This window comes from Paraburkholderia sp. 31.1 (genome assembly GCF_014397645.1).
GTDB lineage: Bacteria > Pseudomonadota > Gammaproteobacteria > Burkholderiales > Burkholderiaceae > Paraburkholderia > Paraburkholderia tuberum.
On the sequence record NZ_VZQN01000022.1, the window covers coordinates 1 to 57,671 of the forward strand.

The 57,671-nt window shown below is 61.3% G+C and carries 39 protein-coding genes and 1 pseudogene (1 of these 40 running past the window's edge); 27 read left to right on the plus strand and 13 right to left on the minus strand.

Annotated elements, in window-relative coordinates; translation table 11 throughout:
• Positions 1-127: 127 nt before the first annotated feature.
• The 5 genes and pseudogenes from F6X37_RS18195 to F6X37_RS18210 form a co-directional block, all read right to left on the minus strand.
• Positions 128-547, minus strand: a pseudogene (locus F6X37_RS18195) (amino acid permease); the annotation flags it as partial.
• Positions 548-1,078: 531 nt separating this feature from the next.
• Positions 1,079-2,422: an ATP-binding protein gene (locus tag F6X37_RS18200; RefSeq protein WP_090810663.1), complete on the minus strand. Its 1,344-nt coding sequence runs from the start codon at positions 2,420-2,422 to the stop codon at positions 1,079-1,081.
• Entirely contained in the window at positions 2,419-3,159 is a 741-nt protein-coding gene (locus tag F6X37_RS18205; protein ID WP_187612279.1) for a response regulator, read from the minus strand. The genes F6X37_RS18200 and F6X37_RS18205 overlap by 4 nt, the downstream gene beginning before the upstream one ends.
• A 7-nt stretch (positions 3,160-3,166) precedes the next feature.
• The gene (locus F6X37_RS36945) at positions 3,167-3,289 is read right to left on the minus strand and encodes a hypothetical protein (protein WP_262419957.1); all 123 of its coding nucleotides are present in this window, start codon (positions 3,287-3,289) and stop codon (positions 3,167-3,169) included.
• The gene (locus tag F6X37_RS18210; protein WP_090810665.1) at positions 3,286-3,657 is read right to left on the minus strand and encodes a GFA family protein; all 372 of its coding nucleotides are present in this window, start codon (positions 3,655-3,657) and stop codon (positions 3,286-3,288) included. Before F6X37_RS18210 ends, F6X37_RS36945 begins: the two co-directional genes overlap by 4 nt.
• 564 nt (positions 3,658-4,221) lie before the next feature.
• Here F6X37_RS18210 and F6X37_RS18215 point away from each other — a divergent pair.
• Together F6X37_RS18215 and F6X37_RS18220 are read left to right on the plus strand one after the other, a co-directional pair.
• Complete coding sequence (locus tag F6X37_RS18215) at positions 4,222-5,265, plus strand: patatin-like phospholipase family protein (RefSeq protein ID WP_187612280.1); 1,044 nt, start codon at positions 4,222-4,224, stop codon at positions 5,263-5,265.
• A gap of 2 nt (positions 5,266-5,267) precedes the next feature.
• Positions 5,268-6,764: a GntP family permease gene (locus F6X37_RS18220; RefSeq protein WP_187612281.1), complete on the plus strand. Its 1,497-nt coding sequence runs from the start codon at positions 5,268-5,270 to the stop codon at positions 6,762-6,764.
• A gap of 124 nt (positions 6,765-6,888) precedes the next feature.
• Here the strand turns inward: F6X37_RS18220 and F6X37_RS18225 are convergent, their stop codons facing one another.
• Entirely contained in the window at positions 6,889-8,292 is a 1,404-nt protein-coding gene (locus F6X37_RS18225) for a replication initiation protein (RefSeq protein ID WP_167368809.1), read from the minus strand.
• Positions 8,293-9,338: 1,046 nt separating this feature from the next.
• Between F6X37_RS18225 and F6X37_RS18230 the strand changes: the two genes are divergently transcribed.
• A complete protein-coding gene (locus F6X37_RS18230; RefSeq protein WP_184061762.1) occupies positions 9,339-10,550 on the plus strand; it encodes a ParA family protein in 1,212 nt (403 codons plus the stop codon).
• Positions 10,547-11,521, plus strand: coding sequence for a ParB/RepB/Spo0J family partition protein (locus F6X37_RS18235; protein WP_184061763.1), 975 nt, complete (start codon positions 10,547-10,549; stop codon positions 11,519-11,521). The genes F6X37_RS18230 and F6X37_RS18235 overlap by 4 nt, the downstream gene beginning before the upstream one ends.
• Before the next feature lie 2,345 nt (positions 11,522-13,866).
• On the opposite strand, the gene F6X37_RS18240 is transcribed toward F6X37_RS18235, so the two are convergent.
• Both F6X37_RS18240 and F6X37_RS18245 read right to left on the minus strand, forming a co-directional pair.
• Positions 13,867-14,709, minus strand: coding sequence for an esterase/lipase family protein (locus F6X37_RS18240; RefSeq protein ID WP_187612282.1), 843 nt, complete (start codon positions 14,707-14,709; stop codon positions 13,867-13,869).
• Positions 14,706-15,608 (minus strand): hypothetical protein, encoded by a 903-nt coding sequence (locus F6X37_RS18245; protein ID WP_187612283.1) that lies wholly within the window; start codon positions 15,606-15,608, stop codon positions 14,706-14,708. The genes F6X37_RS18240 and F6X37_RS18245 overlap by 4 nt, the downstream gene beginning before the upstream one ends.
• Before the next feature lie 1,106 nt (positions 15,609-16,714).
• On the opposite strand from F6X37_RS18245, the gene F6X37_RS18250 reads away from it, so the two are divergent.
• The 23 genes from F6X37_RS18250 to F6X37_RS18360 all read left to right on the plus strand — a co-directional run bounded on the left by F6X37_RS18250 (position 16,715) and on the right by F6X37_RS18360 (position 51,386).
• The gene (locus tag F6X37_RS18250) at positions 16,715-17,689 is read left to right on the plus strand and encodes an efflux RND transporter periplasmic adaptor subunit (RefSeq protein WP_184061764.1); all 975 of its coding nucleotides are present in this window, start codon (positions 16,715-16,717) and stop codon (positions 17,687-17,689) included.
• Positions 17,686-20,745 (plus strand): efflux RND transporter permease subunit, encoded by a 3,060-nt coding sequence (locus tag F6X37_RS18255; protein WP_187612284.1) that lies wholly within the window; start codon positions 17,686-17,688, stop codon positions 20,743-20,745. Before F6X37_RS18250 ends, F6X37_RS18255 begins: the two co-directional genes overlap by 4 nt.
• The gene (locus F6X37_RS18260) at positions 20,742-22,244 is read left to right on the plus strand and encodes an efflux transporter outer membrane subunit (RefSeq protein ID WP_187612285.1); all 1,503 of its coding nucleotides are present in this window, start codon (positions 20,742-20,744) and stop codon (positions 22,242-22,244) included. The genes F6X37_RS18255 and F6X37_RS18260 overlap by 4 nt, the downstream gene beginning before the upstream one ends.
• 141 nt (positions 22,245-22,385) lie before the next feature.
• Positions 22,386-23,822, plus strand: coding sequence for a basic amino acid/polyamine antiporter (locus F6X37_RS18265; protein WP_187612286.1), 1,437 nt, complete (start codon positions 22,386-22,388; stop codon positions 23,820-23,822).
• Positions 23,823-23,891: 69 nt separating this feature from the next.
• Entirely contained in the window at positions 23,892-25,319 is a 1,428-nt protein-coding gene (locus F6X37_RS18270; RefSeq protein ID WP_187612287.1) for a basic amino acid/polyamine antiporter, read from the plus strand.
• A 284-nt stretch (positions 25,320-25,603) separates the two neighbouring features.
• On the plus strand, positions 25,604-25,762 hold the full coding sequence (locus F6X37_RS37985; RefSeq protein ID WP_187612288.1) for a BON domain-containing protein: 159 nt from the start codon (positions 25,604-25,606) through the stop codon (positions 25,760-25,762).
• 658 nt (positions 25,763-26,420) lie between these two features.
• The gene (locus F6X37_RS18280) at positions 26,421-27,071 is read left to right on the plus strand and encodes a response regulator (protein ID WP_187612289.1); all 651 of its coding nucleotides are present in this window, start codon (positions 26,421-26,423) and stop codon (positions 27,069-27,071) included.
• A 255-nt stretch (positions 27,072-27,326) separates the two neighbouring features.
• On the plus strand, positions 27,327-27,875 hold the full coding sequence (locus tag F6X37_RS18285) for a fimbrial protein (RefSeq protein WP_090811826.1): 549 nt from the start codon (positions 27,327-27,329) through the stop codon (positions 27,873-27,875).
• A gap of 99 nt (positions 27,876-27,974) precedes the next feature.
• On the plus strand, positions 27,975-28,739 hold the full coding sequence (locus F6X37_RS18290) for a fimbria/pilus periplasmic chaperone (RefSeq protein WP_222944875.1): 765 nt from the start codon (positions 27,975-27,977) through the stop codon (positions 28,737-28,739).
• A gap of 12 nt (positions 28,740-28,751) precedes the next feature.
• On the plus strand, positions 28,752-31,589 hold the full coding sequence (locus tag F6X37_RS18295) for a fimbria/pilus outer membrane usher protein (protein WP_187612354.1): 2,838 nt from the start codon (positions 28,752-28,754) through the stop codon (positions 31,587-31,589).
• Positions 31,590-31,662: 73 nt separating this feature from the next.
• The gene (locus F6X37_RS18300; RefSeq protein WP_187612291.1) at positions 31,663-32,223 is read left to right on the plus strand and encodes a fimbrial protein; all 561 of its coding nucleotides are present in this window, start codon (positions 31,663-31,665) and stop codon (positions 32,221-32,223) included.
• A 52-nt stretch (positions 32,224-32,275) separates the two neighbouring features.
• Entirely contained in the window at positions 32,276-32,959 is a 684-nt protein-coding gene (locus tag F6X37_RS18305) for a DotU family type IV/VI secretion system protein (RefSeq protein ID WP_262419965.1), read from the plus strand.
• The gene (locus tag F6X37_RS18310; protein WP_187612292.1) at positions 32,956-34,635 is read left to right on the plus strand and encodes an OmpA family protein; all 1,680 of its coding nucleotides are present in this window, start codon (positions 32,956-32,958) and stop codon (positions 34,633-34,635) included. The genes F6X37_RS18305 and F6X37_RS18310 overlap by 4 nt, the downstream gene beginning before the upstream one ends.
• Positions 34,636-34,840: 205 nt before the next feature.
• Entirely contained in the window at positions 34,841-35,374 is a 534-nt protein-coding gene (gene tssB / locus F6X37_RS18315; protein ID WP_184045111.1) for a type VI secretion system contractile sheath small subunit, read from the plus strand.
• A gap of 46 nt (positions 35,375-35,420) precedes the next feature.
• On the plus strand, positions 35,421-36,923 hold the full coding sequence (gene tssC, locus F6X37_RS18320; RefSeq protein ID WP_187612293.1) for a type VI secretion system contractile sheath large subunit: 1,503 nt from the start codon (positions 35,421-35,423) through the stop codon (positions 36,921-36,923).
• A gap of 109 nt (positions 36,924-37,032) precedes the next feature.
• Positions 37,033-37,515, plus strand: a complete 483-nt coding sequence (locus F6X37_RS18325; RefSeq protein WP_090810696.1) for an Hcp family type VI secretion system effector — start codon at positions 37,033-37,035, stop codon at positions 37,513-37,515.
• Positions 37,516-37,655: 140 nt separating this feature from the next.
• On the plus strand, positions 37,656-38,201 hold the full coding sequence (gene tssJ / locus F6X37_RS18330; RefSeq protein WP_187612294.1) for a type VI secretion system lipoprotein TssJ: 546 nt from the start codon (positions 37,656-37,658) through the stop codon (positions 38,199-38,201).
• Positions 38,202-38,206: 5 nt separating this feature from the next.
• Positions 38,207-39,556: a type VI secretion system baseplate subunit TssK gene (gene tssK / locus F6X37_RS18335; RefSeq protein ID WP_187612295.1), complete on the plus strand. Its 1,350-nt coding sequence runs from the start codon at positions 38,207-38,209 to the stop codon at positions 39,554-39,556.
• Positions 39,553-40,887, plus strand: a complete 1,335-nt coding sequence (gene tssL, locus F6X37_RS18340; protein ID WP_187612296.1) for a type VI secretion system protein TssL, long form — start codon at positions 39,553-39,555, stop codon at positions 40,885-40,887. The genes tssK and tssL overlap by 4 nt, the downstream gene beginning before the upstream one ends.
• Before the next feature lie 13 nt (positions 40,888-40,900).
• Positions 40,901-44,863, plus strand: a complete 3,963-nt coding sequence (gene tssM, locus F6X37_RS18345) for a type VI secretion system membrane subunit TssM (protein WP_187612297.1) — start codon at positions 40,901-40,903, stop codon at positions 44,861-44,863.
• 40 nt (positions 44,864-44,903) lie between these two features.
• Entirely contained in the window at positions 44,904-47,582 is a 2,679-nt protein-coding gene (locus F6X37_RS18350) for a type VI secretion system Vgr family protein (protein ID WP_187612298.1), read from the plus strand.
• Positions 47,583-47,671: 89 nt separating this feature from the next.
• The gene (locus F6X37_RS18355; RefSeq protein WP_090810707.1) at positions 47,672-47,938 is read left to right on the plus strand and encodes a PAAR domain-containing protein; all 267 of its coding nucleotides are present in this window, start codon (positions 47,672-47,674) and stop codon (positions 47,936-47,938) included.
• A 16-nt stretch (positions 47,939-47,954) separates the two neighbouring features.
• On the plus strand, positions 47,955-51,386 hold the full coding sequence (locus F6X37_RS18360) for an RHS repeat-associated core domain-containing protein (protein ID WP_187612299.1): 3,432 nt from the start codon (positions 47,955-47,957) through the stop codon (positions 51,384-51,386).
• Here F6X37_RS18360 and F6X37_RS18365 read toward each other — a convergent pair.
• From F6X37_RS18365 to tssF, 5 genes are all read right to left on the minus strand, one after another.
• On the minus strand, positions 51,291-52,694 hold the full coding sequence (locus F6X37_RS18365; protein ID WP_187612300.1) for a GlcNAc-transferase family protein: 1,404 nt from the start codon (positions 52,692-52,694) through the stop codon (positions 51,291-51,293). The two genes, F6X37_RS18360 and F6X37_RS18365, sit on opposite strands and share 96 nt — an antisense overlap.
• A 41-nt stretch (positions 52,695-52,735) precedes the next feature.
• Positions 52,736-53,752 carry a fimbrial protein gene (locus F6X37_RS18370; protein ID WP_187612301.1) on the minus strand — a complete coding sequence of 339 codons (1,017 nt, stop codon included), beginning with the start codon at positions 53,750-53,752 and terminating at the stop codon, positions 52,736-52,738.
• Between the two features lie 72 nt (positions 53,753-53,824).
• On the minus strand, positions 53,825-54,898 hold the full coding sequence (locus F6X37_RS18375) for an ImpA family type VI secretion system protein (protein ID WP_187612302.1): 1,074 nt from the start codon (positions 54,896-54,898) through the stop codon (positions 53,825-53,827).
• Positions 54,895-55,962, minus strand: coding sequence for a type VI secretion system baseplate subunit TssG (gene tssG, locus F6X37_RS18380; protein ID WP_187612356.1), 1,068 nt, complete (start codon positions 55,960-55,962; stop codon positions 54,895-54,897). Before tssG ends, F6X37_RS18375 begins: the two co-directional genes overlap by 4 nt.
• 2 nt (positions 55,963-55,964) lie before the next feature.
• Positions 55,965-57,671, minus strand: the 3' portion of a protein-coding gene (tssF, locus tag F6X37_RS18385) for a type VI secretion system baseplate subunit TssF (RefSeq protein WP_090810718.1). Its footprint extends 174 nt past the window's final position; 1,707 of the gene's 1,881 nt are visible here — the last part of the coding sequence; its start codon lies off the right edge, out of view — the gene reads right to left on this strand; its stop codon occupies positions 55,965-55,967.

Consider the following 57,671-nt stretch of genomic DNA (forward strand, 5'->3'; position numbering starts at 1 on the left):
CAATTTCCGCTTCCGCGAAGCCGATCTGCCTCTTCATCCTCGTGAGTCCGTTCTGTGAGCTGCCTTCTATAACGTCTTCGGCTACGTGAGCGATGACCGCCGAGTTCCATTAATCAGCGTTTCCCTAGAGGTTGGCCTGGAACAGGTCCAACCGGAAGCCGAAGATCAGGATCACGATGAACACCAGAATCGGAATGACCTTGGCGACCGTGACGATACTGTTGATGAAGGCCGCCTGCTGCACGCCCTTCAGGATCATGAAATGAAATAGCCAGATGCCGATCGATGCAACGACGATCGCGACGACCGTATTGCCGTCGCCGAACACGGGAAAAAACGCGCCGAGTGTCGACTTGATCAGCACCCAATAAGAAACGTTGCCGATACAGCTACCGATCCAATAGCCAAATGCGGAGAGAAAACCCGGATAGTCGCCAAAGCCCGCTTTCGCATACGCAAACACGCCGGCGTCCAGTTCGGGCTTGCGTTCGGCCAGCGCCTGAAACACGCGGGCCAGCATATACATGCCCGTGCCCGCAATCAGCCAGCCATTCGGATTCCTTTTAGTTACCTTTTTAACAAGGATCTGTAATCAGATTCGAACGAAACGTGTCTCTCGGCCAATCTTGCTGTTGATCAGCCGCGCTACTCTGCAACCACCACACGAAAAGAATGGTCTGTCCATTGGCGTTTGTCAATTTATCGAAGACAAGTAACGGACTGTGGCTCGCTATGCGATCGAATCCATCGATGCTGCGTTGCCGAATCTGGTTGAATTTGCGAATTAACAATTCACCACGCATCTGAATCGCTCGCATCGATAAGCCGCTTTGAATATCGATGATTTAACAATGATGCGACCTGCCGCATCACCGCCGCGGTTTTCTCAAATGATGGGGAATCGCTGAAGCGAGCTGAACCGGTGGTCGTTCAGAACTACTGAGAAGCACCAGAGCCACAGCTCGAAATGGCGCGCGGGGGTCATTAATAGTCCAAACCCGATGACGATTTGATAATGGCGGGCTTTGTGAATTTTTCTGACGGAATCGCCCGCGTCTCCGCGCCGCAAGAGGTCCAACTATGACTCGCGCAACTTCCTCAACGTCAGCCGCGCTTCGAGACCGCCGCCGACGCGGTTGTGCAGCGTGAGCGTCGCATCCATCGCGAGCGCGAGTTGCCGCGCGATCGCGAGCCCCAGCCCCGTGCCGCCCGTTTGACGATTGCGCGATCCTTCGAGCCGCACGAACGGCTCGAACACCGTCTCCAGCGACTCGACCGGAATGCCGGGACCGCGATCGAGCACCGACACGGTAGCCTCGCCATCGTGCAACGCCCCTATATCGATTTGCGCGGCGCCGCCGTACCTCAGCGCGTTATCGACCAGATTGCCGACGATGCGCTTCAACGCCTGCGGACGCATCGTCAGCGACTGGCCGAAGTGGCCCTGCAGTGACACTTGCTGACCCGCGTCGACGTAATCGCAGACCAGGCTGTCGAACAGCGCATCGGGATCGATGCGGCGCGGCACCTCGGTCGTGCCATGCATCGTGCGCGCATAGGTGACCCCTTCCTTGACCAGCGCCTCCATTTCCTGCAGATCCTGGCGCAGCTTTGCGGCCTCGCTGTCGTTGTCCATCGTGTCGACACGCAGACGCATGCGCGTGATCGGCGTCTGCAAATCGTGCGAAATCGCCGCGAGAATCTGCATGCGCTCGGTCATGTACGTGGCGATCCGGTCCTGCATCGCGTTGAACGCGCGCGCGGCGCGCGCCACTTCGGACGGACCGGCTTCGCGCAGACGCGCGGCCTTCAGGTCGGGGCCGAGCGTGTCGGCCGCGACTGCGAGCTGATTGAGCGGGCGCGTCGCGAGCCGTACCGCCAGCCAGCAGCAGGCCGCGAGCACGAGCAGCTGCAGCGTCAGCACGAGCGGCAGCCAGCGCGACAACGGAGCGCCGGGCATCGGCCGCAGGTCGATGGTGAGCGGCGTGCCGTCGCTCAGTTTCAGGTGCACCTGCAGACGCTCGCGATCGCCCGGCACTGCGTTGACGGTCAACGGATAACGCGTGCCGATGCCATCGCCGATCGACTGCGCGACGCGCGCCGACAGGCTCGCGTCGACCGGGGTGCCTGGCACGCCCGGGCCGAGCACGAACTCATAGCTGCGCCGCGCGAGCCGCGGCAGCCACTGGGCGCGCTCGTCGGGCGGCAGATGATCGAGCAGCGCGACCGAGCTCGCCACCTCGCGCTCGATGTAGCCCATCATGATGTTGGTCATCGTCTGGTCGCGCTCGGTCATCGTGAGCCAGAACGACAGCGCCTGCGCGAGCGCGAGCCCGACGAACAAAATCACCGCGAGCCGCGCGAACAGCGTGCGCGGCCAATGCGGCCAGCGCAGCAACGACGGTGATGGAGATGCGCTCATTGCGGATCTCCGATCGCGGTCACGGCCGCTGAAAACACATAGCCCTCGCTGCGCAGCGTCTTGATGTAGCGCGACTCGCGCGCGCCGTCCCGCAGGCGTTGACGCAGGCGGCTCACCATCAGATCGATCGAGCGGTCGAACGGATCGGCCTGGCGTCCCTGGGTGAGGTTCAGCAACTGATCGCGCGTGAGCACGCGCTGCGGATGATCGAGAAACACACGCAACAGACGGTACTCCGCGCCGCTCAACGCCACCTCGGTTCCGTCCGCGTCGAGCAGATGGCGCGCGGTCGTGTCGAGCCGCCAGTCGCCGAAGCACAGCATCGGCGCCGACTCCGTCACCTCCATGCCGGGCGGCAGCATGCGCGCGCGGCGCAGCACCGAACGGATTCGCGCGAGCAATTCGCGTGCGGCGAACGGTTTGGTCAGGTAATCGTCGGCGCCCATTTCGAGGCCGACGATCCGGTCCGCTTCCTCGCTGCGCGCCGTCAGCATCAGGATCGGCACCGTGCGGAACTTGCCCGCGCGCAACTCACGGCACAGCACGAGGCCGTCTTCGCCGGGCAGCATCAGGTCGAGCACGATCAGGTCGGGCGCGCCGTTCTCGAGCGCGGCGCGCATCTGGCGGCCATTGGCCGCGAGCGAGACACGCACGCCGTTTTTCTCGAGGTATCCCGCGAGCAGTTCACGGATACCGCGATCGTCATCGACGATCAGTACGTGGTCGGAGGTTTCCATCGACGGATTATCTGCTGCGGCGTTTGAGTTGCACGCCGCTCGACTGGATCAATGAACACTGCAACGGATGCGCGAGTTCGGCCGTGAAGCCGCCCGCCACGAACACAGCGATGGCAAACAGGCGTTTCATGCGTCCTCCAGCACGGAAAGACTCGCGCCATCGGCCACGCCGGCTTCGAGCGCGTAAGGATCGACCCCGTCGAGGCAGCCGATATTGACGCGCCATTGCTGCGGATCCTTGCGCGTCTGATGAAAAGGATAGATGCCGCAATGCTTGCAGAAGTAGTGTTTCGCGACCTTCGTGTTGAACTGGTATAGCGTCAGCGAATCCTCGCCACTCAGAATCTTCAACTGACTGGCGGGAAAGAGCGGCGTCATCAGCGCGCCCTTGCGGCGGCACAGGCTGCAGTTGCAACGACCAGCCGGAACGATTTCGGTGCGAACTTCGAACTTGACGGCCCCGCAGTGACAGGACCCTTGCAGCAACCCGGCGTTCATGATGCTCTCCGTGATTTGACGATGCCTGCTTTATAGCCCGGTTCATCAGTCGAATTATGTCGTAATGTATCCGGCGGCCGAGACGATACATTACATTGCAATACGCCGCGGCGATTAGCGCAAGGCGAAACAGCGAGGATATACACGCGAGTTAGCATTTAAGCGGCACGCGCAAACGGATAACGCAGATTGCATGATTGCCACCGCATTATCGCGCTCAACCGTGCAAAGATACTCCGCCTATCCATGATTATGTGAACGGCTTATGTAAGCGGCGCGACGGGGCGCGCCGGCCTCCCTACACGCTGTTTTTGACCTCGGCGTGACCAGCAAGCGGGCGATGACGACCACGAGCCGGTTGCTCGCAAGCTCTGTGAATCAAGTTGAATACGCTTGACTTTTAGTCACCGGCCACTTCCAATACCAATGGTGCAGTGCGATGTTTCGCCTTTGAAACACGCCTCACCTCATTCGGTAGTTCACAGCATTGGCCAGCAGTTCATTCGTCCGCCGTGCATGCGGCGTCAGCTAGCGAAATGGAGCACTCCTCACTACGGAGTCGTCTTGGCTGCAACAAAAAACCAACCCACCCACCGCGAACCCGCCCTTATCGACCTCGCATTGCAAGGCGGCGGATCGCACGGTGCTTTTACATGGGGCGTCCTCGACCGTTTGCTCGAAGAGTCGTGGCTGCGGATCGAAGGAATATCGGGTACGTCGGCTGGCGCGATGAACGCCGCGGTGCTGGTGAGCGGCTATCAGGCAGACGGCGCGGCCGGCGCGCGCGCCGCGCTCGAAGCCTTCTGGCGGCGAGTATTCGAAGCATCGGTGTACAGCCCGTTTCGCCGTACCCCGTTCGACGTGTTGATGGGCCGCTGGACGCTCGACTACTCGCCGCTCTTCATCGCGATGGACCTCGCGGCGCGCGTGTTTTCTCCATACGACCTGAACCCGCGCGGCGTACATCCGCTGGCGAAGATTCTGCAGGACTCGATCGATTTCGCGCATCTGCGCGACGCGCCGATCAAGCTGTTCATCACCGCGACGCGTGTGCGCACGGGCCAGGCGCGTGTGTTTCGCAATGGCGACCTGACGCCTGACGTGCTGCTCGCCTCCGGCTGCCTGCCCACGCTGTTTCAGGCCGTGCAGATCGACGGTGAAGACTACTGGGACGGCGGCTATGCCGGTAATCCGACCATGACGCCGCTGGTACGCGAATGCACGTCGAGCGACACGCTGCTGATCCAGGTCAATCCCGTCGTGCGGGAGGAAACCCCGCGCACCGCGCGCGACATCATCAGTCGCCTGAACGAAGTTGCCTTCAACGCGCCACTGCTGAAAGAGCTGCGCATGATCGCGCTGCTGCGCCGCGCGGCGGACCCCGGCAGCGACGAAGGCCGCCATTGGGCGGCGATGCGCATCCATCGGATCGCGAGCGAGTTGATGACCGAACTCGGCTACTCGTCGAAGCTGAACGCCGAGTGGAGCTTTCTGACGATGCTGCGCGACGAAGGCCGGCGTGCCGCCGAAGCGTTCCTCGCCGAGCACGGCAATTCGATCGGCGTGCGCTCCTCGCTGGATCTCGACGCGTTGCTCGACGGAGTCTGACCATGGAAGTCATCACCCTGTCACCGCTCGCGATCGGTCTAGGGCTTTTCGGCATGCTCGCGAGTCTCGCGCTGCTGATCGGCTTCGCGTACCGCGGCTGGACCGTGCTGCTGCTCGCGCCGTTCGCCGCGATGCTGGCCGCCGCGATTTCGGGCGAACCGATTCTCGCGCATTGGACCCAGACCTTCATGCTCAGCACCGCGCGCTTTCTCGCGCAGTTCTTTCCGTTGTTCCTGCTCGGCGCGCTGTTCGGCAAGCTGATGGAAGACAGCGGCTCCGTGAAGGCGATCGCCAGTTACATGACGGAGAAGCTTGGCGCGCATCGGGCGATTCTCGCGGTCGTGATCGGTGGCGCACTCGTCACCTATGGGGGCGTCAGCCTCTTCGTGGCGTTCTTCGTGCTCGCGCCGATGGCCACCGCCCTCTTCCAGGCCGCCAATATTCCGCGCCGTCTGATGCCGGCCGCGATCGCGCTCGGCACGTCGACGTTCACGATGTCCGCGCTGCCCGGCACACCGGCTATCCAGAACGCGATCCCGATGCCGTTCTTTGGTACGACGCCGTTTGCGGCGCCTGGGCTTGGCATCATCGCGAGTATCGTGATGGTGGTGTTCGGGCTCTGGTGGTTGTCCTTGCAGCAATCGCGCGCGAAGGCGGCCAATGAAGGATTCGACGGACTCGAGGCGGCGGTGAAATCCATCGGGGCGCCGGCCAGCGACAACCTCGTGCGCGAGCGCGCAAGCGTATCGCAGAGTTTCGATCCGGAGGAAGCGAAGCGCGGGCATGTCAGCGAGAGTCTGCCCTCGTTCGGCGTCGCGCTCACGCCGCTCGTGCTCGTCGTGCTGACGAACTTCGTGATGAACGTGATCGTACTGCCGCGCATCGACGCCGACTATCTGGCCAAGGTCCGTTGGGGCGAGACGTCGCTTGCGGCGGTCGGCGGTGTGTGGGGCGTGTGCGTGGCGCTCATCGTCGCGATCGTCGTGCTCGTGCTGCTCAATCGGCATCGCCTGCCAGCGCTGCGCGAGACGATCGATGCGGGCGCGAATGCATCGGTGCTGCCGGTGCTCAGCGTCGGCAGTCTGGTCGGCTATGGCGCGGTGATCGCCGCGCTGCCAGCGTTCGCGCTCGTGCGCGAATGGGTGCTGGGTATCGGCGGTGGTCCGCTCGTATCGCTCGCGGTCGCCACCAATCTGCTCGCGGCGCTGACCGGCTCGGCCTCGGGCGGTCTCACCATTGCGCTCGACGCGCTCGGCAGCACCTATCTGCAACTGGCTGCGCAATACGGCATCGACCCGGCGCTGCTGCATCGGGTCGCCGTGATTTCCTCAGGCACACTCGACAGCCTGCCGCATAACGGCGCGGTCGTGACGCTGCTTGCCGTGTGTGGGTCGAACCACCGCGAAAGCTATCGCGACATCGTGATCGTCGGGATTCTCGGCGCGTTACTCGCGCTGGTGGTGGTGATCGTGCTGGGCTCGCTGTTCGGGTCGTTCTGAGCGTTCTGAGCGTCTGAAGTAGCAAGGGGTCTTGCACTGACGTTGCTATCCGTCAGTGCAAGACCCCTTTCTATTTGCCGGTCGGCTCAGTTTGGGCTGCTTTGCAGCCGATTTCCGGCTCACTTCACGCCGCCGCGCGCGCCGCATTCATCCGGCCGAACACGAACTGCCCCAGATACCAGACCAGCTCGGTATTCGCGAAAATCGCATCTTCGGTGACCGTCGACGGTTCGAGCTTCATCCGACGCAGCATCAGCTTGCCTTCGCGCGACGTCGTCCACGCATGCATCAGTTCCTTGCGCGTCTTCGCATCGGCGGCGTTGAAATGGTCGCGGCCCTTGCGCGAATCCTCGTTCATGCGTGCGCGCACTTCTTCTTCGCGCGTCGCGATGCTGTGGGCCACGGTCTTTCTCGTTTCGGTCTTGACCGCCTGTTCCTGCGTTTCGTCGGCGAGCAGTTTGGCCTGTACGTCGACCATCGTGCGCTCGGCGTCGGAGATCTTCCAGTTGTCGCGTAGCGCGCGCATCAGGTAGCCCGCGGGGCTCTTCTTGACCTGGCCGCGCTTGACCCTGAAGCGCGTGTATTCGACGGCCTGCTGGATACGTTCGTCGGTCCAGAGTTCGCGGTTCTCCGAAATCTCGCTGAACTGCTTGGTCGAGAGCCCGAATTCGTCGGTGAGAATCTTGTACAGATGGCTCGCGTCGGCGAGGCTCGCGAGTACCGCGTCGGCTGTGTCCTTGCGCTTGAGCAGGAAACGGATGCGGTCGATTTTCTTCGACGTCGTGGATGCAGTCCGCGTCTCATAGGACATCTCGACGTCCGACACTTCGTTGATCTCGCGCACCGCCGGCTCGAGCCAATCGCGCTTGAAGTATTTGAAGATGGCGGCATTCGCGCCCATTTTGCCGGGCCAGTTGCGCATTTCCTCGAGCTGGATCCAGTCGGTGCGTCCCGCGGGCACGTTGGGCAACACTTTGTCGTAGATCGCGCGCGCGAGACTGCGCGTGAACGCGGTGGAAATGCGCAAGCTCAGCCAATGCGATTTCTGCGGATCGCGGATATGCGGCACGAGCCGCGGATGGACGTCGAAACGCATACGTCCGCGATGAAAACCGACCATGCCGATCAACTGAACCTGCACCCACAGATCGTTTTCGTTGGGATCGCGGTCCGCGGGCGTATTCGTCACGCGGACTTTCGCGTTCTGAGCTTCGTCGGCGATCGTGCGCAAGTGCTTCAGGTTGCGGCTGTCGTAACGCATCAGCCACTTGAAGTAGTTGAGTTCGACGTCGTACTGATCGCGCTGCTCGGGCTCCTGTGCGACGATGAAGTACGCGGCATCGAGAAAGCGCCGCGCCGGCAGCCCCATATTGACGATTTCGGTGAAGAAATCGTTGCGCTGATAACCGATCTCGCGATTGGCCTCGTTGATGCGCAATCCCTGATCGAACATGTCTTCGAACAGCGCGAGCGCCATCTGGCGTGACGTCGCTTTCGACCTGCCCTCTTCCGGATTGTCCGCGGCCATGTTCTTCATCCACTTTTTCGCTCCCGGGACTGTAAGCATGCGGTGGTGAGCTGTCAACACACAGAACCTCACCATCAAACGACCGCGACGGAGGCCGTTTCGGCGTCCCTTCCGCGTTTCGGCACACAGAACCTCACCATGTTCACAAAGAACCTCACCTTGCGGGCGGGCGTTCGCGCTGCAAGGCCTTATGCGACGGCCCTTTCAACCTCGTTCCCAGTAGCTGCACAACCCACCTCACCTTCGCGATTTGACGCAGTGGCAAACACATCGAACCGCACCTTGGTGGGGAATCGGTCTCACCTTCCTGCACAACCAACCGCACCTCTGAGCACAGCGAACCTCACCTTCGACACAACGCACCTCACCTTTTGGAACTTAAGTGCTTGAATGGATTGAATAGTGCTTGGTTGCGTTGGTTTGTGGGTTTGTTCTCGGTTTTAAAAAAACCTACTAACCCGGCACACGCAAATAAATGCGGCTGAAGATTGCGCGATGCAGCATGGTGAGGTTGATTGTGCGAAACGTTGAGTGGGTTCGGAAGAGCTGTTGCCAAGGTGAGGTTGGTTGTGCTGCTACGGTGATTAGCAACCCTTGGCGATGAGCTGAACCTCTGCCTGACGGCTTGGCGCCGGTGTATTGCCGCTTCTGTGGGTGAGGTTCATTGTGCATTTGCGTTCTAAGTGCGGGGAGCGCTCGCAGGGAGGTGGCGAAAATCTAACAATGGTGAGGTCGGTTGTGCAAGAGATCGCCGGACCGGTCTTTCAGGAAATGAGAAAGTGCACAAATGACCTCACCAAGTGCCTAAGTCTCGAGCAGGAGTGCCGACTCCGCTACCCGGATTGCGAAGAAAGGTGAGGTCATTTGTGCCTTCGAGGACGCAGTGTTTCGAGGCTCGTTTAGTTTCCACGGCGATTCCGCAACCGAAAACGGTCTGGAAATACAAAAATTTGCAGAAAATCCGCATAAAAACAGTAATTTAAAAAGCTATTTTCAAGTATTTCCTGTATTCTGAGGTTTCTGGAATTTTATGGAAAAACCTCAGAATGGTCAGAACGAGCCAACTTCCTGCCGTAGACCGAACCGTTCACTTTGAGCAGATCAGTGAGTTCGCAGAAAAAGTCACCATTTTCACTAATGAGCTGCGTGACACGATTCTGGCTCCGCGTCCTCGAAAAACGGCTCCCGTTTTCAAGACCGGCGAGATTGCCGAGATGTGCAACGTCTCACACTCGCAGGTTCAGTATCTCGCGACAAAAGGCGACGGAGAACTGCCTTCGGGCACGGCGGCAGGCACGGGCCGTACCCGGACCTTCACGCTGGAGGAGGCGCGGATCTGGGTACAAAAGATTTCCGACATCTACCAGACTCCGCTGGTCACGCGCCTGAAGGAGCCAGACGGGAAGATCATTATCACCGCGCAGCTCAAAGGTGGCTCCGCCAAGACGACGACGACGATGTGCCTCGCCCAGGGGCTGTCGCTGCGGGGACGCAAAGTGTTGGTGGTTGATCTCGACCCGCAGGCGTCGCTTTCGGAGCTGTGTGGACTGTACGCGGAAAAAGACGTGACGCCTGAAGACACAGTATTGCCGTACGTCTACGACCAGGACAGCGAAGGTGGCCTCGAGGGGCGGGTCCAGTCGACGTACTGGGATGGCATCGACGTGATTCCTGCGCACACGGAACTGATTGGAGCAGAGTTCCATCTGCCGGCGATGCAAAAGATGCGACCGGGTTTTCGCTTCTGGACCGTGCTTCGTCAAGGGCTCGAGCCGCTGCGCAAGAAGTACGACTACATTCTCATGGATACGTCGCCGTCGCTGTCGTACCTCAATCTGAACGCGCTGATGGCCGCGGATGCCATGGTGATGCCGATGGTGCCGGAAAACCTGGACTTCATCAGCTCGCTGTCGTTCTGGCGACTTTTCTCGGACGTGTCCAAAAGCTTTATCAAATTCGAGACGGACAAGAAGTACGACTTCGTGTCGCTGGTGTTGTCGCGGGTCGATTATGGGCGGAACTCGTCGGCGCCGATCGTGCGCGCGTGGGCGCAAAGCGCGTACGAAAACTGGCTGCATTCGATCGAGGTACCGGCGAGCTCGGTGATGAGCACCGGGGCGTTGGCGTTCTCGACCGTCTTCGACATCAGTAGCAATCACAGCGCGGCCAAGTCGCTGCAACGCGTGCGGCAACCTCTCGTCGACTACTGTCGCTGGATCGACGAGATCTATTCGGAAAAATGGAGGAACGCGCAATGAGCAATATGCGAGAACAGTTGCTGGCCAAGACGTCGGGCATTCGCAAAACTTCGTCGATCAACGAGGACGAGGTGAAGCGCAGCAACCGCACGCAAACGGCGCCCGGCCTTGCCGGCGCGCTGGCCGTTGCGCAACTTCGCGTGCAGGAACTGGAATCGACTGGCGTCGCATCGCAACTGGCGGTTGCTGGCATCTTGCCGAACCCTTGGCAGCCGCGTCGCGTGTTCAACGAAGCAAAGTTAGCCGAGCTTGCGGAGTCGATCCGCGAAGTTGGACTGATGCAACCGATCGTGGTCCGTCGTGTCGCGGACGACTATCAGATCGTCGCCGGGGAACGACGCTGGCGTGCGCACAAAATGTTGGGGCTGGACACGATCAAGGCCGTGGTCGCGGATTGCTCCGACTCGGATATGGCCGTGCTCGCAATGGTCGAAAACATTAGCCGCGACGACCTTGCTGACTATGAAATCGGCGTGGCGATTCGTCGATCGGAAACAGAGTTCCCGAATCGCAAGCGACTGGCGGAAGCGATGGGATTGTCGCGGGCAGGTCTGTATCAGTTCTTGTCGTTCGACAATCTGCCGGACTTCATCAAGAAAGATCTCGATATTCAACCGCGACTATTGGGCGGGACTGCGGCGCAAGCAATTGCAGCGGCTATCAAAAAGCATGGCGAGGATGGCGTTAAAGCCGCTCGCGAAATTTGGCCTCTGTTGGTGAGAGGCGAAATGGATCAGGGCAAGGTCGCGGCGGCAATCACCGCCCTGGCGACCCGGCAGACGACGTCGGGTGGTACCAGCGGACGCAGCATCGAGAAATTTTTCGCGGGACGAGAGCACGCTGGGAGCATCACCAAGGATGTGAGTAACTTCACGATCAAGATCAAGACCGGAGTGATCACCGAGGCGCAAGAAGTTCAGATACGACAGTTGATCGGACAGATGTTCCAATCGCAGCCGAAGACGAGCTAATCGGTGGTTCGGTTGTAGTGTTAAAAGGCCCGCTTAGTGCGGGCTTTTTTTTGGGTCAATCAAATCGGTCCACCTCGAAGAGTGTCTAGAGTCTAGACACTCACCCCGCAGCCCTACCTTTGCGCCATCCGGTGTCTAGACTCTAGACATTCTTGACGACGCACCCCCGATGCCGATGAAAGCGTGCCGCGTCCGCGCGAACGCACATCCTTTGTGCCTTGCACGACCCGTGGAGCGATTCACGCAGTATTGCGTTCGCAGCGATCTCGCAGGCGCCTGCGGCGGGTCAGCCGCTCGCCATGAGCGAGACAGCCAATGACTGGGGATTTTCTGATGCATCCATTGAGCCGGGTTCGGCTGCTTCGTTGACGGTCGCATTACCCGGAGCACATACAAAATCGCACAGGCGACATATGACGGACGGGATGGAGGGTCAGCCCTCTGTCCTATAAACGTAAACTCTATTCCGGCAGACCATCCACGGTCATTCTCAACCCAACGCCGCATCAGCGCGTTTCCCCGAGACGACTCGACTCCGCTATCGTCGGTCCCAATCTTCTCAATGAGAAAGGCCGCGGCCCTTAGTGCGCGACGTGCATTGCACATGGGTGTCCATGAACAGCTGTGTTCATGATGGCGCTGTCGGCCGCAGCAAACCTCGGCGAAGATCGTCGACGTCCCGCAAGAATGCTTCACTCTCCCGGTGTACCTCAGGCAATGAACGCGCGCAGCGTTGAGGCCACCGCTTATCGACCGCAAAGTCGGCAGTCGTTCTGCCGGAAAAGCTGTTCCGTACGATTAGCAATGAAAGCGGCACGAACAAACTCGCAAAGGAAGGCTGTGAATGGGGCTTGCCTCAGCGAACAGACGACATGCGTCAAGATCCGGCGGGAGCCAGTTATTACTGGAACGTCGCGTTAAGGGACCCCGAATCATGTATCGCGCGTTCTCTCAAACGATGCACTCGCAGTTCCGCAAACGGTGTTCGCCACGGCGCAAGCTTGTCCTCAAATTATCCCGTTGCTGATCCAGCGTCTCGATCGACGCCCAGAAAGTCAATCGCGAATGCCTGCCGGCCGCGATGAATTGGCCGCAATGGCGTTAGACCAACATCCCACCGTCGTCAAGAGAGGACACTCTAAAGATAGTTGATGTCGGTCGTCACGCCTACCGATCTACCCACCCGCAGGGGAGACACCCAGATAGAAGTATTCGAAGGGATGCAGCGCGACCGCGCCGATCATTTTTGGGCAAGCACCGGAGTAATGAGTGACTCGACCGCAACGAATGATCTCCGTCCGATCGTATGTCACGCCACCCGGATGGGCCTGCGTCAGACCACTCGTTCAGCGCGAAATCAACATCGCTGCTCTCAGATCATCCGCAAGAAATCCGTCGGACGATGGACGGCAGGATAGGTGAGGGCAAGCGCGCAAATCTCGCGAACATAAGGAGTCTCTCCCGGCCCGCCCTGTGATATTGATTAGCAAGACGATCGCGCGTCCGCAATGCGAGCGACTGTCAGTCGCCACGCGTGTGGTCAACTTGAACTTCAGCAGACGTAGCAGTCGCGCATCGGCAACCTAACAATATACGGGGACCGAACATACGGCCAACTTTTGCGAACTAAATATCGAAAAATGAGTGACTCTTAGCCAATACGAGCGAGAATTTTCGATTCTTCGGCCAATCTCGCCAACCGACACGGCGTGAAACATAGCGAAACGTCTTCTATGCGTGTCAACCTATTGTTTTAAAAGACTTTTTTCACCAATGCACGCCATTGTTTCACGCCAATCAGTCAAATTGGTGCACGATACCCCATCACTCCCATCAAACGGCGACAACACGCCAGAATGAACACACGTGCCCCGCCAATCCGTAACATTCAATACGTAATTTGTAGCGAAAGAATTTCGAGCGGCCGTCGCGATCTTTCGAGCGTTCCGCTGACCTGACCGCTCATTCGAACCAATCTTCCGCGCCTGCCTCGATCACGCTGGCTTGATTCGGAACGCTGTACCAGTGATTCGAACAGAGTCCAGCAACAGCAAGCTCGTCAAGTCCGAGCCCAAGTCCGAGCCGCCGCAAAAGACAGCTGGCCCCGCCGCCATCACTTCGCTATCCGAGCCTCCCCGCAAACCTCCCCGCGCTGATCGATCTGCGCAATATCCTCATGCAAGATCCGCCGAATCTCGAGGATCGCCCGCGGCGTCTCCTAGACACTGTGTCCAGCAACAGTCACCTTCTCCGACAGCGCGCCCACAAGATGCGCGCTGCGATCAGGGACCACGCCATCGTCGGAATCTTCGAGCGGCCCGTTTTCGCGCAGCTGTTCGATGCTGTTAGGCACATGGAAGGTCCGTCCCTGCGGTTCGATGTTCGTCGCCGTCTGCATCACTTCCTCGATCTCGTTCAGCAGGGCAAGCGGCAGACGCACGAGGTTGGCCGCCCAGCGCGACTGCCGGTTGCTCGCGAAGGCGTGCCTCGATGGGGGCCGCGATAAATATGGCGCGCTCGATTTGCGGCATCGGCGTGAAGTTCAGTAGCCGATCGAGCCGCTCGTCCTCGCGATCGATATCGGTGCCCTCGGGCACGTACTTGTCCTCGAACGTCGCCCAAAGCGCGTCGCCGGAAGTCGACACGAGCAGCCGCGCCAGAATGCCGCCCATGCTATGACCAATCAACACCATGCCATGCGACGCCGGCACCGTACCGTCTCGATCGAAGTGCGCGAGCGTCTGTTGCGTGGCGCGGCGGATGCGCGCGAGGTTGACCAGAATCGGCACGTTGGTCGGGTAGTAGACCTGCCACACCTGGAAATGCTGGCGAAGCACTTCATCGCCCTGAATATCGTTGGCGACGTTGACCCATGCTTCGGGGCTGCTCGCGAGGCCGTGCAGCATCAGAATGATCCGTCGATTGGGATCGAACGGTTGCATCATGTAGATGCGGGGCGTATCGATACCGTGTGCGCGTCCAAACAGCGTGCGCAACGATTGCCCGGCGAAGCCCGAGCGCGCGAGCCAGATGCCGTAGCCCGCGCTGAAGTTGGCCGAAAGTGGCACAGTCTGGCCGTGTCGCTCGACACTGTCTTCGCGATACGGATCATAGACGAACAGCACGACCTCATGCGAGGCAAGCACCTGTTCGAGCATGCCCTGGCTGAACAGGATCGACGCGGTCACGTTCGGCGACGGCATCTCGCGGAAAAAGCGCGACGCCGGCCTTGGCCGTCCCGCGGCTTCTGACGACACGCCGGAGTTGAACGGTGCGCTCGCGCGACCATCGACGCGGTGGACACACGCGTGTCGGCGCTGGCATCGCCACCCGCATCGACATCATCTTCAGGCGGAGGCACGTTCATCACAGCAACGAGGCCCGCCCCCAAACCATCGCGTCGATAAATGCTACGTATCCCCGCGAACGACAGCCGCGACGCCGGGATGACTTCGCGCGGTTCGCGCACCCCTTCGGGTAGTCGGGTTCGGCTCAGGTCGAGATGAATGGACCAGCCTGCGATGTACTGCGTGCCCGGCACGCCGTTGCCGGCATCGGTAGCGAGCGCGCCACGCAGAAACAGCGCGTGGGCAAGTTCCTGCACCGCGTAGTTGTAGTAGTCACGGACCTGGGTCTGACGATCTTCGAATGCACGTTCGCCAGCAGTGCGTTCACCGAGGAACAGAAATGCATACGCGAATCGCGCGGCCCTGAGCCACAGATCGAATTGCGCGTCGCTCCAATCGCTGGCGTTGGCCGGCGTGTTGGTGATGGCCATCTGCAACGACAGTTCGGCGAGGCTCGACAATCGCCGGTCGGTATTGATTCCGCCGACGGTCGAGATCGTATTGATGCAATCGAGCGGCTCACGTTGGCAGGTGTTCCCATCGAGTGCCGCGATGTGCAGGGTGTCTCGCGTCGCGGCGCTCGGACGGCCGATCGATAGAATGCCGCCGCGGCGCATCGCGATGTACTGCTTCGGGCCTTGTGAGCAGACGGTGACCATCGCGCAACCGCACAGAAGACCGCTGGTCAGCAGCGCGACTGCCGCGCACCGCGATGTCCACGGTGCGAGCGAGCGCGTCATGATGCGTCGAACCGGTTCGTGCGAGAGGGCAGCCGCGCTACGCCGATTCAAGCGATGAACGCTGGCGGCGGCCCGCGACGTTGCAATTGCCAACTTTCTTTTCACGCAGAGTTGCGTTACCCATCGGCGAAACAAAAATTCCTTGAAACCTATAGCGTTTTTTCCCATGGCATTTCGTCACTAGTACAGCAGAATAGCCATGCGTATATTTCATCAACAGAAGCCGAAGCAACCATAGAACGAGTCGGTATGACCGTAGCAAGTCGCGAATCGATTGACGGCTTGCGCATTGTTCGGCCATGATGCCTGTGACGAACTGAAAGGGGCCAATGACGCACGCATGACACGGGCAAACCACCAGTGAACTGCGCGAAGTCATGAACGCCTAAGACGGCTTTGATATACCGCTTAAGGTAAGCAATCGATACGATCGTGCTGCGCCTGTGAGGCTCTTGACAGCGAATTGTTTGGGAACTTTAATAATTTTGCAGCAAGGTTCAATCGAAGGGATCTGATTCAACGCTGCAGTCCGCCCGCATATTCATTCGTCTTCAGGTTTTGCGGAATCGTCGTGCATTCCATACAGGGCGGATTCGTCAAGTTCCTCAGTCTTGCTTCGGCATGGCGAAGCAGTTTGGCAGTTCGACAGGATGCCTGATGAACGGAGCCGGAATGACGACACATGGGTCGCGGCTGTAGTCCTGACGGCCACAACACAGTTGTCGCCGATAGACTGGTTTGAACGACGTTGCCGGTCCGACAGAAGGGATGCCGCTGTTCCTCGAATCTGACCTGGCCGTGGAAGTCGAAGCGGATGCACCCATCGGTCCACTGTCATGGGCCCCTATGAATTGCTGAGCAACCTGTAGGGTCTCGTATTCGCCGGCCCGTGAGCTACGTTGCCGCTGGGCTTACGACACGGGTTGCGCCAGCAGTCAGCCGAGAACGTCATGAATGCAAACCGCTCCGATGCACCGCGGCCTCGCCGATCAGGCGGAATCGCACTGACCGGCGCATTGTCGTGCGCGTTGACCTGCGCGCTTGTCGTTTTACTGTCGGGCTGCCAACGGCAGACCGAAACACAGAGTGGCGATACGAGGCCAGCCGTGCAGCTCACCAGGGTCGAACCGGCCGACGCTTCCGCCATTCGCATTTTTACCGGGCGGGTCGAGCAGACCAGCATCTCGCCGCTCGCCTTCGAAGTATCGGGCCGCGTCGTGCAGATCGCGGTGCTCGAAGGCGCGTCGGTGAAACGCGGGCAACTGATCGCGCGGATCGACGAGGAACCCTACAAGCTGCAACTGCAACGCGCGAACGCGCAGTATCAGCAGCTGAGCGACAACCTGAAGCGCCAGGCGGTGCTGCGCAAGGACGGGATTCTGTCTCAGGCTGCCTATGAGCAGTTGTCGGCTTCCACCGATGCCGCACGCGCGGCACGCGACCTGGCGAGCCGCGACCTGCGCAATACCCAGCTCGTCGCGCCATTCGACGGCCGGATCGCTCGCCGCAACATCGAGATCCAGCAGGTCGTGCAGGCTGGGGCGCCCGCGTTCAATCTGGAAAACATCGGCCGTGCCGATGTCGGCGTCGATCTGCCTCAGAGCATTGCCGAACGGCTGTTCGTCGACAAGACGCTGAGAGCCGAGGCGTGGCTGCCCGGGCGGCCGCAGAACCGCTTCCCGCTCGTGTTCCGCGAACGGACCACGCAGACCTCGCCGACTTCGGCGGCCTACCGGCTCGTGTTCTCGATCGAAGGACCGCAAAGCGCGATGCTGTTCCCCGGCATGGCGCTGCGCGTACAGATTTCCGAAACGGCGCGTCAGGTCGCGCAAAACGACAACAAAGGGTACTTCGCGATTCCGATCGCCGCGGTGTCGATCGGCGCGGACGGTCAGCGCAGTCTGTGGCGCTACGACGCCGCGTCCGGCCGTGTGCATGCGGTGCCGGTCAGCGTGCGCGAAATTCGCAATGACGATGTGGTCGTCGCGGGGGCGGTTGCGGCGGGCGACCGCGTGGTGGCCGGCGGCTCGCAGTTCATGAAAGAGGGAATGGCGGTCCGTCCAATGGATGCGCCTCAATGAATCTCGCGCGCCCCCTTATCGAAAAGCCGCTGATCGCGTGGGTTCTGACGCTCATCTCGCTGTTGGGCGGCATCTTCGCGTACTACAACATCGGGCGGCTCGAAGACCCGAAGTTCACGATCAAGACTGCGGTCGTCGTGACGCTGTATCCGGGCGCGAGTGCGCACGAGGTCGAGCAGGAAGTGACGGACCGGCTCGAAAGCGCGATCCAGCAGATGCCGCAGGTCGAGAAACTGACCTCGCGTTCGACACCGGGCTACTCTGAAGTCCGCGTCGAGATTCGCGACCAGTACACGTCGGCGCAATTGCCGCAGGTGTGGGACGAGTTGCGCAAGTCGGTATCGGATGCACAGCCCCGGCTTCCGCCGGGCGCGGGACCGTCACTCGTGCTCGACCGTTTCGGCGACGTCTACGGGATGTTCTACGCGCTGACCGGCGAGGGCTACACGCAGGCGCAACTGTATGAGTACGCGCGCGAACTGCGCCGCCAACTGCTGACACTCGGCGACGTGTCCGACATCGTGATCGCCGGTGAGCAGCAGGAGCAGATCTCGGTCGACGTCGACCAGTCGCAACTGATCGCCAACGATCTGTCCACCGACGATCTTGCGCAGACGCTCTTCGTGCAGAACGAGGTTCGGCCCGCGGGACGCGAACGTGTCGGCGACCTGTCGTTGCGGATTGCGCCGTCCGGCTCGCTCGATTCGTTGCAGGCCATTCGTTCGCTGCCTGTCAACAATACGCCCGCCCCGCTGCTGCTCGGCGACATCGCGCGGGTAAGCCACGGCTACGCGACGATTCCGAACCAGGTCATTCACTATAACGGCCAGCCCGCGGTTACGATCGGTATCAGCGCGCGGCCGCGCGTCAATGTGGTGAGGGTCGGCGAGGAGCTCAAGGCGAGGCTCGCCGAACTCGAGCGTGACCTCCCGATCGGCATCAAGCTGCACTCGCTTTACGATCAGCCGCAGGTCGTCGACGAGAGCGTGCGCGGCTTTATCTTCGACGTGTTCCTGTCCGTGGCGATCGTCGGCGTCGCGCTGGGCATTGCGCTCGGCTGGCGCGCGGGCGTCGTGCTGGGCGTCGAGCTGTTCCTGTCGATCCTCGGCACGCTGCTGGTGATGTACGCGGCAGGCATCGAGCTGCAGCGTATCTCACTCGGCGCGCTGATCATCGTGATGGGCATGCTGACCGACAACAGCATCGTGGTGGTCGAGGGGATGCTCGTGAAGGTTCAACGAGGCATGTCGCATCTCCAGGCGGCGACCGAGATTCTCAAACAAAGCCAATGGCTTCTGCTAGCGTCGACCATTGTGGGGATTCTGGCTTTCTCGGGCATCGGCCTGTCGCCGGATTCGGTCGGCGAATTCTGTGCGTCGTTGTTCGCCGTCGCTGCGATTTCGCTGCTATTCAGCTGGGTGATCGCCATCGCCCTGACACCGCTGTTCGGCACGTATCTTTTCAAGCCCGCGGACATCATCGATGACGACCCGTTCAAGTCGAAGCTGTACAAGCGTTACGGCGAGCTGTTGTCATGGGTCACCCGACAGCGCGTGTTCGTGGTCATCGGCCTCGTCGCGCTGACCGTGCTGGCCGGGTGGGCGTTCCGTTTCGTCGAGCGGAGCTTCTTCCCCGCGTCGACCACGCCGATCTTCTATGTCGACATGCGTTTGCCGCGCGGCGCCGATATTCGCGCGCTGGTCGAAAAGAGCCGCGCGGTGGAGAAGGTGCTGCTCAAGCATGCGGACGTCACCAACGTGCAGACGTATATTGGCTCGGGCGCGACGCGCTTCTCCCTCGTCTACGATCCGGAAACGCGCAATCCGTCGTACGCGCAGTTCATCGTCGGCGCGAAGGACCAGAGCCTGATCGACGACATGATTCCGGACATCGAAGCGGACCTGAAGAGGCGCTTCCCAGAACAGCATTGGACGGTCACGCGGCCGAAGTTCGGTCCCGGCGGTGGCGCGGCCATTCAGGCACGCTTCTCCGGACCCGATCCGGCCGTGCTGCGCCGCTTGTCTCAAGAAGCACAGAATGTGCTGAAGGCGGACGGCCGCATCATCGCGATTCGCGACGACTGGGAGGACCCGATCAGCATCGTGCGGCCGGAATTCGACGAATCGCGGGCGCGCTCGCTCGGTGTGACGCGCCGTCAGGTTAGCGACACGATGGCTTATGCAAGCGAAGGCCTGCGGGTGGGCATCTATCGCGAAGGCGATCAGCTACTGCCGATCGTGCTGCGTTCGCCCGACTACACGCGTGGCGTCGCGGGTCTGCAGGACCTGCAGGTGTTCAGCGCGGGGCTGCGCCGTTACGTGCCGCTCGGCGACGTGGTCAACGGCTTCGCGGTCGGTACCGAGGAAGGCCAGATCGCGCGCGAAAACCGGATTCGCACGCTGACGGTTTCGGCCAACCCGATCTATGGGCAGAACAGTGTCGACGCGTTCAACCGCATACGCTCCAGCATCGAGAACATCAAGCTGCCACCGGGCTATAGCTTCGAATGGGGCGGCGAGCACGAATCGTCGACGCGCGCGCAGCAGAGCCTGTTCCGTCAACTGCCGCTCGGCTTCATCGGCATGGCGCTGCTCGTGCTGATGATGTTCGGACGCCTGAAGCCGGCGCTCGTCGTGCTGCTCGTCGTGCCGATGTCGATCGTCGGCGTCACGCTCGGTCTGCTGCTATTTCGCGGCGCGTTCGGCTTCATGGCGTTGCTCGGTCTATTGAGTCTGATCGGCATGCTGATCAAGAACGGCGTGGTGCTTGTCGAAGAGATGGATTCGCAGATCGCCGCGGGCGTGCCGCGCATGCAGGCGGTGACCCACGGCGCGATGAACCGTCTGCGGCCGGTGATACTGGGGGGCGGTACGACGGCGCTCGGCATGGCGCCGTTGTTGTGGGATCCTTTCTTCAAGGACATGGCGATCACGATTATGGCGGGCCTTGTTTTTGCCACCGTGCTGACGTTGGTCGCCGTGCCGGCGCTGTATGCGATGCTGTTCTCGATCAGGCAGGCGGAATGGGAGCCGGGTCGACACCCGGAAGCAAAATGATCCGCGCGCGCCCTTATCTTCTCGCCATCGCGGCCCTGCTGCTCGAAGCCGGCTGTACGGGTTCATTGCAGCTGCAAAAGCCCGCCGCGTTTCCGCCGCAGTATTCGGAAGCGCAACCGGGCGTGGCGACACCGATGTCCGGGCAGCAGCTCGCGGCATGGTGGACCCAGTACAACGACCCGACGCTGAACAGACTGATCGATCTCGCGCTCGCGCACAACTTCGACATCGCCACCGCTTACGCACGCGTCGATCAGGTGCAGGCCGGCATCCGCCTGGCCCGCTCGCAACTGTTGCCGTCGGTCGGTGCAAGCGTGAGCGCCGCGAAGTATCACGGCGCCGAGACGCAGCTCGAATTCGCGGAATTCCTCGGCATCAACAATACCGATGCGCAGTTCTGGCGTGTCGGCTTGCGGGCGCAATGGGAGATCGACCTGTTCGGTCAGGGACGCGCAAGGCTCTCGGCGGCACGCGAACAGGCACGCGCGGCCGCCGGCGACGCGGAGGCGGTACGCCTGAGCGTGGTGTCGGGAGTCGCGGATCTGTACGTCACCTATCGCGGGCTGCTGCGTCAGCGCGCGATTTTGCTGCAGAGCCGCGCGATCGCGGACGACTTCGTCAACATCGCCGAGAAGAGCTTTAACGCGGGTCTCGTGCTGAGTACGGACATCGAAGCAGCGCGCGCCGGCCGCGCGCAGGTCGATGCGCGTTTGCAGGACGTGGAGAACGGCATCGCGCAGGCACGACTCAATTTGCAGAATCTATGCGGCGTGCAGCCCGCGGAATTCGCGGGGATTCTCGATGAAAGCGACACGCTGATGACCGCGCTGCCGCATATCGAGCCCGGCCAGCCAGTCGACCTGCTGATGCGGCGCCCGGATCTGATCGCGGCGCAGGCACGCGTGAATGCAACGGTCAGGCAGTCGGATGTCGCGCGGCTCAACTACTGGCCGACCATGTCGTTGAGCGGTTTGCTTGCACGCAACGGTTGGGAGATCGCGGGTCAAAGCCTCGGGGCCAGCACGTTCTGGCTATTCGGCGCGGCGATGGCGCTGCCGCTGATCGACTTTGGCGCGCGGCGCTCGCAGGTGGAGTCGTCGGATGCGCAGGCGCAGCAGGCCATGTTGAACTACGAAAAGACCGCGCTCGGCGCGTTCTATGACGTCGACCGTGCGCTGGCGCGTTTGAACCGGCAGGACGAGTTGTTCAAGGCACGCAATGAAGAAGTCACGCGTCGCACCACGCAGTTGAGCCAGGTGCGACGTCGCTACGAACTCGGTGATACCGGCCGCGTCGATATCGATCAGGTGCGGGTTGCGCTGCTCGAAAGCCAGTCGTCGCAGGCGAGGGAAGAGGTCGGCGAACTGCAGGCACAGTTCGCGCTGTTCAGGGCGATGGGAGGCGGCTGGTTGGCCAATCCGCCAGTGGCCTCGAATACACGAGCGCCGACGGAACCCGCGCCCGCCACCGCGAGGGCACCGGCGCCGGCCGCACAGTGAACGACCAGGAGGAGTGCGGTCCGGTACCCGCAAGGCCGTTGGCTTCAGTCGGGGAGGACTGACAGGAGATGCGCAATTCACGCGTACCTGCTCCGCGTAAGTCCCTGTCTGGAAGAAATCAGCTTCTCTGAAGGGTGGACGATGGCAACCCAGGTCGAGACGAAACTGTCGTTGCCCGCATTGACCGCGATGGTCGTCGGCTCAATGGTGGGCGCAGGGATTTTCTCGTTGCCGCGCAATTTCGCGCGCGCGACCGGACCGTTCGGCGCGGTCATTGCATGGTGCGTGGCGGGCATCGGCATGTATGCGCTGGCGCGCGTCTTTCAGGCGCTCGCGCAGCGACGGCCCGAGCTCGATGCGGGCGTGTTCGCATACGCGCGAGCGGGCTACGGCGATTATGCGGGCTTTCTATCCGCATTCGGCTACTGGATGGCCGGCTGCTTCGGCAACGTGTCGTACTGGGTGCTGATCAAATCGACGCTTGGCGCTTTCGTGCCGGCCTTCGGCAACGGCAATACGGCGACCGCGATCATCGTGTCGTCGGTGGGCATCTGGCTGTTTCATCTGGTGATGCTGCGCGGCGTCCAGCAGGCCACGATGATCAACACGATCGTCACGGTCGCGAAGTTGATTCCAATCGTGCTGTTCATCGTGATGCTGATCGCGTTGTTTCGCGCCGACATGTTTCGCGCGAATCTGTGGGAACGCAGCGATCAGATCGGCAAGGGCTTGTTCTCGCAGGTTCGCGCGACGATGCTCGTCACCGTCTTCGTGTTCGTCGGTATCGAAGGTGCGAGCGTGTACTCGCGCTATGCGAAAAAGCGTTCGGACGTCGGCGCCGCGACGATCACCGGCTTCGTCGCCGTGCTGTGTCTGCTGGTGCTGGTGACGCTGCTGCCTTACGCGACCTTGCCGCGCGCCGATATTGCGGTGATGCGCCAGCCGTCGATGGCCGCGGTACTCGGCGCGCTGCTCGGCCCATTCGGTGTCGTGTTCGTCAGCGCCGGTCTGATCATTTCGATCCTCGGCGCGTACCTCGCATGGTCGCTGATCTGTGCCGAGGTGCTGTTCGCCGCCGCGCGTCTCGAGACGATGCCGCGTATCTTCGCGCGACAAAACGAGCGCAAGCTGCCGGTCGCCGCGATCTGGCTCACGAGTACCGGGGTGCAGTGTTTCGTAATCAGCACGTACTGGTCGACCGATGCGTTTGCGCTGATGCTCAATCTCACGAGCTCGATGGTGCTGATTCCTTATTTTCTCGTGGCCGCATACGGCATCAAGGCCGCGCGTGACGATAATGGGCAGAATGGCGGCACCTTGAGCGGCGCGTTGCGCACCGAGTATTTCGTCGCGATGTTCGCGACGTTGTATACGGCCTTTCTGCTGTTCGCGGGCGGCCTGAAGTTCCTGATGCTATCGGCGCTGCTTTATGCGCCCGGTACGGTGCTGTATGTGGTGGCCAAACGCGAGCGCGCCCATCGGGTGTTTTCGAAAGTCGAGTGGGTCATCTTGGCCGTCGCGGCCTGCGGCGCGATTGGCGCGCTGATCGGCCTCGCGACTGGCACGATCGTCATCTGAGCGGTCGATCATCGTAGTCGCACGAGCGCGGCTCGATCGGAACGTGTTCGCGGGAGAGCGATCGCAGCAATGGACAAGCGCGTCAGACTTTCAGCGCCGGGCCTGATGGCGATGGTGATCGGCTCGATGGTCGGGGTGGGCGTCTTTTCGCTGCCGCAGGCGCTCGGCAAATATACCGGCGTAGTCGGTTCGTTGATCAGTTGGACCATCACCGGCTCCGGCATGCTGATACTCGCGCTGATCTTTCAACGGCTCGCATGGCGCAAGCCGGAACTCGACGCTGGCGTCTACACGTATGCGCGCGTGGGGTTTGGACGTTACACGGGATTTCTGTCGGCGTTCGGCTACTGGTGCGCCAGCTGTCTCGGCAACGTGGCGTATCTCGTGCTGATCAAGTCCGCGCTCGCGATCGTCGCGCCTTCATTCGGCGCTGGCAATACGTTTAGCGCGATCGTCAGTTCCTCGCTGATGATCTGGGTGTTTCACTTTCTGATACTGCGCGGCGTGAAGGGCTCGTCGGTAGTGAATGCGTCGATGACGGCCGCCAAGTTGTTCGCGCTTGGACTGTTCGCGGTGCTCGTGCTATCGAGTGTCAAGTGGCAGTTGTTCGTCGCGAACCTGTGGACCGTTCCCGAGCCGTCGGCGACCGGTCTGTTCGGCGAGGTGCGCAAGACGATGTTGGGCACGGTATTCGTGTTTCTCGGCGTCGAAGGCGCGAGTGTCTATTCACGGCATGCACGCGAACGGCGCGACGTCGGGGTCGCGACCGTACTCGGCTTTCTCTGCGTGCTTGCGTTGATGGTCATGGTCACGTTGTTGTCGTATGGCGTGTTGCCGCTCGAGCAGTTGGGCACGCTGAAAAATCCGTCGATGGCTGGCGTGCTGAGCGCCGCGGTCGGCGCCTGGGGCGCGGTCGCGGTCAAGCTCGGCCTGTTGATATCGGTACTCGGTTCTTATCTTGCATGGACGTTGCTCGCCGCCGAAATTCTGCACGCGGCGGGCAAGAGCCGCACGATGCCCGCGTTTCTCGGGCGAGAAAACCGCAACCACGTACCGGTCGCCGCACTGTGGATGACGAGCCTCGTGATTCAGGCCTTTCTGATCGTGACGCTGTTTTCGAAAGAAGCGTTCACGCTGGCCAAGGAGTTCACGACGTCGATGAGCCTGATCCCGTATCTGCTCGTCGCCGGCTATGGGTTGAAGCTCGCAGCGAGCGGCGAATCGTATGCGGGGCAGCCGTGGTCACGGCGCATCGATTTCATGCTCGCGCTGCTGGGCTGCGGCTACGCGCTCTTTCTCGTGTACGCGGGCGGCCTGCATTATCTGTTGATGTCGACCGTGCTTTATACGGCGGCGACCGTGTGGTTTTACATCGCCGAGCGTCGCAAGGGGAAACGGCCTGTGTTTACGCTGCTCGAACGCTGGCTGTTCATTGTGGTTTTGCTTACCGGGCTGGTCGCGTTCGTCGATCTCGTGCGCAATCATTTTGCGGCCTAAGGCTCGCGCTCGCGCGCCGCGCGGCTCACATGATCGCGGCCTGGCGAATGCAGCGGATGAAATAGTCGGCCGGGCGCCACCGTCGATGTCATCCGGCCATACACAACAGGAGAACGAAATGAACGCACAGAAATGGCTGAAGCTGGTTTGCGCGAGCGCGGTCGTGTTCCGCTTGCCTGACTGCGCACGCGCAGCCGCAAGCGGGCGGATCGGGTCCCGCGGCACAAGCTGCAACGAGTTCGGCGCCAACCGCGGGCGAGATCAAGGCTACCAACCGGCAACTCGTGCGGGACGTACGCCGCGCATTCAGAAACGCACGAAGCCAGGGACTACGGGCCAGCAACATTACAGTGCACGCGGATAACGGCGTCGTGACATTGACGGGCAGCGCGCCGACCGCGGACCTGCTGTCGCGCGGTCCGCTAGAAGAAACACGGCGGTGACGCCGGCGGCGATGGGGCATTGCGACGGGCCGACTGGGGTGGATGTTGAAAGCACTTCTTGCACCTATGACGCATATAGGACTCTGCTGATTTTTTTGCTTGTTAGCGCATCGTACAATCTGCCTCTGCGCAAGGCGAAGACGTTTTAATTCCTCGCCGACGAGTTGGGGTGCGTTGCGCTATCCCATCTTCATGATTGATCCATGCCAGGTTGCATGCCCAAAAATTGCTTTGTCTTTACCAAAGCACACCGGCTTTCTCACCGATTTTGCATCGTTTTAAAAAACAGTGGTTCAAAAACTTCTATTTGCGTGGTGCCAAAATGCTTTTGTGGAACGATCAAGACAATTTGATATGCGCTATCTGGACTGCACCGACTGGTGCGCTTAGATGATAGGCGTTCCCGACGCCGTTCGCTTCATTGGAAGCAGGAAGGTTGCGGCTCTCGATCTTGCTGCTGAGGTGTGCGGCTAGGCCCACGCAAACGCAGCGTCCCGTGGCGACACACAGGATCAGGGAAGTCGACGAGCGGACGGGACGAGATGCCCTGCGCCTTTCTCATCATGTAACGGCGTGAAATGACATGGTACTTTGGTGACAAATCATGCAGGGTGTTTCGGCAAGGAAAAGGTATTCACCTGCGTGGTATGGAGTGTGAGTGAACAAAATAAGAGTGGGTATCGCCGACGATCATCCATTTATTCTCCTCGGCGTCGAGCATCTTCTTCAGCGTTGTCCTGACATCCAGGTCTGCTTCAAAAGCGAAAGTATCGGCCTGCTTCTTCAGCGGTTGCTTGAAGTGCCAGTCGATGTTCTTGTGTGCGACTACGAATTCGAAGGCGATCCGTATGCCGACGGTCTCAACCTTCTTGACCGGATCCGGCGTGTCGCCCCAGCCATACGAGTAGTTTTTCTGAGCACGCATTCTTCCACGCACATCATTTCAGCTGCGCTCAACGCGGGGGCGGCCGGCTTCGTCGGTAAGGGTCCCGAGGGCTTTGTCAGCCTTACCGCTGCCGTTCGCGTTGCCAAAAATAAAAGCGTGTTTCTGCCTGATTCCATTGCGGACAAGATGTTGCGCGCAACGGGGCGCGCAGCGCAAGGCGGATCTTCTCTCAATTTGCTATCTGAAAAAGAATCGACGGTCGTGCGAATGATCTGCGACGGGATGTCGATCGCAACAATTGCCGAGCGGCTCAATCGCAGTCCGAAGACCGTGAGCAATCAGAAGAACGCTGGCATGAAGAAGCTCGGTGCCAGAAACGACGTAGAACTCGTCACAATCGTGCGCGAGTGGTCCTGCTCGTAGCAATTGCCGCGATTCTCAGGCGGATTCTGTCGTTCTCGTGGCGCCTTCTCCCTATCGTAGGGGGGTCCTGTGACCTGTTCAGTTCGAGGAATCGACACGCCGTTTCTCGACTGACCTATTTTGGTCTTTCATTTTGGGTATTGGCCCATTAACACCGATCTTCTTCAATGAGATCATTCCTCTGCCTTGACGATCGCTGGACGTCCCGGCTTTACAAGGGTTTGTAGTTCTGAAATGGCAACAAAGAGGAATCTCATGAAAAAACAAGTAACGCAACTCATGATCGCGCTGATGGGCCTGTCCGTCGCGCCGATGGTTTTCGCTCAAGCTGTACCGGGCACAGGTCAGGTAACGTTCAATGGAGAACTGTATGACGACACCTGTGTGATCAACTCGGGTGACGAGGACCAAACGGTCACGCTGCCTCGGGTGTCTTCGCAGACGCTGCCTGCGGCTGGCGTAGTCGGCGGGTCCACGCCGTTCAACATTTCGGTGTCGCAGTGCCCGGCAACGCTGACCCATGTCGCGGCGCATTTCGAGACCACGAACATGGACCCGGTTACGCGTAATGCCATTAACCAAGCAACTACCTCGCCGGCCGCGAACGTCGAAGTGCAATTGCTTGACCACAATTTCACGAATGGCGCGGCGCAGGTGCTTCCGCTGGGCAGCACGGGCGAGTTCGTTGCTGTTGGGAACGACGGTACGGCAACGATGTACTACGCCGGCCAGTACTATGCAACAGACAGAGCCACGGCCGGTAACGTGACGGCTGTTGTTCGCTACACATTGGCATATCAGTAAGCGAATCTAAGCCGAATGGCATCGGGTTGCTCTTCTAGTTCGAAGGCAACCCGAAGTGGCATTCCGCTTATCTGTCGCGTGGAGGAGCGAGTGTCTTCAATGAAGTTTCCAATGTTGTTCGCCGCAGCTGTCGCCTTAAGTGTGACCTCGTTTGCTGCACAAGCTGCTATCACCATTACCGGTACCCGAGTTATTTATCCGGCGCAAAACCGTGAAGTCAATGTTCGTTTGAACAATGTTGACAGCCGTCCGGTCCTGGTCCAGGCGTGGCTGGACGACGGCGATGCGGCAGCTGCCCCGAATGAAATCAGGGTGCCGTTCACGTTACTGCCGGCGGTATTTCGGGTCGAGCCTCACAGAGGGCAGGCTTTGCGCATCATGTTCACAGGCGGCGACATGCCGAAGGACCGTGAGGCTGTCTATTGGCTGAACGTTCTCGAAATTCCGCCGAAGCCCAAGGACGCTGATGACCGGAACATGATTCAGCTCGCGTTCCGAACGCGTATCAAGATGTTCTACCGGCCGGTATCGTTGCTCGATGACCCAACGGCGGGGCGGGCCCAGCTGAAGTGGCATGTCGAGGCAAATGACAAAGGTCAGAGCATCGTTCGTCTGGACAACCCATCGCCCTACTACATTTCCGTCGGCACGGCAGAGGTAGAAACGGCAGGCAGGAAAGTCGCTCTTTTGCCCGATATGGCACCGCCGTTCGGGCACGTCGATCTCCGTCCACAAGATGGAAAGCTGGATATCAAAGCTCCTGCCACCGTTTCCTATACGGTTCTGAACGACTTCGGTACAGCGATCAAGGACTCGGCGGAAGTGACAGGTGGTCAAAGCGCGGAAGCGCAAAAGAATCAATAATTGAAATACGGGATGTCGGGCGTGCGGAATAGTAAGACGGCGGTTGAAACAGTATTCAGTAATGTCCCTTTCCGGTTTCACCCACTGGCTTGGGCGGCAATCATAGCGTCGGGCTGGGTCTTTTGCTCAAACTCCGCGGTCGCCGCGTGCGCGCCGGACTCAGCGGCGACGCCATCCAGCGACTGCTCGGCGTCCGAGTTGCCGCAACAGGCAGCCGGTGTCGACGGAGAAGCTGCGCGTACGGATGCGTCATCTACCACGGCGACATCAAATGCACCCGCTGCGGAAGTTCCGCAAGAAGTTGAGTTCAATCCAGCATTCTTTACGGGCAACGTCGCCGATTTGTCACGCTATACGCGAGGCAATCCTGTTGCTCCCGGTGTTTATCCGCTCGAACTGCTCGTCAATGGTAAGAAGCGTGGACGCTTCGATGTCCTGTTTCAGGCAGTGCCGGGCTCGGATATCGCAACGCCCTGTTTCACGATGCCTGGCCTGGACCGCGCTGGCGTAGATACCGAGCGCGTGGCCCAGCGGTTGAAGGAAGCAGGAAAGGGCGACTTCGACGATACGGACGCATCAGTGCAATGCGTCCCGCTGGTTGAAGCCGTACCGGGATCGGTTGCATCGTTCAACACCGCCGATTTGCAACTCGATCTGTCGATTCCCCAGATCGAATTGCGCAAGGAGGCTGCCGGTTACGTTGATCCGTCCCGTTGGGACAACGGGATCAACGCAGGCTTCGTGCAATACAGTCTCGCCGGCTATACGACTCACCAGAACAATGGTAGCGGAGACTTCAGCAGTGTCTACCTCGGTCTGCAAAGCGGATTCAACGTGAACGGCTGGCGTTTCCGCCAGTGGTCCACGGTAAGCTCGCAGAACCGGGGTTCCGGCACGCATTGGCAAAGTGTCGCGCTGTTTGCGCAACACGATGTCACGGCGCTTAAGAGCCAACTGACGATCGGCGACAGCTCGACGAGCGGTGACGTCTTCGACTCATTCAACGTGCGTGGCGTCCAGCTTTCGAGCGACGACCGCATGTTGCCGGATTCCATGCGCTCCTACGCGCCGGTTGTGCGTGGCGTGGCTGATACCAATGCACGCATCATAGTGCGTCAGAACAACATCATCGTGGCCGAGACCAGCGTGCCGCCGGGGCCGTTTGAACTGAACGACCTGCCGGCTACGGGTTATGGCGGCGACCTTCAGGTCACTATTACAGAATCCGACGGCCGTCAGCGGACTTTTCTGGTGCCGTTTGCGTCCGTCCCGCAGTTGCTGCGGCCTGGTGTTGCACGTTTCAATCTGACGACCGGTGTCTATCGCGATACCGTGCTGAATAACCATCCATGGGTGGCGCAGGCGGTTTATCAGCGCGGCCTGACAAACCTGTTGACCGGCTACACCGGTGCACAGTTTGCGGAAGGTTACTGGGCTGGCCTGGTGGGTGTCGCGCTCAATACGCCGCTCGGCGCATTCGCGTTTGACGTAACGGCGGCGGGAACGAATATTCCCGGGGTGTCTGGTGGTCGTCCCGGTTACAGTACCCGGATCAGCTACAGCAAGCTCCTTCCAGGGCCCAACACGAATTTTTCGGTTGCGGCTTACCGATACTCGACCTCACGCTTCTATAGCCTGCATGACGCGATGTACGCGCGATATGGCTCCCGAGACACCACGGGTCAGTATGACTACCGCACGCGCAGCCGTCTGCAGCTGAATATCAACCAGCCAATCGGCGAGTCGAGTTCTTTTTATATCGCCGGCAGTTCGCAGAACTACTGGGGCGCGTCGAAGGGCTACGACCTGCAATATCAGGTTGGTTTCAACAGCGCGTACAAGCGGGTGTCCTACTCGCTATATGCGCAACGCACGCGCCTGCAAAACTCGAAGATCAGCACGCAGGTAGGTTTGAACCTGACGATTCCGCTCGGCAAGGTCGACTCGAACGAGCATCATATGTTCGACTATCTGACCACCAACGTTTCGCGCGGCTCGAACGGGGATAGCACAATTCAGGCCACTGCGTCGGGCAACACGAGCGGAGCCACGCCGATCACCTACGGTGTCAACGCGTCACGGATCGTCGCCGGCGACAATCGGACCGTTTCCGCGGGTGGTTACGCGATGTATCGCGCGCCGTTCGCTACTTACAACGTCAATGCATCGATCAGCAATCAGACCCGTCAAGCCGCGTTCAACGCCGACGGCGCGGTCGTCGTTCACAGTGGCGGCATGACGCTGAGCCCGCCGCTTGGGCAGGCGTTCGCGCTCGTCGAAGCGAAAGGCGCGGAAGGCGGCCGGATCATCAATGGCCAGGGTGCAAGGATTGACGCTAACGGCTATGCGGTGGTGTCTTCGCTGATGCCATACCGGGTCAACACGGTCGCGCTGGATCCGAGCGACGTGTCGCTCGACGTTGAACTGGGCAACACGAGTGAGGAAGTCGTGCCGCGCGCGAGTTCGCTCGTCAAGGTGAAGATTGCGACCACGCAGGGCACGCCGATTTTCGCCGAGGTTTTGGATCGGGAAGGCAAAGCCATGCCGATGGGCACCGAGTTATTCGACGAGTCCGAGAAATCGGTGGGCATCGTCGGTCAGGGTGGCCTCGCGTACCTGCGCGGCCTCGAACACGATGGCAAGCTGCTGGTGCGCTGGGGCAATCGCGCAGCGGAGCAGTGCGTGATGCCCTACACGGTGCCGGACGACGACAAGGCGGACAGCGGTCAGCGCGCGGGGATCGTTGCGCGCATCAAGCTGAGCTGTGATCCAGCGCTAGTCTGGTCTCCGCCGGCAAAGTCCGTAGCGCGACGTTCAGCGGGCGCGGCGCTTGTGAGTTCGCTTCGCTGAAGTGCGAAGGTCGATACCCGGTCAGCTCCAGCGCTGCGGCTTAGATGATTCCGCCGACAGTAGAGGTCAGAAAATGAAAAATATTTGTAGATACTTTCGGATTGCCGGACTAATTTCCGGATTGATCGCAGGTGCGCTGTTGGGATCGGTTTGCGTACATGCGCAAGGCTCGCCTTCGGTCACGCTCAATTTTAGTGGCACCTATAACGCGACGACGTGTGCGCTGGTGAGTTCGCCCGACATGACGGTCACGTTGCCAACGCTTTCGACGCGATCGCTGCCGACGGCCGGAGTTATAGATGGCTCAAAGTTCTTTACCATCACGATCCAATGTCCAAGCGGTGTAACGGGGGCGCGCGTGTATTTCGAGAGCGGTTCGTCGACCGATCCCAACACCGGGAATCTGGACCTGCAGAATGCGAGCGGGGCGGCGTCGGCAACGAATGTACAGGTCATGCTGGCCAATCCGGACGGATCGCGGATCAAGGTCGGCGACCGGTCTACGATGAGAGTCGTTCCGATCACGTCCACGGATCCGACGCCGGTGGATTTCATTGCCAGCTACTACGCAACCGGTCGAGCCACGGCTGGCACCGTCAATACATTCGTCACCTATGTCGTCGAAATGCCCTGAGGGTGCCGGCGCGAATACGTTTCTTATTATGTTTGACTCAACAGTCGCGCTCATGCGAGCGACTGCGTTGCATGCAGCACTGCTGTCCGACGGCGCGGAGCTGCCGGCTGTTCCTTTTTGGCGCGCGCGTTGCAGTACGTTGGTCGAGACGCTACAGCAGCAAATGCTGGATCGAACTTTTCCGGCAACGGACATCCGGGAAGTCAGCCTCGCACAATGTGTTCTGCTAGATGAACTGACGTTGCATGCATTGCCGTCCAGGCAGCGCGAGGAATGGTTGCGTGAGCCGCTGCAAATGCGTTTTCATGGCGTGCGCGATGGCGCCGCATGGGTATGGCACCAGATCGCGGCGGTGGTGGACGGCGGCGATCCGGACCCCGCCAGACTTGAGTTCTACACCATGTTGCTGGGGTTGGGCTTCGACGGCGGACGCGAAAACACCAACGCATATCTGGAGCGTGCGAAATCGGCGTTGAACGGGCATCCGCGTAATAAGGCGGCGTTCTCCATACCCGACGCACCGGATAACGCCATGCCACCGACCAATTCGCTTCGGCCGTCGGACGTGTCACGCATCTCACATTCACGCAGAATCGCCGGTGGGGTGATTGCTGGTGCGGTTGCCATCGCGTCACTATGGACGGCGATGGACCTTAGTCTGGACGTTGCGACACGCGGTCTACTTCAAACGTCGTCGCCGCAGAGTAGTCCTATGCAGACGGAGCGTTCGCAATGATTTCCGGAAACAGCTACCGGGCGGCGCTGATCTGGATCGCTGTCTCCGTAGTTGGACTGATATGGCTATGTTTGCCGCTTGCTCTCCAACCATCGTGGCTCGTTGTGCTCAGTCTTGTTCTGTTGACGGGGGTGGGCGCCGCCGTTTTGCCAGCTTACGGGCGATCGCATCCGACCCACGAGGATCAGGATTTTCAGCTCGGGAACGTGCGTCAGTTATCGATCGTTCTCGTCGTCGGGCCGCATGCCGGCGCGCTGTTTGCACACGATGGCCAGACATCCGCACTGCGACGTAACGGTGATGCGCTGTGGTTGCGTGTCCGGTCCCCGCAGCAGTTGTCCAGCGTGTTGGCCACGGTGATGGAGTCGCATCAACGTCCGCCGGATGCCGTGTTGATGCCCGTTGTTCCCGACGGTGAGTGCGACGATGCTGTGATTCGCCGCGAATTTTCCCGCTGGAAGCATCAAATCGACGCTTGCATCGGTCCCCGGGCGTTCGTATTACCCTGCTATATCGCGATCTACGCGTACCTCGGCTCGAATAGCGACCACGCAGTGGAACCGGTCTGGTTCGGCGATGCCATGAGTATCTCGACGATGCAACCCGAGACCGCAACCGCGCGGCAACATGTGCAAGCGCTCAGGCAACAGCTGGATCAGGCTTGGCTCGCTGTCGCCCACCCGGAACGTGCGTCGCGTGCCGGTCTGGGGCATGCAGTGTTCGACTGGCTAGAAGATGAGGCGCTGCTATCGATACTTTCATCGCTCGCGAACACCGCGCCGTTCTCGCTGCGCGGCTTGCTGTTGGCCGACATCGGACACCCGCCGATGCGTCCAGGCGCATGGACGCGATGGCTCACCGGCAAGACCGCGCTGCGGCCGCTGCTGACGAGGCCGAAGGCTCAACCGAAGCCGCTGTCTCTGCCTTTACTTACCACCATCGCGCGGAACGACAGATTCCGGGTTTCGAAGAGCGAGTGGGCCCGGTCGTATTCCGGAAGCTTGCACGCGTTGGCTGCGTCGGCGGTCGTCCTGATGGTGTCGATTGGTGTCTCCGCATGGTCGAACAGCAGGTTGGTCACGCGAGTCGCCGACGATCTCGAGGCTTACACGCATATACCCACAGCCCGCGCGGATGCGAAGCGTGAGCGATTCGAATCGTTGCGCAGACAATCCGCCGAGCTGGCTCGCTATGCGAGCAACGGTGTGCCGACCGGGCTCGGCTGGGGACTGTATCGGGGCAAGCAGTTGCAAGTCGCGCTTGAACGCGTGACCGCGACATCGCATTCCCCGACGATCGCCGCGCATTCCCCGCCCCTTGCTGTGACGATCGACAGCCTCTTGTTATTCGACAGCGGCAAGACGACGCTCAAGTCAGCTGCAGAGCCAAGGCTCCACGCGGTTCTCGATCTGATTCGCGCGAATCCCGACAAGCGAATTCTCATCGCGGGTCATACTGACAACGTGGGTGCCAGCGTCGCGAATCATAAGCTCTCCGAGGCACGCGCGCGGGCCATCCGCGATTGGTTCGTCAACACGGCTACGTTGCCCGTCACACGTTTCGCAATTCAGGGGTATGGCGATACCCGGCCGATCGCCGGCAACGAAACTAGTCAGGGGCGCGAGATGAATCGTCGTGTCGAAATCACCGTTGTTCCCGATTCAGGCACGCACTGAAAGTACTCGTCGCGGGTAGCCCTCTGGGAACCTGCGCTCGCGCACGCCAATCCGGCCTCTCTTTTGCGAACGGGACAGACTTTTGGGCAACCGCCCATATCGCCGCGCTGCTCCGAGACATAACATCATCAGCTTGCGGATTTCATACGAAAGCGAGCGGTGTCGCCGCTCCTTCTTTTATTTGAGCGAACAACCTCAGAGCACTATGTCGGCTTCTACCAGTTCTCAAAAATTCATCGCACGTAATCGTGCCCCCCGCGTCCAGATTGAATACGACGTCGAAATTTACGGTTCGGAAAAGAGAGTCGAACTCCCGTTCGTGATGGGCGTCCTCGCCGACTTGTCGGGCAAGCCGCTCGAACCGTTGCCCGCCGTCGGCGATCGTAAGTTCTTCGATATCGACATCGAGAACTTCGATGAGCGAATGAAGGCCATGAAACCGCGTGTCGCGTTCGCGGTGCCCAACACGCTGACGAACGAAGGTCATCTGATGGTCGATATCACGTTCGAAAGCATGGACGATTTCTCGCCCGCAGCCGTCGCGAAGAAGGTTGACGCGCTTGCGCAGCTACTCGAGGCGCGTACGCAACTCGCCAATCTGCAAACGTACATGGATGGCAAAAGTGGCGCGGAAAACCTGGTCAGCAAGGTGTTGAGAGACCCAGCGTTACTCGAAGCGCTCGCAAAGGCGCCAAAGCCGGAAGCGGCATCCACCGGCGAACCGGTGACCAACGAATGATTTTTGCTTTCCGCACGAAAGCACAGCCTGAAACAATGGGGAAATGATGGCCGAACTTCAAGCGAACACGCGCGCCAAGGCAACGGCGAGCGTGACCAATCAGTCCGATTTCAACGCACTCCTATCGCGCGAATTCAAGCCCAAAACGGAGCGCGCGCGCGAGGCTGTCGAGGGGGCTGTCCGGACGCTTGCTCAACAAGCACTGCTTACATCGGCAACGGTGTCCGACGACGCGTACAAAAACATAGAGTCAATTATTGGGGAGATCGATCGCAAATTATCCGAACAGATCAACCTGATTCTCCACCATGAAGATTTTCAGAGTCTTGAAAGCGCATGGCGGGGGCTTCATCACCTCGTCGCGAACACGGAAACGGATGAGAAGCTGAAGATCCGCTTTATGGATGTGTCGAAGGACGACCTGCGTCGCACGATGAAGCGCTATAAAGGGATTGCGTGGGACCAGAGTCCGTTCTTCAAGCAAATTTACGAGGAAGAATACGGGCAGTTGGGTGGCGAGCCGTACGGCTGTCTCGTCGCCGACTACTACTTCGATCACACGCCCGCCGACGTCGACCTACTGGGCTCGATTGCAAAGGTGGCGGCAGCGTCGCATGCGCCGTTCATTACGGGCGCGGCACCGTCCGTGCTGCAGATGGACTCGTGGCAGGAACTCGCCAACCCGCGCGACCTGACGAAGATTTTTACGCAAAACCTCGAGTACGCACCTTGGAACTCGCTGCGTAGTTCGGAAGACGCGCGCTACATCGGCCTTGCAATGCCGCGTTTCCTTGCACGTCTGCCGTATGGCGTCAAGACGAATCCGGTCGACGAATTCAATTTCGAAGAGGCGACCGCCGGCGCGGATCATCAACGCTATGTATGGTCGAACGCGGCCTACGCAATGGCGGTGAACATCAACCGTTCGTTCAAGAACTACGGTTGGTGCACGCTGATTCGCGGCGTGGAAAGCGGTGGGGTAGTTGAAAACCTGCCGTGTCACACGTTCCCGACGGATGACGGTGGCATCGACATGAAGTGCCCGACGGAAATTGCGATCTCCGACCGCCGCGAAGCGGAATTGTCGAAGAGTGGTTTCATACCGCTCATTCACCGCAAGAACACTGACTACGCGGCGTTCATCGGCGCGCAATCGTTGCAGAAGCCGATCGAGTACCACGATCCCGACGCAACTGCGAACGCGAATCTATCGGCCCGTCTTCCGTATCTGTTCGCGTGCTCGCGCTTTGCGCATTACCTGAAGTGCATCGTGCGCGACAAGATCGGCGCATTCAAGGAGCGGGACGAAATGCAGCAATGGCTCAACGAATGGGTCATGAACTACGTTGACGCCGATCCCGCGAATTCGTCGCAGGAAACCAAGGCACGTCGACCGCTGGCCGCGGCCGAAGTGGTCGTCGAGGACGTCGAGGGAAATCCGGGATATTACCAGGCGAAGTTCTTCCTGCGTCCGCATTTCCAACTGGAAGGTCTGACGGTTTCTTTGCGTCTCGTCGCGAAGCTGCCGCTCGTGAAGGATGCAGCCTGACCTGACGTCTACCGTTCATTCGGTGATTGAGCGACGGACAGGCGCTCACTAAATATGCCTGACTTTCATTGAGCATCTTTAAAACTAATCGGTATCAAGGAGTATTTTTATGGCGCAAGACATCTTTCTCAAGATTAACGGGATTGATGGTGAGTCGGCAGACGCTAACCACAAGGACGAAATCGATGTTCTGAGCTGGGCGTGGGGCGTTACGCAGCAATCGAATATGCACGTTGGTTCCGGTGGTGGCGCTGGCCGAGCCACGGTCGACGACTTCACGTTTGAGCATTTCATCGATCGTGCAACGCCCAACCTGACGCAATACTGCCTGACCGGTAAGCACATCGACGAAGCCAAACTCGTCGTGCGCAAGGCTGGCGGTAATCCGCTCGAATACATCAAATTCACGATGAACGACGTGCTGGTTACCTCGGTGCAGCCGTCCGGCGTCAGCGACAGTGAATCGCGTCCGTGCGAAACGGTGCGTCTGTCCTTTGCTCGCCTGAAGCAGGAATATGTGGTGCAGAACGCGCAAGGCGGTAGCGGCGGTGCGATCACGGCGACCTTCGATATCAAGAAGAACACAGCCTAAATCGCACATTTTCCTGAATCTTGGCACGACGACCCTTTTGTCCGGGAAGCCGTGTCAAGGTTGTTAACCGGGATGCCCGGCTGGATGCAGGCATCCTGGTTCATTCAGGGCGATGTGCGAGATCACCTTGATACCGTCAGATGGTTTCGATCTTTTTTTCCCGCTTCGCGATATGGCTGCGTATCGGAGGCTGGCTAGCCCTAAGCGGGGCGAGCGCATGGCTGTCCGGGTGCGCTACCGCGTCGGCTCCCGTTGTCAAGGAGCGAACGACCCTCCGGCTTCAGATCGCGGCAAACGAGAACGTCAATCCGAACGAGTGGGGAACGGCGGCGCCGATCCTCGTGCGGGTCTACGAACTGAAGTCGCCGACGGCGTTTCAAACCGGCGACTTTTTCACGCTGCAAAGCGACGACAAAAAAATCCTTGGCGACGACGTGCTGGTCGTTGACGAATTTATTCTGCGTCCCGGCGATACACGCGAGATCGTCCGGAAGTCGAACCCCGCCTCTACCGCAATTGGCGTGCTGGCCGGCTACCGGGATCTCGGGAAATCGGTCTGGCGCGCGGTTTACCGGTTGCCAATCGCGCCCGACGCCGCATGGTACAGGATGGCTCTTCCAGACAAGGAACAGAAGCTGACGATCCAGCTCGATCGGCGCACTGTTTCGATTTCAAAGTCAGACTAATTTCGATGAGTTGGTATAGCAAAGTTGTTTGGAGCGAAGGACTCTTCCTGCGCCCGCAATTGTTTCAGCAGCAGGAGCGGTATTTCGAGTCGTTCGCGCATCGCCGGAGCGCGCCGCTGAGCCCGTTTTTCTGGGGCTTCAGCCGTTGTGAAATCGATCAGGAATCGCTCGCGTTCGGCAAGCTGGTGTTCAAGAGCGGGCTCGGCGTATTTCCAGACGGCACACCGTTCGAGGTGCCTGGCCTGACGCTGCCCCCGCCCCCACTGACGATCGGACCGGAACATCAGGAGCAGGTGATTTACCTGGCGGTCCCGCTTCGCTTGCCTAACACCGAGGAAACCGCCTTCACCGAGCAGAGCGGATCGCTGGCCCGTTACCATGCGTACGACGCGGAACTGCGCGACAGCAACGCGATCGGCCAGGGTCCGAAGCCCGTCCAACTCTCGAATCTGCGCTTGCGGCTGTTGCCCGAGAAAGAGCTGACGCAGTCGTGGATCGGGCTTGCGCTGACGCGCGTGAAGGCGCTGCACGCCGACGGCGCCGTGTCGCTGCACAGCGCCGACCACATTCCGCCCGTGACCGGTTACGGCGCGAATCCACTGCTGCGCGAATGGGCGATGCAGCTGCACGGCCTCGCGCGACTACGCGCCGACGCGCTCGCCGCCCGTCTGTCAGGTGCTGACGGCCGTACGGGCGCGGCGGCCGAAGTGGCCGACTATCTGCTGCTCCAGGTGCTCAATCGCTATGAGCCGCTGCTGGAGCATATTTGCCAACTCGAGGAGACCGCGCCGGTGACCCTGTATCGCGAGCTCGCGCTTTTCGCGGGCGAGCTTTCGACCTTCGTGCGTCCGCAAACGCGGCGTCCGCGGGCGGCGCCGGGCTATGACCATGCGCAGCTCTACCGCAGTATCAGGCCCCTCGTCGAGGAGGTTCACTATCTGTTGAACCAGGTGTTGATTCGTGGTGCGCAGCCCATTCCGCTTACGGAGCAGGCGCATGGCATCCGTACGGCCGCCATGCTGCCGAACGAATTGGCCGGTTATTCGAGCCTCGTGCTCGCCGTGGGCGCGCAGATGCCTTCCGAATTGCTGCAGCAGCAGTTTCTTGCCCAAACGAAGATCAGTCATCCGCAGCGCTTGCCGGAGTTGATCCGTTCGCACCTGCCGGGTCTGACAGTAGCGGCGCTGCCGGTTCCTCCGCGCCAGATTCCGTTCAACTCGGGCTTTATCTATTTCGAACTGTCGCGTACCGGACCGTTCTGGGAACAGATTGCGCGGCACGGAGGGCTTGCCATGCATGTCGCCGGGCACTTCCCGGAACTCAAGCTTGAGCTGTGGGGCGTGCGTCAAAAATGAGTACCGGCGCATACGGGGACGACGCGTTCGAGTTTCTGTTGAACCCCGACAACTCTGCTTCTGGCCAAAGCCAGCCGTCTGCCAGTCCCGCTGGGCGTCCCACAACCGCGGGTGTCGCCAATCAGGAACCGGCGGTCGATGCGGCCGCGTTCGATCCGCCGGAACAAGTGCAGACGCGTCTGGAGCGCATGAAGGCTGCGCGCAATCCGTTGTGTGAAGCCGCGCAGCCTTTGTTGCGCATGCTGGCGGACATGCCGGCTTCGCTCGATTCGTTGGCTGCGGTCGCGAGCTTGCGCTCGCTGCTGGTGCGTGAGGTCGCCGCATTCCAGAAGGTCTGCGACAAAGCGAGTTTGCCGTGGAAGCACGTGGCGGCTGTCCGTTACGCGCTGTGCACCGCGCTCGACGAAGCCGCCAACCGCACGCGTTGGGGGAGCGGCGGAATTTGGGCCGCGGGGGGGCTGCTGCTCAAGTTCGAAGGAGAAGTGGACGGCGGTGAGAAGTTCTTCCTGCTGATCGGCCGCATGGCAACGGATCCCCAGGAGTACATCGACGTCCTCGAGGTGTTGTATCGCATTCTCAGCCTTGGATTCGAAGGACGCTACAGCGTTGCCGCGGACGGTCCACGTCATCTGGAGCAGATCCGGCAGCGAATGCTGACGCTTATCAGCGGCACGCGGGACACGATGCGGCTCGAACTGTCGCCGCACTGGCGCGGCGAGGAGCCGGGCAGGATGCGGCTGCTGAAAAGCGTGCCGGTCTGGGCGACGGCGGGCGTCGCTGCGCTATGTGTGTTCTCGCTGTTCGCCTGGTACAAGTATCGGCTTCTGGCGCAAAGCAATGCGCTGGAAGCGAAGATTCTCGCGATCGGAGAGCCGATCAAGGCCGCGGCTCCGGTCGTTCACGAGCGCTTGCGCCTGTCGATTTTGCTGAAAGACGAGATCGCTCGCGGCCAGGTCTCCGTCGAAGAGAACGCGAGCAGCAGCCGGGTCGTGTTCCGTGGCGACTACGTGTTCCTGCCGGGGCAAAGCCGCATTCGACCGGAACTGGATCCGGTGTTGACCAAGGTTGCGCAGGAGGTCGTCCGGGTCGGCGGCAATGTCACGGTGACCGGGCACACCGACAACCAGCCGATTCATACGGCGGAGTTTCCTGACAACCTGGTGCTATCGGAAAAGCGCGCCGCGTTCGTCGCCGACGTATTGAAGGCGCACGGCATGCCCGGCAATCGCATCGAGGCTGTCGGCAAGGGCGATACACAACCTGTCGCGGACAACAGTACAGCGGAAGGTCGTTCCCGCAATCGACGCGTGGAAGTCTTCGTCACGCATTAACGGGAAAGCCTTGATGTCTTATTTGAACCGCTTATCGAAACTTGTGCTCACGCGCCAGACGCTGGTGCTCGCCGCGATCCTCGTGACGGCTGTGGCCGTCTGGTTCGTGGGACCTCTGATTGCATTTGGCGACTACCGCCCACTCGAGAGCGTGCTCTCGCGCACGCTGTCGATCGTCGTGCTGTTATTGCTGCTGCTGTTCTGGCTGCTCGGCTGGTCGCCTGGCGTCATCGGCGTCGCGTTGCTGTGTCTCGCGCTCTGGTATTTCGGACCGATACTCGCGTTCGGCGAAACGCATCCACTCGGTACCACATGGTCCCGCGTGCTGCTGATCTCGGTGCTGCTTGCCTGCTACGCGATCTATGGGCTGTATCGTCTGTGGCGGGCAGTGCGCGGCGATGACGTGCTGCTGCAGCGCGTTCTGAACCCGTTCACGAAGAAGTCGGCCGCGACCCCTGTCGCACGAGACGAAATCCGCGCGCTTCACGCGGTCGTCGCGAAGGCCATCGACAAGCTCAAACGCATGCGCGGCGGACCGGTAGGGCTGCGTCGTCTGCTCGAAAGCCAGCGCTATCTGTACGAACTCCCGTGGTACATGGTGGTGGGCTCGCCAGGCGCCGGCAAGACGACGTTGGTCCTGAACTCGGGTCTGGATTTTCCGGAGGCGGATCAGATGGTCGCGGCGTCGCTGAGAAGCCGCGTCGAAACGGCGAACTGCGACTGGTGGTTCGCGAACGAGGCGGTGTTGATCGACACCGCTGGCCGCTATACGGTTCAGGACGCAGCGTCGCAAGAGGCCGCGAAGGTTGACGTCGATCCGGAAGACCTGAAGAGCGTGAACGAGGCCGAGTGGCGCGGCCTTCTGGGGCTGCTTCGCAAGCGGCGCCCGCGCGCGCCGATCAACGGTGCGTTGCTGGTCGTTTCAATCGAAGAGTTGTTGACGCGCCCAGCGCCCGAACGAAAGGCGCTCGCCGCGTCGATGCGCGCTCGGCTCGGCGAGTTGCGCCAGCAGTTGGGGATTCGATTTCCCGTCTACGTGCTCGTCACGAAGCTCGATCTGCTGCCCGGCTTCGGGGAGTATTTCCAGTCGTTGACGGCGGAAAGCCGCGCGCAGATTTTCGGCTTCACACTGCCTTATCAGGAAGCGGCGGAACAACACGGCCGCGACACACTGCGCCTGAACTGCGCGGCCGAAATGCGTGAGCTGGAGCAGGGACTCGAAGACGGCGTCAACACGAGGCTGCAAGAGGTGTACGAGGTCGATCTGCGCAAGAAACTTTATGCGCTGCCGTCAGAATTTCGTAGCCTGTGTGCGGAACTCAATGAATTGCTCGCGCTGGTGTTTCTCGATTCGAAATACGACGACACGCAGTTGAACAGCACGCTGCGCGGCGTCTATTTCACGAGCGCGGCGCAAACTCACGAGGCCGTGTCCGCCGACAGCTCCACGCTCTTGCAGCGGCTGCGTCGCGGGCTCGTGGGTTTATTTGGTGCCGCGCCGAAAACGGTCTCGCCGTCGTCCGGCGACGCGACGCCTACCGGCTATCGCGGCTATTTCTTGCGCAATCTGTTTCAGCGCGTGATCCTGGCCGAAGCGCATCTGGTGCGGCCGAACCTGTACTGGGAAGTCCGCTTCCGCGCGTTGCGTCTTATCGGACATCTGCTCGCGATCGTCGTGGCGGTGTGGCTGATTGGTGCGCTCGTCGTGAGCTTCGGCAACAACCGCGAGTATCTCGCCGCGATCGATGGCAAGGCCAATGCGCTCGCCGCGCGGGTCTTGTCGCAACGGAAGGCGCCGCAGCCCGGGACGATGGGGACGCTTCTGTCGGCGTCGCGTGACCTGCCTCAGTTCGACGGCATGGACCTCGACAGTCCCGGTGTCGCATGGCACTACGGGCTCTACACGGCGCCCGCCATCCGCGCCGCCGCCGGCGAGACTTACAACAATCTGCTGAAACAGATGCTGCTGCCGCAAGTCGTCGGCCGGCTCGAAACGGTGCTCGATACGCAAATCGGCGTACAGGACGCGGACGGCGTTTATCGCACGCTGATGGTCTACCTGATGCTGTTCGATGGCTCGCACTACGACGCGAAAGCGGTCAAGGCATGGGTGCTCGGCGACTGGGAACACGCCAACAGCGTCGCATCGCTCGGCGAGCGCAACGTGATGGCGCGTCACCTCGATGCGCTGATCGTGGAAGGGGTGCCCGCGGTGCCGGCAAGACCGGTGAATGCGCAGCTCGTGCGCCGCGCGCGCGAGTTCCTTGGCCGCAATCCGGCGTCCGGACGGCTCTACGAACGTGCGATGAACGCGATGGCTCCCGAGGCGCCCGAGAACGTCACGCTGCTGAGCGCCGCGGGTCCGCAGGCCACTACCGTGTTCCTGCTGGCCGGCGGTTCGACGCTCGCGCGAGGTATCCCCGGTCTCTATACCTACGACGGCTATCACGCCGTTTTTAACAAGCGCCTCCCTGATTTTCTCGAGCAGGCGCGAAAACAGGACGCTTGGGTGATGGGCGAGGCCGATGCATCGGCGCGGCGGCGGATGGCAAACGGCAACGCACCGCGCAAGGACAGGCTCGCCGACGATATCCGTCGCCAATACCTGACCGACTATGGCAATTACTGGAGCCAGTTTCTCGACGACGTGAGACCGGTGTCCGGCAGCGAAGGCACCCTGGCGCCCGATCTGCAGACGCTGCGTACGCTGGCTGCGCCGGATTCGCCGCTGGCGAGACTCGCGCGAACGGCCGCGCGCGAGACGTCGCTGTCGATCGTTGATGGCGCGGACGAGCCGTCGGCCGGCGGTAGTGCCATCAACGTGATCATGCGTCGCTCGCAGGCGGCGCGCGCAGCGAGCGCCGTGGCCGCAACCGCCACGATCGGTCAGCTCGCGCAACAGAAGATGGAACGTGAACTGGTCGACAGACGCTTTGCCGCGCTGCGCGAAGTCGTGACCGGCCAGGCCGATAGCGGGAGCGCGCTGCCCGGCGGCAGCGGCGTGCTGCAGCTGGGCGGCGTCATCGGGCTGATCAACGAGCAGTACACGCGCTTGATGACGGCCGGCGACGTGCTCGCCACCAACAGCATGCCGCCCACGGACGACCTCGGCTCCACGCTGCAGCTCGAGGCGCAGAAGCTTCCGCCGCCGTTTCGGGCCGTGCTCGCGGGCCTCGCGTCGCAGTCGATGCGTAAGGTGGACCGCAATGTCGGCTCCCTGCTCACGATGCAGGTCGAATCGAGCGTTGGCGCGCAATGCCGACGTGCTGTCGAAGGCAAATATCCATTTGCCGCGAGCGCCCAGGAAGTCGACATCGACGATTTCAATCGCGTGTTCGCGGCCGGCGGCCTGCTCGACGACTTCTTCCACAAGACGCTTGCCAGCCGCGTCGATACGAGCATGCGGCCATGGCGCTATAAGCCGGTCAGCCCCGGCATGCCGCCCATGCAGGGACCGGGCCTCGAACCGTTCGAGCGCGCCGCGGCGATCCGTCAGACATTTTTCCGCGATCCCGGCGCGACCCGGATGTCGTGGAACGCGGGCCTCAAGGTCGTGTCGCTGGACCCCGAGATTACCGATCTGCTCATCGACGTCGACGGGCAAAACCTGCGCTATGCGCATGGTCCGGTCACGACGTCCCCGATCACCTGGCCGGGGCCGCGCGGCGGTTCGATGGCCGGCCTCACCGCGAATCCGCGCGTGCGTCCGGACACGTCGACCGTCATGACCGAAGGTCCGTGGGCGCTGTTCCGTCTGATCGACCGGGGCCGCGTGACGTCGACGTTGTCGTCGAGCCGCTCGGCGGTGGACTTCAATTTCGACAACCGGCACGCGGTCATCGAACTGACATCGGGCGGACAGTCAGGACCGCAACTCACGGCGTTGCTGCGCGATTTTCGTTGTCCCGGTAGCGGAAACGCGATGGGTAGGCGAGCGGACGCGTCGTCAGGCTCCGCATTCGCCGACGAGCTGTAGCGGCTAGCGTCTTTTCGATATAGAGAATTTAGAGGAGTGCATGTCAAGTAATCCCTTGAACGCGATAAGTGTGCAAAGCCGCGCAGTGACCGTATCCAGCGCGGCGATACCGCGGTGGCCGGGGCAGACCGCGGACGGACAGACGCAGCCGGCGCTGGAGTTCATGTCACTGAACGGCGACGAGCATCTCGGCAAGCTGTTTGAGTACGAACTGCTGTTGCGCACGCCTGACGATTACACGGTACCGCTTGCCGTCAGTGCCAACCTCGACCTGAAGGCGCTGCTAGGCAAGGAAATGACCGTCGCGATCGACCTCCAGCCGAGCGCCGACACCGAAGCATGTCAGCGCGAAATCACCGGACTCGTCGTCGCCGCGCAATACCTGCGTCGGGACGGCCGCTACAACGTCTATCGTGTCGTGCTGAAGCCGTGGCTGTGGCTGGCGACCCTGACGACCGACTACAAGATTTTCCAGAACAGGACGGTCATCGAGATCATCGACGAGGTTCTGAAGGACTATCCGTACCCGGTCGAAAAGCGCCTCGACGTGAGCCGCTATGCGCCCGAGGGTGAGAGTCCGACCAACGAACCGCGCGCGTTCCAGGTCCAGTACGGTGAGACCGATTACGACTTCATTCATCGCCTGATGGAAGAGTGGGGCATCTACTGGTTTTTCGAGCATGCCGACGGCAAGCACCGGCTCGTGCTGTGCGACCACATTGGCGCGCACCGCCACTCGCCGAACCCGTCATACCGGACGCTGGCGTTCCAACCGCAGGGCGGCAAGACCGACACCGAATACATCAGTGCGTTTTCGACGGCCGAAGTCTTGTGCACCGGTCACTACGTGACGAGCGACTTCGACTTCACGCGTTCGCGCGCCGACATGCGGGCGATCAATCAGCAACCGCGCGACACCAGTTGGAACCTGCTCGAGCGCTACGACTGGCCGGGCGACTACACCGACAGCAGCCACGGTGAACTGCTGGCGCGTACGCGCATGGAAGCACTGCGCGCGCCGGGTACGCGAGCGCAAGGCGAAGGTAACGTACGGGGACTCGCGTGCGGGCAGACGTTCGTGTTGACCAACTACGACTATACGGCCGCGAACTGCGAATACCTCGTCATCGGTACGAAGCTCGACCTGACCGGTACGCCGGACGAATCGGGTAGCGGCTACGAATACACCTGCAGCAACAAGTTCGACGTGCAACCGACAAGCGAAGTGTTCAGACTGCCGCGGGAGACCTCGAAGCCGATCGTCAACGGGCCGCAGTCGGCTGTCGTCGTGGGTCCCGAGGGCAAGGAACTGTGGACCGACGAATTCGGCCGCGTGAAGGTCCGCTTCGTCTGGGACCGTTACGGCCAAAACGTCGAAACCGACTCCTGCTGGGTCCGTGTGAGCCAGGCGTGGGCCGGTCAGGGTTTCGGTGGCATCTACATTCCGCGCATCGGCCAGGAAGTCATCGTCGACTTCTGGAACGGCGACCCGGATCGTCCGCTGATCACCGGGAGCCTGTACAACGCGGCGACGCGTCCGCCTTATGACTTGCCAGGCAACGCGACGCAGAGCGGTTTCATGAGCCGGTCGATGGAAGGGGGCCTGCAGAACTACAACAGCATCCGCTTCGAGGACAAGGCGGGTGCCGAGGAATTCACTTTGCAGGCGGAACGGGACATGAACCGCCTGACGAAGCTGAATGAGTCACACGTCGTCGGTGCCGACTACACGATCGGCGTGGCCGCGGCGCACAGCATGACCGTCGGCGCGACGTCCAGCACGATCGTCGGCGGCAAGTACTCGGTAAGGGTGAAGGGTGTCGCCTTCTATTCCGTGGGTCTTGCACACTTTGTCTCGATTGGCGGGGCGGAGGAGACCGCGGTTGGGGGTGCCTCCCTTCTGACGGTGGGCGGTGCACGTACGGTCACGGTTGGTGGCGCGTCGACGCACGCGGTAGGCGGAGCCTATTCGCTGTCGGCCGGGGGGGCGCTGTCTATCGTGTGCGGCAAGTCGTCGCTGACCATGAACAAGGATGGCGAGATCAAGCTCATCGGTAAGTCGATCCGCATCCAGGGTGACACCCGTGTCGTGGTGCAAGGCACGCCGCTGGACCTTAACCCCGGTGACAAGGAATGCGGCAGCTCAGTGACGGTGCCAGTTCCTGTCGTGGTGCTCGATGCGCTGGACGTTCCAGTTATTCCGCCACCTCCATCGGACGAGCCGCTTCCGACGATATGTCCGCTGCCGACGATATGTCCGCCGCCCTCGGAAGAACCGCCGCCCTCGGAAGAACCGCCGCCCTCGGAGGAACCGCCGCCATCGGAAGAGCCGGCACCGTCGGAGGAGCCGCCGCCGTCGGAGGAGCCGCCGCCATCGGAGGAGCCGCCGCCGTCGGAGGAGCCGCCGCCGTCGGAGGAGCCGCCGCCCTCGGAGGAACCGCCGCCATCGGAAGAGCCGGCACCGTCGGAGGAGCCGCCGCCGTCGGAGGAGCCGCCGCCCTCGGAAGAGCCGGCACCATCGGAAGAACCGCCGCCCTCGGAGGAACCGCCGCCATCGGAAGAGCCGGCACCGTCGGAGGAGCCGCCGCCGTCGGAGGAGCCGCCGCCGTCGGAGGAGCCGCCGCCCTCGGAAGAGCCGGCACCATCGGAAGAACCGCCGCCCTCGGAGGAACCGCCGCCGCCGATCGAACCACCGCCCGCAACCGGCTCGGACGCGTAACAGCGTATTTCGCAATACCGTGCAGACGGCGAATGCCTTCGCGCATCGCCCTGCACGGACGTTCAGTTTCCATGAGGAGAAAATCGATCATGTTTCCAGCGGCTCGCAAAGGCGATGCGATCGGACATGGCGGTTCGATCGTCTCGGGTTCCCCGACGGTCTTCATCAATCGATTGCCTGCGGCGCTCGTCGGTATGAGCTCTGCCGTTTGCGCGCTGCACCCGTGCTCGCAAGCTGTGGTCGCGGGTTCGGGAACGGTGTTGATCAACAACGTGCCGGCGGCATTGGTTGGCGGCAAGGTTTCGTGTGGCGCGCCCTGTTCCGCTGGCTCGCCAGACGTGCGCATCGGTTCATGATGACGATGGGGGCCATGTGACGACGGGAGTCGCGGGAATCGGCGGCGAGCTGGTCGGCTTGCCTGGCGTCGTATTGCCCCTCGCCAGTGTCGGACCGTTGCTCGATCGCTGTGAGCGGCTCGGCGACGTCGTCGACCGCTTGCGGATGCGTCGTGCGCTGTCGGGCATTCTGTGCGGCTCGGTCGAGGTAATCAGCGGCAGCAAAGTCTGCCTACCTACCGACGAAACCGACTTCAGGCTGCGAGGCCGTCTTCCGCTCGTATGGTCGCGTTGTTATTCGAGCGAGCAGCACGCGCTCGGGCTGCTCGGCGTCGGTTGGCGCACGAGTTGGGAAGTCACGCTGCACAAGCGGGACGATCAACTGCTCTACACCGACGAATACGGCAGCACGCTCAGCGTGCCGTTTCCCGAGCGCGGGTCGCAGGTGATTGCGTCGGCTGCGCAGTTGCACATCGCGCATCTGAGCGACGGACGCCTCGTCGTCGCGGATCTGACGCCGCATTACCGCGTGTTCGGCGACTTCGACGCGAACGGAATCGCACGGCTCAAATACGTCGAGGATCTTCGTCAGCAGCGGATCGGCCTGATCTGGGATCCCGGCGGGCGCTTGCTGCGCATGCGTGGAACCTGCGGCCACGAGCTGCGCATGCACTACGAAGCGCGGATGGGCGCGCGTCTGAGCGCTGTCGAGTGTGTCGACGGCGGTCCCACCGGCGCGCTGGTCCAGTACGGCTACAGCCAGCGCGGCGAACTCACCGAGGTACGCAACCGGGTCGGCGAAATCGTGCGTCGCTTTGCATACCGCGATGGGCGGATCGTCGAAGAAGCAGACGCGCTCGGAATGGCGACACGCTATGTGTGGCAGACGATCGGCGGCGCCGCGCGCGTGATTCGACGAGTCGCGTCAGAAGGCGCGCGTGAGCGCTTCGCCTACGACTTCGATAGCCGGACCAGTGAGGTCAGTGACGTCTTCGGCAACACGGCGCATTGGCAATACGACGAGCAGGGCCGCGTGCTGTCGCACACAGACTTCGACGACCGGCGCTACCGGTTCGACTACGGCGACGCCGTCGCGCCGCTCACCATGCAACTGCCCGGCGAGCGGGTGGTTCACGTCGAATACGACGGGCTCGGACGCGTCGCGTGTGAGACGGATCGCGAGGGCGCAACCCGCTCGACGCAGTATGCGTTTGCGTCACGCGAGCCCGTGTCAGTTGCGTTGAGCGATGGCCGTGTGTGGATGTGGGCACGCAACGATCGCTTGCAGCCGTTGCACTATCAAACCCCGTCTGGAGAATTCACGCGTTTCGAATATGGTGACGATGGCGATGTCGTGTGCTCGACGGATGCGCAGGGGGTCGCCACGACCTTCGCGCATAACGCGTGGGGGCAGGTGACACGTCGCACCGGAGTTGGCGGAAGCACGACGGACTACGAGTATGACGTCAATGGTTACGTGGTCAGTGTGACCGACGCGCTCGGCGCGGTCACGCGAATCGAGCGCGATGGGCTCGGCCGACCGTTGACCATCACGCGTCCGGACGGACAGGCCGAGCGTCATGTGTGGAATGCGGCTGGCCAGCGGACGTCGTTCGTCGGCCCGAGTGGCCGAAGCCGGCACTGGTATCGAAACCGGCAAGGCAATGTCGTACGCGCGGTCGACGAAGAGGGGCACGTGATCGTGCGTCGATACGATGCGCATGGGCGCCCGGTTCGAATCGAAAGCGCGAACGGCGCGGTGCAGTTGCTTCGGTGGAATGCGAGCAGTTGCCTGTCGATCACGGATGCCGATGGCGTGGAACGCAACTTCGACTATGCGGATACCGGGCAGGTCCGTTGTCTCACGTGGCAGGCGGGCGGGCAACAGCGTCGCGAAACGTTCGACTACGACCGCGCGGGCCGTCTGATCCGGCGTGAGACCGCGCACAACCGCTATATGTATCGCTACGGGCCGCGCGGATTGCTCGACTGCGTGAGCCGCGAGCCAACACGAGAAGGCGAGCTACTCGGAATCGGAGCGGATGAGATCCGCTTCGAACACGACGCCGGTGACCGTCTGATCGCCGAGCACGGCGCAAACGGCACACTGCGCTACACGTACGACGTCGTTGGCCGCCTTGTCGCGATTCAGCTGCCACAGGGGCAGGAGTTGCGTATGCGTCGCTTCGAAACTGGCGCTGTCGCGTTCGTCGAACTGGACGATCGACAGATTGCGCGCTTCTGGTATGACGCGATGAGGCGTCCGGTTGCGCGCACGCAAGGCCGTTTGCGCACGCATACGGGCTATTCGCCGCTCGGCTTGCCGGTGTGGTGGCGCTCGGTGACGGGGCGCGACGTGGATACGCCGGGCTGCGCGACAGAACCTGTCGCCGGATTGTGGCGCGAAGCCGATTACAGTCTCGCTGACGTGATCGTCAGGACGGGCGCCGAGGCCGACGGTCAGACGTGGTACGACTACGACCGGCGTGGCTGTCTGTTGCGCTCGGTGTCGGAGAAGGGGGACATCGAGTATTTCACGTGGGACGCCGCTGGCAATCTGCTCGATACGCCTGGCGGCAGCTGGTTCCCGGCCGTGTATCCCGACCACCGGTTACGGGAGTGCCGCGGACATCGTTATGACTATGATGTGTGGGGGCAATTGGTGCGTAGGCGTGGCCGCAACCATACGCTATCGCTCGATTGGGATGCGGAGGGGCACGTCATCGCCGCGCATCGCAAGGGCTATACCGTGCGCTATCAGTACGACCCAATCGGTCGGCGTATCGGCAGGCGTGTCGAACCCGCTTCGTCACGGCGCGCGCAGTCATCGACGCCGGAACAGGACGAGCTCACGCGCTATTTGTGGCAAGGACACAGACTGATCCAGCAGCAGCGCGCGATGGAACTGCGCACGTACCTGTATCAACCCGAGCCCGACCGCTCAACGGGCTTCGCGCCGCTCGCTTGCGTGGACCAGACCCTCACCGATGATGGCGCGATCAAGAACACGCAGGTCTATCACTATCACACTGACGTCGCCGGTACGGCCGTCGCGCTCACGGATGAGACCGGCCAGGTGGCATGGCGCGGGCGTTACCGGGCGTGGGGCAGTCTCGTGACGCCGGAGTGGCCAAGCAGCGACGCGTTTGCGCAGCCGCTTCGTTATGCCGGCCAATACGCGGACGATGAAACCACGCTGTACTACAACGGTGCGCGTTTTTATGATCCTCACGCGGGCCGCTACATCAGCCCCGATCGCAACGGCGAAGGCGGAACCAGTCCGTATCGCTACGCGCCGAATCCGCTGACGTGGTGCAATCCTGTCGGCCGCGCGACGCCGGAGGCGTTTCCGTGCGTCGTTATCGCGGATGCGTCATGCATCGATGGCGCACCGGACCCGGCTCAATACCTTGCCGGCGTCGTCGAACAACTCCACGACGTAGCAGGCTGGGAGCTGGCCAAGTTCTGATTCGAAAGTCACATGGAAGTCGAGCCAGCCGTTTTTCCGGTATCGGGAAAGACCGCTGCCGTCGACGGTCTCGCGGCGCAGTACCGTCTCGTCGTTGCCGTAAATCACGACGGTGACTGACGTCGCGGCCCGCAGCGCGTGCTCGACGCCGGGCGTGACCAGATGCCTGTCGAATCCATTCTGATGCACGCACACACGGACGTCGTTTGCGCGTAGCAGAGAAGCTTTCCATGTCGCTTCGTCGGGACGTTGCGTGCCCGCGACTGGTGGAACATCATTCAATACCGACTGCTGGACACCGCGCCACTTGAAGCCGATGCCCGCGTAGGCCTCGTAATCGGCGAGCGTGCGTTGCGCTCCGAGTCCATACTTGCCGAACTCAACGTCAGCCAACGTTTCTCCGTCGATACCGAGCAGAGCACGATTGCGCTGCAACGAGCGCTCGTTGCGCTCGTGCCAGGGCTCGTCGATTTCACCCCGTTCCTTGGCCTCGTGATTGTGGTCGTTCCACATCTTGACGCGGTATGAGCGCAGATATTCGTGCCAACCGATCAGCCTGTGCGGACTGTACAGGTCATAGCCGTGGGTGAACGCACGGACGGCAAGCGAAATCTCCTCGCCGTGAAAGAAATAGTCAGGATCGTGCTGGACCGCCTGGGCAAAGTGACCGTCGGCAAATGCGAAGTGCGCGCTGAAGAAGCGCGAACGGACCGGGCGAATGCGCGTTCTCCAGTCGGAGAGTGTCTTCGAGCGAAACAGGACCACCCCTTCCCTGGAAAACCTTGCATAGGCCAATATGCTCGGCTCTTCGCTGGATCGAGCGTCGTCGTTCTCGGGGTCGTACATCGGAAGGTAGGCGGTCAGCACGGGTTTCGGACTTTCATCGCGTAAAGACTCCAGCATCTCGATTGCGAGCGTGTCCCATGCGTCGACGAAGCGGTGGTGCGAATCGAGTTGCAGCGTGTAGCGCTCGCCGCCGTATCGCTGTTGGACCAGATTGCGAGCCCAGCATGCGCCCTGCGTCATCATGTGGGGCACGTCGATCAATTCGATTTTCGCTTCACGATGACTGAGATGTTGGATGGTCCAACCGTCGGTCTGCTCGGTTCGCCAATTGCCAAAGCTTTGCTGCCAGAATTGGATCATCGTCTCGTCGTGCGCATGCTGCCAGCAGACGATGATCCGTAGTAGATCAGGTTTTCTAGCTTTCTGGATCAAATCCAGCAGGGTGGGGATCAACTGCGGGTCGCGATAACTCGCGATTTGCACGAAGATCGAGTTCGGCGGTGTGACGGATAACTGGGTCATGCGCGTTGATTCTGGTGGACCTTCGTCGTTGAATAGTCGATTCAAAGAATGGTCATCGTGACTGTTGCGGTTGCCTGGATCCTGCCTGCGCTCGGCGTTGCTGTTCCGACGCGCAGCACCGTCGCCTCGAGTGCAAACGGCGATTGCATCGCGCCCTGCGGTGTGTGGACGAGGGTGCTCGTCGGATCGTTGGGCCTGAAGATTGTGTTGGTTGAAACATCCCGCAAACGAATCGCGAGATGCGTCGCGCCGGTGTTCTTCAACAGGCTGCTATCTTCTGTATCGGGGGTGCCGGAAAGTACGGCAGTAATCGAAGCCGGTGGCGTGGGCCCGGTGCAGAGCACCGTAAAGTCGACTGGCTGGGTTGGCCCGCTTGTGGTCGACACATCGCTTGGGCCGAACGTGCCGAAATCGATGTTCAGTGTGCTGGTATTGACCGAGCAACTTGGAAGAACCTTGACGTTGATGCTGCCGCCCGTGATGGTCACGACCCGACTGCCGTCACCCTCGGCGACGCCGGCTCCCACGGTGTTGAGTATCACGTTGACGTTGCTTGCGATGTCGCCCGTTTTGACCAGTTCGATCTCGAATTGCGAGCCAATGCCGAAGCGCCCATACATAACCTGATCGGGTTCGCCCGCGGGAAAGGACGGCGTAAACGGAAGTGGCGAGTTCACGCCGGTTGCACGAAGATAGGTCAAACGAAAGCCGATGCCTGGGACGTTCGTGTTATAGACGGTAGCCCCCAATACAACGGACGGCGTTGCGTTGGAATACTGTATTGATACCGTGCCCCCGTTGGTGCAGTCCGCGAAGTTCGCATAGGTCGCGTACGCCGGCGACAAGCCCGTGGCGATCACCGAGCCGACCGGTAACGCCGGATCGATCGATACCGAGCTTTCCCGGAACGGTATGTTGACCGCTAATGGTTGTCCCGCGATGTAGCCTTGAGACAGCAGTTCGGAAATTTGCGAAGGCTTCAACTGGATGCAGGTGGCGAACGCGAAATGGGGTATCGCGAAGCAAACCAGGATAAGAAAATGAATGAGTCTTTTCATTGGAAGTTGTTGGTTGAGCGGCGGACTGAATGGGCTGACAGCGGGGAAAGTCGCACATGCGCGCGCGTCGCCTCAACTGTCGGCTACGTCCCATTTAGCGAGTAAATCGGCGGGAATGATATGGGCGAGTTCTGAAAACCGTTTGCCCACCATTCGTTCCGATTGGCGCAGCAAAACAATGACAGGACTGCTCGGTTCGTTTTGCTCGAACCACATGCGTGTTTCCTGAATGGCTGCGAGCGCGCTCCAGCGATCCATTGGAGAAGGCGCAGTGATTGGCAGTTCGGTCGGCGCGTCGGACTGCGGTAGCGTCGCCGTAGCCACGATCGCCGACGCCGATCCACGCACGCTGTCGTTGTCCTGCTTGTTGTCCTGCTCGTTGACGGCTCGGGCGGGCGCTGGCGCGGACCCGCCGCCGCCCACCCGATGCTGCGCGAATGGCTCCAGCGCTCGGGACAACGCGCCGAGATCGGGCGCGTCGGTGTCGAGCATCTCATCGCACCATGCGCCAATGCGCTGCGTCAGACACTGCGCTTCGACTAGTGCGGCCATTGCCGCGTCGCGTCGGCCCCACAATTCCTTGAGCAACCGGGCGACGGATTCAGGGGCGAGCGCGTCCTTCTGGCGCGGCGTCGCGAATGATTTTTCGATATCGCGCAAATGCAGTTGAAGCCCCGCCGCCCTCGGCATCGGGATGTCGCGCGCATCGGCCAGCGTGCCATCCGGTTCGACGAGTCCGCCGATCGCGTTGGCGAACATCGCCGGGTCTCGCTCGCCTTCGAACACGGGCAGCGGGTGGAGCGCTTCGCCATAGCATTCGAGCATCGCCATCAGCAGTGCCAGTCCGTCGCGCAGGCCAGCCGCGCCGTCGAGCCGGGTTCGGCAACGCAGCAGGATCACCGCGAGGCGGATGTCTTTTGTCCGCAGCAGCAGCGCGCGGCAGTCGCGTTCAATGTCGGCCCAATTGGCCGTTGGCGGCACGTCGACGAAGTCGCCGTACTGCGCTTCGGCGCGTGGGGCCGCGGCCGCCTGCAGCATCACGAAGGCCGGATCGTATTCGAGATCGGGACCGCAAGGCGCGTGTGCGGAGACCGGTTCGAGCAGATCGGCGTAGCGCAGCACGACGGCGGGAGCGTTGGCGTTCATGCGAGGGAACTCCGGGGTCGGTCGTTGTACTGTTCAGGTTCGAAAACCATGCCGACGACCGGCAGGTCGTCGAGGGAATCACCGAGCCACGTCGAGTAGCCGAGTCTCTGCGACGTGCCGATGCAGGCGGGTGGCGCCGCGCGGGGGTTGACGAGCAGCTTGACCTCCCACGCGTATTCGTGGCCGACGAAGGCTCGCACCCATTCGACGAACGTCGGCAAGTCCTCGCCGTGCGGCGTGAGGCGCAAATACTGATCGAGGTCGAGCGGACCCACGACGAGCCGGAACTTGTGTTGCCGGTCGGGAATTGCCTCGCCGAGTTGGGCGCATTCACCGATGATCGCCGCGGGCCCCGGCACCCCGAGCCTCGTATGTTCCGATGCGCACAGATGGATCCAGTGCGGCACGAATTCTTCGATCGTCATCGGAACACCGAAGTAATGCGAGAGCGTCGCCGCGATGCCGTGCGGACTCCGCGCCTCGCGCACGAGGTGCGCCGCCGCGCTGTAGCGCGAGTGCGTGGGCAGACAGGACTGCTCCGCCTCGGCCGGGTCGACGCCGATCAGACTGGCGACGTAGAACGAAAACGTTTCGTCGTTGGCACGGTCGAGCGACGCGGTGGCTTGCCCCGATGCCCACGCGCGATAAAACTGCGACAGCGCGCGGTGATGGAACAGATCGACCAGCCCGACGAGCGCATGATCCTGGTGGCTTTCCACACGACTGTGAGCCAGCTCCGTCATATGCAGCGGCAGCGGCCCCTGCGGCCCCCACAGGCCGAGCCCGAACAGCCGCACGTCGAGGCGACCGTCTCGCATGCCGAGCGACGCGATTTCGCGTGGCGCAAACGCCAGAGTGGGTTGCTGACCGATCCGGAACGGCTCTTCTTGCGGCAGACTCGCGGTGCCCGGCAACGGCATCAGCGGGTCGCGCGCGGCGATAGCGCGCAGCAGGCTCAGGAAGCCGGACTGCCACGGCGTGTCCGGATCGAACCACGCGTCGAGCGATTGCGGATCGAGCGATGATCGCGTTGGCGCGACGGCGCTCGCCATTGCCCCATCCATGCTCATACCGCTCCGCGTCCGCCCATGCGTGGCCGCCATTGGGTGATCAGGCCACGTTGCATCGAACGAAGTTCGGTTTCGGTGAACACGTTGATCGAGACGTGGCGCGCGAGGTAATGCTCGAGCACGAGGCCGAGCAGATACGGGCTGATGCCTGAGAAGCCGGTTTCGTCGACCGTCAGTTCGCAGCGCACGCCACGCCCATACACGAGTAGTCCGTCGCCCGGCAGACGCCGGACCACCGGTTCAGTGCGTGCGCCGACGAGTGCCTCGATCTGCCGTGCCTGTTCGCGCTCGCCTGGGGCGATGAAGAGGCCGAGCATGTTGCGCAGCGCCTGGCCGCCGTCGCCGTGGTCGAGTTCGGCGAGCGGCATGTAGTTGAAGCTCAGCTGCCTGATCAGACGCCACGCCGTTTCACCGCTCGCGTACGGCGCGCGCGGCGCGCTCGGTGCATGCACGAGGCGCACGCCCTCGATCGGCACGGAGTCCGACATCGTGAGGTCGGTTTTGCCGTTACGCGGGATCAGGCGCGGCAGGTCACGGTTCGTGACCCACGCTTCGACCGACAGGTAGCGGATGTCGTCAGCGTACGGCGCCTCCGCCTGATCGACGAGCGACACGTAGACCTCGGTCCCGATATACGGCGTACGGGTGCCATACTTGCGTGCATTGGCCGACAGCGCGCGCTGCTCACGGCGCACCGAAAAATAGCGGCCGTGGTTGCCCACGTCGCTATGCAGCGTCTGATAAAGCGGATTGAACTCGACTTCGAGCGATGTTTGCGCGCGCTGACCGAATACGCGCGACACCGAAAAAATCTCGTAGTCGAGCGGCCGGGTGCGGTCGGCGAGCAGATGAAAATCGGTTTGCGCGCGATTGATTTCGACGCGGTCGGTGCGCTTGCGAAACAGGTTGATGACCGGCGTACAGAACAGCAGGAAACGCGCTGCGTCGACGTGCGCGGCCAGCTCTTCCGGCAGGCGGTCGAGCAGCAGCACGACCTCGGCCTCCTTGCTGTCCACGCGCGCGAGACCCGCCGCGAGCTGCGTCAGCGCAAAGAAATAGAAGCGCTGGCGGCATGCGAAGTATTCCTGAAGCAGGTTGTGGCCGTGAAACGTATTCCACGTGAGCGGCAGCAGACCCTGTTGCGCTTGCAGACCTTCAAATTCGACCGGTGTTTTCGCGACCACGTGCCCTTCGTCTCTCGACGCGCCGTACGCGCGCACGACGGAGGCGACGCTACCGGCGTGGATCAGCTCGAACAGATGCGAAGCGATACGTTCGTCGCCACCGATGTAAATGGGCAGCCGGTCGAAGTCTGTCATCTGGTTGAACTTCACTTCGCCTGTTGTGCGCAGGCGCAGCCGTAACGCGCCGCGCAATTGCAGGTGCGGCAACAGATGGCGATCGGTGTCGGGGATATCCGGCGGCACGGCGCTGAGCCGGGCTTCGGCGATCTCGATAGGCCATAGCGTGACGTCCTGGCTGCTGCGGAATTCGCACGCGGTTTGCTCGCCGGGCGGGATCGCCGAGCGCAGCATGCTTTGCCGGGGCACCTTCAGCCCTCTCGTGAAATCGCCTTCGCGCAGGCTCGGACGCAACTGCGCGACGGCGATCGACGGCGTCGGCGCGACATAGTTCGGATAGACCACTTCGAGCAGGCGCTGCGTAAAGCGCGGAAATTCGGCGTCGAGTTTGATCTGCGTGCG

Excerpts from the sequence above, each read along its gene's own strand:
- F6X37_RS18300 (WP_187612291.1), top strand. The coding sequence starts at position 31,663 with ATGAAAAATATTTGTAGATACTTTCGGATTGCCGGACTAATTTCCGGA.
- tssK (WP_187612295.1), top strand. The coding sequence starts at position 38,207 with ATGAGTTGGTATAGCAAAGTTGTTTGGAGCGAAGGACTCTTCCTGCGC.
- tssL (WP_187612296.1), top strand. The coding sequence starts at position 39,553 with ATGAGTACCGGCGCATACGGGGACGACGCGTTCGAGTTTCTGTTGAAC.
- F6X37_RS18295 (WP_187612354.1), top strand. The coding sequence starts at position 28,752 with ATGTCGGGCGTGCGGAATAGTAAGACGGCGGTTGAAACAGTATTCAGT.
- F6X37_RS18310 (WP_187612292.1), top strand. The coding sequence starts at position 32,956 with ATGATTTCCGGAAACAGCTACCGGGCGGCGCTGATCTGGATCGCTGTC.
- F6X37_RS18230 (WP_184061762.1), top strand. The coding sequence starts at position 9,339 with ATGGTCAGAACGAGCCAACTTCCTGCCGTAGACCGAACCGTTCACTTT.
- F6X37_RS18325 (WP_090810696.1), top strand. The coding sequence starts at position 37,033 with ATGGCGCAAGACATCTTTCTCAAGATTAACGGGATTGATGGTGAGTCG.
- F6X37_RS18235 (WP_184061763.1), top strand. The coding sequence starts at position 10,547 with ATGAGCAATATGCGAGAACAGTTGCTGGCCAAGACGTCGGGCATTCGC.
- F6X37_RS18350 (WP_187612298.1), top strand. The coding sequence starts at position 44,904 with ATGTCAAGTAATCCCTTGAACGCGATAAGTGTGCAAAGCCGCGCAGTG.
- F6X37_RS18290 (WP_222944875.1), top strand. The coding sequence starts at position 27,975 with ATGAAGTTTCCAATGTTGTTCGCCGCAGCTGTCGCCTTAAGTGTGACC.
- F6X37_RS18305 (WP_262419965.1), top strand. The coding sequence starts at position 32,276 with ATGCGAGCGACTGCGTTGCATGCAGCACTGCTGTCCGACGGCGCGGAG.
- tssJ (WP_187612294.1), top strand. The coding sequence starts at position 37,656 with ATGGTTTCGATCTTTTTTTCCCGCTTCGCGATATGGCTGCGTATCGGA.
- F6X37_RS36945 (WP_262419957.1), bottom strand. The coding sequence starts at position 3,289 with ATGAAACGCCTGTTTGCCATCGCTGTGTTCGTGGCGGGCGGCTTCACG.
- F6X37_RS18255 (WP_187612284.1), top strand. The coding sequence starts at position 17,686 with ATGAATCTCGCGCGCCCCCTTATCGAAAAGCCGCTGATCGCGTGGGTT.
- tssM (WP_187612297.1), top strand. The coding sequence starts at position 40,901 with ATGTCTTATTTGAACCGCTTATCGAAACTTGTGCTCACGCGCCAGACG.
- F6X37_RS18205 (WP_187612279.1), bottom strand. The coding sequence starts at position 3,159 with ATGGAAACCTCCGACCACGTACTGATCGTCGATGACGATCGCGGTATC.
- F6X37_RS18245 (WP_187612283.1), bottom strand. The coding sequence starts at position 15,608 with ATGACGCGCTCGCTCGCACCGTGGACATCGCGGTGCGCGGCAGTCGCG.
- F6X37_RS18370 (WP_187612301.1), bottom strand. The coding sequence starts at position 53,752 with ATGAAAAGACTCATTCATTTTCTTATCCTGGTTTGCTTCGCGATACCC.
- tssG (WP_187612356.1), bottom strand. The coding sequence starts at position 55,962 with ATGGATGGGGCAATGGCGAGCGCCGTCGCGCCAACGCGATCATCGCTC.
- F6X37_RS18365 (WP_187612300.1), bottom strand. The coding sequence starts at position 52,694 with ATGACCCAGTTATCCGTCACACCGCCGAACTCGATCTTCGTGCAAATC.
- F6X37_RS18285 (WP_090811826.1), top strand. The coding sequence starts at position 27,327 with ATGAAAAAACAAGTAACGCAACTCATGATCGCGCTGATGGGCCTGTCC.
- F6X37_RS18355 (WP_090810707.1), top strand. The coding sequence starts at position 47,672 with ATGTTTCCAGCGGCTCGCAAAGGCGATGCGATCGGACATGGCGGTTCG.
- F6X37_RS18260 (WP_187612285.1), top strand. The coding sequence starts at position 20,742 with ATGATCCGCGCGCGCCCTTATCTTCTCGCCATCGCGGCCCTGCTGCTC.
- F6X37_RS18225 (WP_167368809.1), bottom strand. The coding sequence starts at position 8,292 with ATGGCCGCGGACAATCCGGAAGAGGGCAGGTCGAAAGCGACGTCACGC.
- F6X37_RS18265 (WP_187612286.1), top strand. The coding sequence starts at position 22,386 with ATGGCAACCCAGGTCGAGACGAAACTGTCGTTGCCCGCATTGACCGCG.
- tssC (WP_187612293.1), top strand. The coding sequence starts at position 35,421 with ATGGCCGAACTTCAAGCGAACACGCGCGCCAAGGCAACGGCGAGCGTG.
- tssB (WP_184045111.1), top strand. The coding sequence starts at position 34,841 with ATGTCGGCTTCTACCAGTTCTCAAAAATTCATCGCACGTAATCGTGCC.
- F6X37_RS18210 (WP_090810665.1), bottom strand. The coding sequence starts at position 3,657 with ATGAACGCCGGGTTGCTGCAAGGGTCCTGTCACTGCGGGGCCGTCAAG.
- F6X37_RS18270 (WP_187612287.1), top strand. The coding sequence starts at position 23,892 with ATGGACAAGCGCGTCAGACTTTCAGCGCCGGGCCTGATGGCGATGGTG.
- F6X37_RS18220 (WP_187612281.1), top strand. The coding sequence starts at position 5,268 with ATGGAAGTCATCACCCTGTCACCGCTCGCGATCGGTCTAGGGCTTTTC.
- F6X37_RS18200 (WP_090810663.1), bottom strand. The coding sequence starts at position 2,422 with ATGAGCGCATCTCCATCACCGTCGTTGCTGCGCTGGCCGCATTGGCCG.
- F6X37_RS18375 (WP_187612302.1), bottom strand. The coding sequence starts at position 54,898 with ATGAACGCCAACGCTCCCGCCGTCGTGCTGCGCTACGCCGATCTGCTC.